This is a genomic window from Priestia sp. TSO9, from assembly GCF_021029645.1.
GTDB lineage: Bacteria > Bacillota > Bacilli > Bacillales > Bacillaceae_H > Priestia > Priestia megaterium_E.
The window spans coordinates 228250-285920 of record NZ_JAJEKD010000016.1 but is presented as its reverse complement, the minus strand read 5'-3'; the positions used below and the strand labels follow the sequence as shown (position 1 = coordinate 285920).

The 57671-nt window shown below is 38.9% G+C and carries 58 protein-coding genes (2 of these 58 only partly in view); 44 read left to right on the top strand and 14 right to left on the bottom strand.

All coding sequences use genetic code 11. The features are described from left to right. Positions 1-759, bottom strand: partial view of an alanine dehydrogenase gene (ald, locus tag LJC66_RS26360; protein ID WP_013059863.1) — the 5' portion only. It extends 375 nt beyond the left edge of the window; the window shows 759 of its 1134 coding nt (coding positions 1-759); its start codon is at positions 757-759; the stop codon falls past the left edge of the window. A gap of 253 nt (positions 760-1012) precedes the next feature. Beyond that, on the bottom strand, positions 1013-2248 hold the full coding sequence (locus tag LJC66_RS26355) for a PucR family transcriptional regulator (RefSeq protein ID WP_195695662.1): 1236 nt from the start codon (positions 2246-2248) through the stop codon (positions 1013-1015). 396 nt (positions 2249-2644) lie between these two features. Here LJC66_RS26355 and gndA point away from each other — a divergent pair, with 396 nt between their 5' ends. Further along, positions 2645-4057 carry an NADP-dependent phosphogluconate dehydrogenase gene (gndA, locus tag LJC66_RS26350; protein ID WP_013059861.1) on the top strand — a complete coding sequence of 471 codons (1413 nt, stop codon included), beginning with the start codon at positions 2645-2647 and terminating at the stop codon, positions 4055-4057. A gap of 42 nt (positions 4058-4099) precedes the next feature. On the opposite strand, the gene zwf is transcribed toward gndA, so the two are convergent. Together zwf and LJC66_RS26340 are read right to left on the bottom strand one after the other, a co-directional pair. Then, complete coding sequence (gene zwf, locus LJC66_RS26345; protein WP_013085508.1) at positions 4100-5602, bottom strand: glucose-6-phosphate dehydrogenase; 1503 nt, start codon at positions 5600-5602, stop codon at positions 4100-4102. 305 nt (positions 5603-5907) lie between these two features. Continuing rightward, a complete protein-coding gene (locus tag LJC66_RS26340) occupies positions 5908-6354 on the bottom strand; it encodes a staygreen family protein (RefSeq protein ID WP_075421471.1) in 447 nt (148 codons plus the stop codon). A 177-nt stretch (positions 6355-6531) separates the two neighbouring features. Between LJC66_RS26340 and LJC66_RS26335 the strand changes: the two genes are divergently transcribed. The 3 genes from LJC66_RS26335 (at position 6532) to LJC66_RS26325 (ending at position 8014) form a co-directional block, all read left to right on the top strand. Next, the gene (locus tag LJC66_RS26335; protein ID WP_195695663.1) at positions 6532-7206 is read left to right on the top strand and encodes a uracil-DNA glycosylase; all 675 of its coding nucleotides are present in this window, start codon (positions 6532-6534) and stop codon (positions 7204-7206) included. Between the two features lie 103 nt (positions 7207-7309). Continuing rightward, positions 7310-7627: a YwdI family protein gene (locus LJC66_RS26330; protein WP_075421472.1), complete on the top strand. Its 318-nt coding sequence runs from the start codon at positions 7310-7312 to the stop codon at positions 7625-7627. Between the two features lie 15 nt (positions 7628-7642). Next, entirely contained in the window at positions 7643-8014 is a 372-nt protein-coding gene (locus LJC66_RS26325; protein WP_013059856.1) for a DUF423 domain-containing protein, read from the top strand. A gap of 24 nt (positions 8015-8038) precedes the next feature. Here LJC66_RS26325 and gerQ read toward each other — a convergent pair whose 3' ends face one another. The 3 genes from gerQ to hemQ all read right to left on the bottom strand — a co-directional run bounded on the left by gerQ (position 8039) and on the right by hemQ (position 9888). Continuing rightward, positions 8039-8518: a spore coat protein GerQ gene (gene gerQ, locus LJC66_RS26320; protein WP_195695664.1), complete on the bottom strand. Its 480-nt coding sequence runs from the start codon at positions 8516-8518 to the stop codon at positions 8039-8041. Positions 8519-8544: 26 nt separating this feature from the next. Next, positions 8545-8967 carry a cell wall hydrolase gene (locus LJC66_RS26315; RefSeq protein WP_016765947.1) on the bottom strand — a complete coding sequence of 141 codons (423 nt, stop codon included), beginning with the start codon at positions 8965-8967 and terminating at the stop codon, positions 8545-8547. Positions 8968-9144: 177 nt separating this feature from the next. Continuing rightward, the gene (gene hemQ, locus LJC66_RS26310; protein WP_195695665.1) at positions 9145-9888 is read right to left on the bottom strand and encodes a hydrogen peroxide-dependent heme synthase; all 744 of its coding nucleotides are present in this window, start codon (positions 9886-9888) and stop codon (positions 9145-9147) included. A 276-nt stretch (positions 9889-10164) separates the two neighbouring features. Here hemQ and pta point away from each other — a divergent pair, with 276 nt between their 5' ends. Beyond that, a complete protein-coding gene (gene pta / locus LJC66_RS26305; RefSeq protein ID WP_013059853.1) occupies positions 10165-11136 on the top strand; it encodes a phosphate acetyltransferase in 972 nt (323 codons plus the stop codon). Positions 11137-11169: 33 nt separating this feature from the next. Here pta and lipL read toward each other — a convergent pair whose 3' ends face one another. Both lipL and LJC66_RS26295 read right to left on the bottom strand, forming a co-directional pair. Next, positions 11170-12021 carry an octanoyl-[GcvH]:protein N-octanoyltransferase gene (gene lipL / locus LJC66_RS26300; RefSeq protein ID WP_230933819.1) on the bottom strand — a complete coding sequence of 284 codons (852 nt, stop codon included), beginning with the start codon at positions 12019-12021 and terminating at the stop codon, positions 11170-11172. 128 nt (positions 12022-12149) lie between these two features. Then, the gene (locus LJC66_RS26295; protein ID WP_121946169.1) at positions 12150-12824 is read right to left on the bottom strand and encodes an RsfA family transcriptional regulator; all 675 of its coding nucleotides are present in this window, start codon (positions 12822-12824) and stop codon (positions 12150-12152) included. 201 nt (positions 12825-13025) lie between these two features. Between LJC66_RS26295 and LJC66_RS26290 the strand changes: the two genes are divergently transcribed. The 3 genes from LJC66_RS26290 to LJC66_RS26280 all read left to right on the top strand — a co-directional run bounded on the left by LJC66_RS26290 (position 13026) and on the right by LJC66_RS26280 (position 15284). Beyond that, positions 13026-13250: a YuzB family protein gene (locus tag LJC66_RS26290; protein WP_013059850.1), complete on the top strand. Its 225-nt coding sequence runs from the start codon at positions 13026-13028 to the stop codon at positions 13248-13250. 193 nt (positions 13251-13443) lie between these two features. After that, on the top strand, positions 13444-14751 hold the full coding sequence (locus tag LJC66_RS26285; RefSeq protein ID WP_013059849.1) for an HD domain-containing protein: 1308 nt from the start codon (positions 13444-13446) through the stop codon (positions 14749-14751). Between the two features lie 23 nt (positions 14752-14774). Beyond that, positions 14775-15284: a YwgA family protein gene (locus LJC66_RS26280; protein WP_230933818.1), complete on the top strand. Its 510-nt coding sequence runs from the start codon at positions 14775-14777 to the stop codon at positions 15282-15284. A 46-nt stretch (positions 15285-15330) separates the two neighbouring features. On the opposite strand, the gene LJC66_RS26275 is transcribed toward LJC66_RS26280, so the two are convergent. After that, a complete protein-coding gene (locus LJC66_RS26275) occupies positions 15331-15516 on the bottom strand; it encodes a 2-hydroxymuconate tautomerase (RefSeq protein WP_013059847.1) in 186 nt (61 codons plus the stop codon). Positions 15517-15790: 274 nt separating this feature from the next. Between LJC66_RS26275 and LJC66_RS26270 the strand changes: the two genes are divergently transcribed. Beyond that, positions 15791-16435 (top strand): site-2 protease family protein, encoded by a 645-nt coding sequence (locus tag LJC66_RS26270; RefSeq protein ID WP_016765944.1) that lies wholly within the window; start codon positions 15791-15793, stop codon positions 16433-16435. A gap of 19 nt (positions 16436-16454) precedes the next feature. After that, positions 16455-16967, top strand: coding sequence for a YwhD family protein (locus tag LJC66_RS26265; protein ID WP_025752469.1), 513 nt, complete (start codon positions 16455-16457; stop codon positions 16965-16967). A gap of 54 nt (positions 16968-17021) precedes the next feature. Here the strand turns inward: LJC66_RS26265 and LJC66_RS26260 are convergent, their stop codons facing one another. Then, positions 17022-19088 carry a transglycosylase domain-containing protein gene (locus tag LJC66_RS26260; protein ID WP_050690837.1) on the bottom strand — a complete coding sequence of 689 codons (2067 nt, stop codon included), beginning with the start codon at positions 19086-19088 and terminating at the stop codon, positions 17022-17024. A 266-nt stretch (positions 19089-19354) separates the two neighbouring features. Between LJC66_RS26260 and speE the strand changes: the two genes are divergently transcribed. The 4 genes from speE to argS all read left to right on the top strand — a co-directional run bounded on the left by speE (position 19355) and on the right by argS (position 23431). After that, on the top strand, positions 19355-20182 hold the full coding sequence (gene speE, locus LJC66_RS26255) for a spermidine synthase (protein WP_013059843.1): 828 nt from the start codon (positions 19355-19357) through the stop codon (positions 20180-20182). A gap of 75 nt (positions 20183-20257) precedes the next feature. Beyond that, entirely contained in the window at positions 20258-21136 is an 879-nt protein-coding gene (speB, locus tag LJC66_RS26250; protein ID WP_013059842.1) for an agmatinase, read from the top strand. 187 nt (positions 21137-21323) lie between these two features. Beyond that, positions 21324-21764: a YwiB family protein gene (locus tag LJC66_RS26245; protein WP_230933817.1), complete on the top strand. Its 441-nt coding sequence runs from the start codon at positions 21324-21326 to the stop codon at positions 21762-21764. After that, on the top strand, positions 21761-23431 hold the full coding sequence (argS, locus tag LJC66_RS26240) for an arginine--tRNA ligase (protein WP_014457737.1): 1671 nt from the start codon (positions 21761-21763) through the stop codon (positions 23429-23431). The genes LJC66_RS26245 and argS overlap by 4 nt, the downstream gene beginning before the upstream one ends. A 32-nt stretch (positions 23432-23463) precedes the next feature. On the opposite strand, the gene uvsE is transcribed toward argS, so the two are convergent. After that, positions 23464-24417 (bottom strand): UV DNA damage repair endonuclease UvsE, encoded by a 954-nt coding sequence (gene uvsE, locus LJC66_RS26235; protein ID WP_230933816.1) that lies wholly within the window; start codon positions 24415-24417, stop codon positions 23464-23466. 24 nt (positions 24418-24441) lie between these two features. Continuing rightward, complete coding sequence (cls, locus tag LJC66_RS26230; RefSeq protein ID WP_195696991.1) at positions 24442-25635, bottom strand: cardiolipin synthase; 1194 nt, start codon at positions 25633-25635, stop codon at positions 24442-24444. Positions 25636-25833: 198 nt separating this feature from the next. Here cls and LJC66_RS26225 point away from each other — a divergent pair, with 198 nt between their 5' ends. The 9 genes from LJC66_RS26225 to LJC66_RS26185 all read left to right on the top strand — a co-directional run bounded on the left by LJC66_RS26225 (position 25834) and on the right by LJC66_RS26185 (position 39089). Continuing rightward, positions 25834-27945, top strand: a complete 2112-nt coding sequence (locus tag LJC66_RS26225) for a (Fe-S)-binding protein (protein ID WP_230933815.1) — start codon at positions 25834-25836, stop codon at positions 27943-27945. Positions 27946-28047: 102 nt separating this feature from the next. Beyond that, on the top strand, positions 28048-29211 hold the full coding sequence (locus LJC66_RS26220; protein WP_230933814.1) for an acetyl-CoA C-acetyltransferase: 1164 nt from the start codon (positions 28048-28050) through the stop codon (positions 29209-29211). Between the two features lie 15 nt (positions 29212-29226). Then, positions 29227-30081, top strand: a complete 855-nt coding sequence (locus LJC66_RS26215) for a 3-hydroxybutyryl-CoA dehydrogenase (protein WP_230933813.1) — start codon at positions 29227-29229, stop codon at positions 30079-30081. Between the two features lie 12 nt (positions 30082-30093). After that, positions 30094-31221 (top strand): acyl-CoA dehydrogenase, encoded by a 1128-nt coding sequence (locus LJC66_RS26210; RefSeq protein ID WP_230933812.1) that lies wholly within the window; start codon positions 30094-30096, stop codon positions 31219-31221. Between the two features lie 11 nt (positions 31222-31232). Then, entirely contained in the window at positions 31233-32366 is a 1134-nt protein-coding gene (locus LJC66_RS26205) for an acyl-CoA dehydrogenase (protein ID WP_230933811.1), read from the top strand. A gap of 27 nt (positions 32367-32393) precedes the next feature. Further along, positions 32394-33038: a TetR/AcrR family transcriptional regulator gene (locus LJC66_RS26200; protein WP_014457745.1), complete on the top strand. Its 645-nt coding sequence runs from the start codon at positions 32394-32396 to the stop codon at positions 33036-33038. Continuing rightward, complete coding sequence (gene icmF / locus LJC66_RS26195; RefSeq protein ID WP_230933810.1) at positions 33035-36277, top strand: fused isobutyryl-CoA mutase/GTPase IcmF; 3243 nt, start codon at positions 33035-33037, stop codon at positions 36275-36277. Before LJC66_RS26200 ends, icmF begins: the two co-directional genes overlap by 4 nt. A gap of 350 nt (positions 36278-36627) precedes the next feature. After that, positions 36628-37161, top strand: a complete 534-nt coding sequence (rpoE, locus tag LJC66_RS26190) for a DNA-directed RNA polymerase subunit delta (RefSeq protein ID WP_195695675.1) — start codon at positions 36628-36630, stop codon at positions 37159-37161. Positions 37162-37481: 320 nt separating this feature from the next. After that, the gene (locus tag LJC66_RS26185) at positions 37482-39089 is read left to right on the top strand and encodes a CTP synthase (RefSeq protein WP_195695676.1); all 1608 of its coding nucleotides are present in this window, start codon (positions 37482-37484) and stop codon (positions 39087-39089) included. Between the two features lie 39 nt (positions 39090-39128). Here LJC66_RS26185 and LJC66_RS26180 read toward each other — a convergent pair whose 3' ends face one another. Continuing rightward, positions 39129-39659, bottom strand: a complete 531-nt coding sequence (locus LJC66_RS26180) for a DUF2529 family protein (RefSeq protein WP_230933809.1) — start codon at positions 39657-39659, stop codon at positions 39129-39131. Positions 39660-39896: 237 nt separating this feature from the next. Here LJC66_RS26180 and LJC66_RS26175 point away from each other — a divergent pair, with 237 nt between their 5' ends. The 21 genes from LJC66_RS26175 to LJC66_RS26075 form a co-directional block, all read left to right on the top strand. Next, a complete protein-coding gene (locus LJC66_RS26175) occupies positions 39897-40271 on the top strand; it encodes a response regulator (protein ID WP_087944205.1) in 375 nt (124 codons plus the stop codon). Positions 40272-40495: 224 nt separating this feature from the next. Continuing rightward, entirely contained in the window at positions 40496-41353 is an 858-nt protein-coding gene (locus LJC66_RS26170) for a class II fructose-bisphosphate aldolase (RefSeq protein WP_013059826.1), read from the top strand. Positions 41354-41490: 137 nt separating this feature from the next. Next, positions 41491-42135 carry a fructose-6-phosphate aldolase gene (gene fsa / locus LJC66_RS26165; protein WP_230933808.1) on the top strand — a complete coding sequence of 215 codons (645 nt, stop codon included), beginning with the start codon at positions 41491-41493 and terminating at the stop codon, positions 42133-42135. 207 nt (positions 42136-42342) lie between these two features. Then, positions 42343-43629 (top strand): UDP-N-acetylglucosamine 1-carboxyvinyltransferase, encoded by a 1287-nt coding sequence (locus LJC66_RS26160; protein ID WP_013059824.1) that lies wholly within the window; start codon positions 42343-42345, stop codon positions 43627-43629. Between the two features lie 525 nt (positions 43630-44154). Next, positions 44155-45429, top strand: coding sequence for a transcription termination factor Rho (rho, locus tag LJC66_RS26155; protein ID WP_013059823.1), 1275 nt, complete (start codon positions 44155-44157; stop codon positions 45427-45429). A gap of 154 nt (positions 45430-45583) precedes the next feature. Then, positions 45584-45784 (top strand): 50S ribosomal protein L31, encoded by a 201-nt coding sequence (rpmE, locus tag LJC66_RS26150; protein WP_013085477.1) that lies wholly within the window; start codon positions 45584-45586, stop codon positions 45782-45784. Between the two features lie 204 nt (positions 45785-45988). After that, complete coding sequence (locus tag LJC66_RS26145; RefSeq protein ID WP_226897604.1) at positions 45989-46603, top strand: thymidine kinase; 615 nt, start codon at positions 45989-45991, stop codon at positions 46601-46603. 138 nt (positions 46604-46741) lie between these two features. Then, complete coding sequence (gene prfA / locus LJC66_RS26140; protein WP_013059820.1) at positions 46742-47809, top strand: peptide chain release factor 1; 1068 nt, start codon at positions 46742-46744, stop codon at positions 47807-47809. Continuing rightward, a complete protein-coding gene (prmC, locus tag LJC66_RS26135) occupies positions 47809-48660 on the top strand; it encodes a peptide chain release factor N(5)-glutamine methyltransferase (protein WP_230933807.1) in 852 nt (283 codons plus the stop codon). Before prfA ends, prmC begins: the two co-directional genes overlap by 1 nt. A gap of 121 nt (positions 48661-48781) precedes the next feature. Next, positions 48782-49675, top strand: coding sequence for a stage II sporulation protein R (gene spoIIR / locus LJC66_RS26130; protein WP_050690851.1), 894 nt, complete (start codon positions 48782-48784; stop codon positions 49673-49675). 85 nt (positions 49676-49760) lie between these two features. Then, positions 49761-50207 (top strand): GNAT family N-acetyltransferase, encoded by a 447-nt coding sequence (locus LJC66_RS26125; protein ID WP_153252781.1) that lies wholly within the window; start codon positions 49761-49763, stop codon positions 50205-50207. Between the two features lie 192 nt (positions 50208-50399). Continuing rightward, the gene (locus LJC66_RS26120) at positions 50400-51440 is read left to right on the top strand and encodes an L-threonylcarbamoyladenylate synthase (RefSeq protein WP_230933806.1); all 1041 of its coding nucleotides are present in this window, start codon (positions 50400-50402) and stop codon (positions 51438-51440) included. 67 nt (positions 51441-51507) lie between these two features. Then, the gene (locus tag LJC66_RS26115; protein WP_013059815.1) at positions 51508-52068 is read left to right on the top strand and encodes a manganese efflux pump MntP; all 561 of its coding nucleotides are present in this window, start codon (positions 51508-51510) and stop codon (positions 52066-52068) included. Positions 52069-52090: 22 nt separating this feature from the next. Continuing rightward, positions 52091-52246, top strand: coding sequence for a hypothetical protein (locus LJC66_RS26110; RefSeq protein WP_230933805.1), 156 nt, complete (start codon positions 52091-52093; stop codon positions 52244-52246). A 50-nt stretch (positions 52247-52296) separates the two neighbouring features. Continuing rightward, positions 52297-52725, top strand: coding sequence for a low molecular weight protein arginine phosphatase (locus LJC66_RS26105; RefSeq protein ID WP_195695680.1), 429 nt, complete (start codon positions 52297-52299; stop codon positions 52723-52725). Positions 52726-52805: 80 nt separating this feature from the next. After that, positions 52806-53267 (top strand): ribose 5-phosphate isomerase B, encoded by a 462-nt coding sequence (rpiB, locus tag LJC66_RS26100; RefSeq protein ID WP_050690854.1) that lies wholly within the window; start codon positions 52806-52808, stop codon positions 53265-53267. A gap of 35 nt (positions 53268-53302) precedes the next feature. Continuing rightward, positions 53303-53854, top strand: coding sequence for a TIGR01440 family protein (locus tag LJC66_RS26095; protein ID WP_029319400.1), 552 nt, complete (start codon positions 53303-53305; stop codon positions 53852-53854). A gap of 117 nt (positions 53855-53971) precedes the next feature. Continuing rightward, positions 53972-55216 (top strand): serine hydroxymethyltransferase, encoded by a 1245-nt coding sequence (locus LJC66_RS26090; RefSeq protein ID WP_013059811.1) that lies wholly within the window; start codon positions 53972-53974, stop codon positions 55214-55216. A 213-nt stretch (positions 55217-55429) separates the two neighbouring features. Then, a complete protein-coding gene (gene upp, locus LJC66_RS26085) occupies positions 55430-56059 on the top strand; it encodes a uracil phosphoribosyltransferase (protein ID WP_013059810.1) in 630 nt (209 codons plus the stop codon). A 22-nt stretch (positions 56060-56081) separates the two neighbouring features. Further along, entirely contained in the window at positions 56082-57233 is a 1152-nt protein-coding gene (gene wecB, locus LJC66_RS26080; RefSeq protein ID WP_016765923.1) for a non-hydrolyzing UDP-N-acetylglucosamine 2-epimerase, read from the top strand. Positions 57234-57299: 66 nt separating this feature from the next. Beyond that, positions 57300-57671, top strand: partial view of a S8 family serine peptidase gene (locus LJC66_RS26075; RefSeq protein WP_230933804.1) — the 5' end (the start) only. Its footprint extends 1821 nt past the window's final position; only the first 372 of its 2193 coding nucleotides appear in the window; it begins with the start codon at positions 57300-57302; the stop codon falls past the right edge of the window.

Genomic DNA, 57671 nt, shown 5'->3' with positions numbered 1-57671 from the left:
CATTTCTTCCGTTACTAGTTTTGGAGCTTTTGCACCTGGGATTAATACTGCGCCAATCACTAAATCTGACTCTGCTACTGCATCCGCAATATTGTAAGGGTTTGACACTAGCGTATTGATTTGGTTGCCAAAGATATCGTCTAATTGACGTAATCGTTCAGGACTTAAATCAATAATTGTTACATCAGCACCGAGACCGATTGCGATTTTTGCAGCATTTGTACCAACACCGCCGCCTCCGATAATCGTTACTTTTCCGCGGCTAACTCCAGGAACACCCGCTAATAAAATTCCTTTTCCACCGTTTGATTTTTGAAGGAATTGTGCACCGATTTGAGCAGCCATACGTCCTGCTACTTCACTCATAGGTGTTAATAGAGGCAATGTACGATTTACTGCTACTGTTTCATAAGCAATGGCTGTTACGCCGCTATCTTTTAATGCTTTTGCTAGTGCTGGTTCAGCTGCTAAGTGAAGGTATGTGAATAAGATAAGACCTGGTCTAAAATAGCCGTATTCACTGGCTAGTGGTTCTTTTACTTTCATAACCATTTCAGCTTGTGCCCAAACGTCAGCTGCTGTCTCAACAATTTCAGCTCCAGCTTTTACATAATCTTCGTTTGTGAAGTTACTTCCAATACCCGCTTCATTTTCAATTAATACACGATGACCTGTACCAACAAATGATGCTACGCCTGCTGGTGTAATCGCTACTCGGTTTTCGTTGTTTTTGATTTCTTTTGGTACGCCAATAATCATGATTAATTTCCCCCTTGGTCGTTTGTGTACCTTTAGTATAAAGAAAGTTTTGTGAAATTTCTTTGTCTAGAAAGAAGAATCGAAGAAGTGGTTTTTGTTTAAACACACAAATGTAAACGCTTACTTATCAGAATTTTTAATTTTTATGTAAGGTAATCTAACATCATAAAGAAATAAAAAGTGAAAAAAAAGAGCTATTCGTTTATTAGAAAATAAATGAATAGCTCAATGTTAAAAAAAGTCACATTATCTGTTATTTTTTATATTTCATTAACTTAATATCAATATAAAGAGTCATTTTTTGATTAACGTCCTTTAAGTTAATATCACCAATCTCTGAAATTCGCTTTAATCGATAGCTAAGGGTATTCATATGCACATTTAATTCTTTTGCTGCTTCGTTAATGTTATTATCATTATTTAAAAATACTTCGAGAGTCTCCACCAAGTTGCTATTATGACGAAGATCGTAATCAGTTAGCTTCTTTAAAGAATGGTTTTCAAATTGATCTTGCACGCGCTTTTCTAAAATAACATCAAGAAATTGATAAATACCTAATTCCTGATAGTTAATAATCTCTTTCGTTTCTTCTGGAAACTTACTTTTCATATCTAATACGTTCAAGGCTTCTTTATAACTTTTTTCGATATGATCGTGCGATGAATAAATACTGCTGCAGCTGGCTTTAATTTGAGTAACATCAAAGCGTTCATACATGTTGCCTCTAAAATAGTCTACAAAATCTCGCTGTTCATCAAGAGGGTTTTCAACCGCATCCAAAGAAAGCAGTAAGATTAAGTCATTGCAATCAATCGTATAAAGAACGATTTTTAAGCGATGCATCGTTTTTAGCATATACGAGATTTGACGTTCAGCTTCAGGCGTAATATCTTCTTGGAAGCGGAAGATAGCAATGGAAAACGTTGATGGAGCTGTAATTTGAGCGTCATAAAACGCTTCTGAAATTTCTTGGCGAGACTTAATGTGACCAGTTAATAGTTTCCAGAAAAATTCCTGTGAACGTTCCTCTCGTTTATACTTTCGAATTTGAAGCTGTAGCAATTTATTTTTTAATACATTCGCAGCTTTTTTTAATAGCTCTACTTCTTCGTCGCCTAAGGCTTTCTCAATTTCAACAGCCCAGATGAATCCTAGAACTTCTTCATTTTTCCAGATGGAAATAGCTATACGATCTCCAAGCCCAATTTCATTTATATTTTTCACACGCACAGGTTCACTTGTCTCAAGCAGTTTAGGAATAATGCCTTCTTTCCATAAGTTGTTGATGACCTTTTCCGGAACTCTTCTTCCAATAATCGTGGCAATACGCGCCTGGTCCGTTCTTTCGTCATGGGTGCTATAAGCTAATAAGCGATGATTAGCATCTTCAATGGTAATAGGACAGTTCAATACTTCGCTAATGCGATCAGCGAATTCTTCAAGCGTATCAAAATTTTCCTTGAACGGATCTTTGATTGGTTTCGTCATATATAAAATCCCTCTTTATAAAACAAAATAAGTACTAGTACAGCTTTTTTAACTGCAATAAATATAGTAAAACGGTAACAACCGTGTTGATCATCAATTCATTGAAATGATTAACTGCTTAATATTTTAACAAAAGTACTTGTTTAAGAAAATGTTAAAATGCGTCTAAAGGTAGTTAAGAATGTACGGATGATTAGTAACTGCGTTCATTTCGCTTATTTTATCGAAATTTTCTTCAAAATAATCAATGTTCGGTGAGCATGATTCTTTTCAAATGTGTATAATAAAACGTATGATTATGGTTATATCAAACTTGAATCTGTAACTTTCTTTATGATATGTTCAGTTACGATTAGGTTGACCAATTCATATTACACATGAAGGGAAGAATTTAACATGGCAAAACAACAAATCGGTGTTATCGGTTTAGCGGTTATGGGGAAAAACTTGGCGCTAAACATTGAGAGCAGAGGCTATTCTGTTTCAGTTTATAACCGCTCTCCTGAAAAGACAGAAGAGTTCCTAAAAACAGAAGCAGAAGGTAAAAATTTTGCAGGTACATACAGTGTGGAAGAGTTTATTAATTCTCTTGAAAAACCGCGTAAAATTTTATTAATGGTTAAAGCTGGTGCTGCTACAGATGCAACAATTGATTCGTTAAAACCATACTTAGAAAAAGGCGACATTTTAATCGATGGCGGAAATACATTCTTCCAGGATACAATTCGTCGTAACAAAGAGCTAGAAGAATTAGGTATCCATTTCATCGGTACAGGCGTATCCGGCGGAGAAGAAGGCGCATTAAAAGGACCTTCAATCATGCCTGGCGGACAAAAAGAAGCATATGAACTTGTAAAACCAATCTTAACAGCTATTTCAGCGAAAGTTGAAGGCGATGATTGCTGCACATACATTGGACCAAATGGTGCAGGTCACTACGTAAAAATGGTTCATAACGGCATTGAGTACGGCGATATGCAGTTAATTTGTGAAGCATACTTCATTATGAAAAACGTATTAGGTTTAGAAACAGATGAACTACATGAAGTATTTGCTGAATGGAATAAAGGCGAGCTAGATAGCTACTTAATTGAAATCACAGCAGATATCTTTACGAAAAAAGATGAAGAAACAGGTAAAGCACTTGTAGACGTTATTTTAGACACTGCAGGTCAAAAGGGTACAGGTAAATGGACAAGCCAAAGTGCGCTTGACTTAGGTGTACCACTACCAATCATTACGGAATCTGTATTTGCGCGCTTTATTTCAGCTATGAAAGAAGAACGTGTAAAAGCAAGCAAAGTATTGAGCGGTCCAAATGCAGCTGCATTTGAAGGCGATAAAACCGAATTAGTAGAAGCAATCCGTAAAGCATTGTACATGAGTAAAATTTGTTCATATGCGCAAGGGTTTGCTCAAATGAAAGCAGCTTCTGAAGAATATGACTGGAATTTACAGTACGGTGATATTGCAATGATCTTCCGTGGTGGTTGTATCATCCGTGCACAATTCTTACAAAAAATTAAAGAAGCTTACGATCGCGATGCAGATCTAACAAACTTATTATTAGACCCATACTTCAAGGATATCGTAGAAGGCTATCAGTCGGCTCTTCGTGAAGTTATTTCAATTGCGGTTAAACAAGGTATTCCTGTACCAAGTTTCTCAAGTGCATTAGCTTACTATGACAGCTACCGTACAGAAACGTTACCAGCGAACCTTTTACAAGCGCAACGTGACTACTTCGGAGCTCACACATATCAACGTGTTGATAAAGAGGGCGTATTCCATACTGAGTGGTTAAAATAAAAAACAAGAAAAGCAGCTGTATACTACAGCTGCTTTTTTTATTTACTCTTTAGGGGAGAAGTTGTCTTCTCCGACTGGCCACCAGTGAAAACCGTCTTCAGCAAGCAATGCGTCTGATTCTTTTGGTCCCATGGAACCTGATTCGTAGTTCGGGAAGTTTTGTGCTTTTGTGCTTTCCCATGCTTCTGAAATGGTATCAACAAACTTCCAAGAAAGGGCTACTTCATCCCAGTGAGTAAAGTTCGTTGCATCTCCAAGCATGCAATCGTAAATAAGGCGCTCATAAGCTTCCGGTGTATTCATTTTATCTCCACAGTTATTGCAATAGTTCAAGTTAATTGGTGTGGATGATGTGGCACCTGGCGTTTTACGCGCGTTTAAGTGAAGCGTAATGCCTTCTTCCGGTTGGATATGAATGACAAGCAAGTTTGGATGAATTTCTTTATCTTTATTGAAGTACAGGTTCATTGGTAAGTCTTTGAACTGTACAACAATTGTCGTTGCTTTTTCTTTCATGCGTTTACCTGTACGGATATAAATTGGTACGCCAGCCCATCTGAAGTTATCAATCATAAGCTTACCAGATACAAATGTAGCGGTATTAGACTCAGGATCAACCGAGTTCCCTTCGCGGTAGCCGATCACTTCTTCTCCTTCAAGTACACCTTTGCCATATTGGCCTCGTACAAAATAATCATCTACTTCATCTACTGATAAAGAGCGAAGAGCACGCAATACTTTTACTTTTTCACTGCGAATTTCTTCCGGTGTTAATTTAATTGGCGGTTCCATTGCGAGTAATGCCACCATTTGAAGCATATGGTTTTGTACCATGTCTCGAAGGGCACCTGAAGACTCATAGTAACGGCCACGGTCTTCTACACCAAGCGTCTCGCTAGACGTAATTTGGATGTTTGAAATGTATTGATTGTTCCACATTGGTTCAAATAGAGCATTTGCAAAACGGATAACTTCGATATTTTGCACCATTTCTTTACCGAGGTAGTGGTCGATACGATAAATTTGATCTTCCTTAAATGCATGGCGAATTTGTTCATTTAGTTCTTTAGCAGAAGGATAATCATGGCCAAATGGCTTTTCAATGACTAGGCGACTCCAACCTTCTGTTTGTGTTAAACCTTCATTTTTTAAATTCGAAGCAATTGTTCCGAAAAATTCAGGTGCCATTGCTAGATAAAAAATACGATTTCCAGGCACGTTGTATTGCTCATCAAGGCTTTCTGTTAGGCTTTTTAATTCTTGATAAGAAGCGACATCTGTTACGTCAAACGGTTGGTAATAAAAATGTGAAGCAAACTTTTCAATGTCAGCGTCACTGTTTTTGAAACTGCTCACTGATTTTTTTACATTTTCGCGTAATTCGTCATTAGTCCAAGGTCTTCTTGCGACACCAACAACAGCGAAATCTTCCGATAGTTTGTTCGCTTTATATAAGCGGAAAATAGAGGGGAATAACTTACGTTTTGCTAAATCACCTGTAGCGCCAAAAATTACGATAATGGATTTTGGTTGTACATTTGTCATTACTTCTAGGACCTCACTTTGTCGTAGTTACGTTCAATTTTTTTCCGCTTTAACAGACAACACTAAAATGAAATCTGGGGATTCATTGCCCGTTAAACTCGGCCTTTATAAACAAACGAATGATTGCTTGTTTACCTTTTCCTTTATGTATAGAACTACTAATAAATTGTAACGATTTTAAAGGGTTAACGCAAATAGATTAAAACAATTTGTAGTTATTATTCCATGTTTTTAACAAGTTTAAAAGTATTTTGTTTCGAATACGGAGAAAAAGCTACCGTTATTTTAACAGTAGCTTTTCTCATTTATTTATATTGATACAGGGAACCGATAGATTTTTTTGTTAAAAATGGCAAGTCAGGGCTATCGGCGATGATAAAAATAGGACAGTGCATTAAAAGTGGATGTTTTTCGAAAAAAGAAGCATCAGCGTGATAGATGGACGATAGAATAACAGGGAGCTGTTCTAAAAAGTGAAGGTAGCGTGTAATGGTTTCATCTGTTGATGTATGCGCACCGATGTAATAATACACAGTAAGGGAATAAAAGCCTTTATCAAAGACGAAGGATGCTAAATATTCGTTCCGCTCTTTTTGCATATGATCGTAGGCAAATTCAATGCCGATTTGAATGGAAGGAACAGAAGTGTGTTGACCTGGGAAAACGGTGTATTTTCTTGGTATCATCGGTTCAACGGGTGTAACACCCAGGCTGTAGGTTACATCTATTTGGTGGGGATTGCTAATGATCATATGGAATCCCTCCTTTAATATAAAAATACACTCTTTATAAGTGTATACAAAGTTTCATTGAACATGACAATATTAAAATATGCCCAGGCTCTTAGCATATTTAAAGCAGGCAACGTTTGAGCAGGGGGCAGAGTTTACGATAAAATAACAAAAAAGATTATTATGAGGTGATAAGCGATGAGTATTTTAAAAAATGACTGGGCTCCTTTATTAGAAGAAGAATTTCAAAAAGACTATTACATACAGCTTCGAGAATTTTTAGTGGATGAATATAATCACCACACCATTTACCCTGATAAATATGATATTTTTAATGCTTTACACTATACGGATTATAAAAATGTAAAAGTGGTCATATTGGGACAAGATCCTTATCATGGACCAAATCAAGCGCATGGACTGAGCTTCTCTGTTCAACCAGGAGTAAAAACACCGCCTTCTTTAGTGAATATTTACAAAGAGCTGAAAAATGAAATGGATTATCATATTCCGAATAACGGTTATTTAGTCAAATGGGCAGAACAAGGTGTTCTTTTGCTTAACACTGTTTTAACAGTTAGAAGAGGAGAAGCGAACTCTCACAAAGGAAAAGGGTGGGAACAGCTGACGGACCGCATTATTGAATTAGTGGCACAAAAAGAGGAGCCAGTCGTGTTTTTGCTGTGGGGCAAGCATGCACAAGCTAAAAAAGAGCTTATTCATCATTCGCACCATTTAATTTTGGAAAGCCCGCACCCTAGCCCATTTTCGGCTAATCGAGGCTTTTTTGGCAATAATCACTTTCAACGAGCAAATGAGTTTTTGCTCCAACAAGGACGTCAATCTGTTGATTGGCAAATTGACGATGTGTAAAAGTGAGCATTTCATGAAGATTAGCTTCAGACATAGCCTCCTATTTCATCTTTTGATAAAATAGCTGTATAAAGTCATATTGAATGTAAGATGAGGTGTCTACATGGATATAAAAATGACGCAGCTCCTTGATAAAATTAGTGCAGAAGTACAAAAAGCAAAGCACCATTCGAATAGTGCGAACGTTCGAGATCAATTGGTTGCCATAAAAGCACTGTGTGAGCTTGCATTAGATCAAAATGGAGAGGTTTCAGTATCGAAACCTGTCTCGGTTTCAAAACCTGTTGTAATGTCTTCACCGGAAATTATGCAATCGCCTGAGATTATGCAGCAACAGATTATTCAGTCATCCAAACCTAATTTTGAAGGAACGAAATTGAAATCAGATGATGCAAACGGCGATAGTCTGTTTGATTTCTAAAGTGAGGAGAAAAACATGAAACTATTTTTAATAATCGGTGCAATCAATGCAATGTTAGCGGTTGCTCTTGGTGCTTTTGGAGCGCATGGGTTAGAAGGGAAAATCTCAGAGAAGTATTTAGAGGTATGGAAAACGGGAGTGCAGTACCAAATGTTCCATGCAATGGGGCTGTTTGTCATTGCGTTTCTATTAAGCAAATTTCCTCAATCTTCTTTGTTAACAGCTTCGGGCTGGATTATGTTCGCGGGGATTGTGCTGTTTTCGGGCAGTCTCTATGTATTAAGTACGTCCGGTATTAAAGTTCTCGGCGCGATTACTCCGCTAGGTGGAGTTGCATTTATTGTGGCTTGGATTTTAATTGTTGTTGCAGCTGTAAAATGGCTATAAAAAAACCCCTGAAAAGGGGTTTTTTTAACGCGGAGAATAATTGCTCAACTGCTGGCCTCCACCGCTAAACGGATAGTTATATTTGATTGGACCCTCAAAAGTGATGTAATCGAGATAAACCATAAGTAGTAAATACCGAGTGCCAGTTTGTGGATCACTTAAAATGATATGATCGCGTCCGGCTGCTTCAATTTCCCCTCTAAAGACTTTAGCGTTCCACTGCGTGTTATTTTCAAACGTCATATATACAGTCGCTATTTTCCCTCGATTTAAACGTAAAATATTTTCAATATATGATTCTTCAATGGGCAGTTGATTCGGGTCTTGCGGGGCACCGCTTCCTCCAGAAGAGGTAGGGGGCGGACCTCCTTGTGTTTGCCCTTGAACCTGCTGGCTGCCTGGCTGGGGCTGCTGCGGCTGAGGCATATAATAAGGATAGTTTGGACTCATATACGGATTTTGCATATATTGCTGTTGCGGTTGATTAGACTTTGGTTTTTTCATAGGAACCTCCTTCAAACAAAAAGAAATTAGTAAACTCCTGGACAATCAGCTTGAGTTGGTGCAAAGAAACAGTGAGATTTAAATCGTCCTGTGTTATTTTGGTTATACCATTGAGCAGGACAGTCGCCGCTGGGCTTGAAAAACCACAGTGAGTTTTCTGCGGGGTTAAAACGTTCCCCTCTTAATACACGTCGTGCAAGTGTAATTTCAGACTGGCGGGCACGCTGATAAAAGTAGCCTTTTTGAGTTGCTTCAAATCCGCCTGGGTTTTGAAACACCATCTGACGAATGGTTCTTATATTTCTAAAATCTAAACAGGGAGCTTTAGCGCGGTTCACGCCTACATTTCCTACCAGTAACATCCCTTGTTTTCCTTCACTTTCAGCTTCAGCTCGAATGAGTCTGGCTAGGAGCTTAACATCTTCTTCGTTGTGTGCAACGACTGCCATTATCCCACCTCGCTTACTTGTGACACTGTTGTATATATATGGTCCTGTAAGTGCGAATATGCCATGGCTAGAAAATAAAAAACCTGTTTTCACTTGGAAACAGGTTTTTTAGATAAAGCTCATTGATATTTATTGCTCTAGGCGTTACAAAAGCGATGAGCGCTTTTGCGGCTTAGTTTAAACGTGTAAAAAGCGTGCAATAGCTTCTTCTTTTAATAAATTTCCGACAAAGAAGCTGCCAAATTCCCCGTAGCGAGCACTTACTTCGTCAAAACGCATTTCGTATACTAATTTTTTAAATTGAAGTACGTCATCTGCAAAAAGAGTGACGCCCCACTCGTAATCATCAAAACCAACAGAACCCGTAATGATTTGCTTTACTTTTCCAGCGTATTGACGTCCAATCATTCCATGACTGCGCATTAAGCTGCGTCGCTCTTCCATAGGAAGCATGTACCAATTGTCATTTCCTTGACGACGTTTATCCATTGGATAAAAGCAAACATGACTAGCTTTTGGTAAAGTTGGATATAGTCTAGCTTGGATTTGAGGATTTTCATAAGGATCCTCCCCAGCAGGTAAGTAGTTGCTTAATTCAACTACTGATACGTATGAATAAGTAGGAATGGTAAACTCAGCAAGCTTTGTTTTATTAAATTCTGTTTCAATTTCATTTAGTTCTTCCATAGTAGGACGAACAAGCATTAGCATAAAGTCTGCTTTTTGGCCGATAATGGTATATAAAGCATGACTGCCTTTCTTCTCAGCTTCAGTTCCTTTCCATTTCTCAATCAACCCTAAAAATTCATGGATAGCCGCTTGGCGATCGTCGCTTGATAACTGCTTCCAAGCGCCCCAATCGATTGAACGGAAATCATGAAGTGCATACCAACCGTCTAATGTTTGTGCTGCTTCTGCCATTTCGTTTCACTCCTATTGTCCGATTATGATAAATTCCAATTCTACTATATCATAGTTTGTCCGAAGAACTGGAATGAAAAACCTGTGATTTTGTGACTAAACTTTAAACAATTGTCGCAAAGTAAAAACAGGTTTCATTTTAGGTGTTAGCGGAAAATTAAGAATTAAAAGACTTTTTCGCAATCATGGATTCTTGAAGGACATGCCTTTGATTTTTAAAAAAAGTGGAGTATCCTATTATGAGAAAAGTTTTTTACATATCGAGGAGGATTTACTTTGAGTGATTTATTTACAGGTTTAAAACAAAAAGTATCAGCTAGCGATGTATCAATTGTATTCCCAGAGGGATTAGATGAGCGCGTATTAGGCGCTGTTTCTCGTTTAGCTGCCGACAATATCTTAAAGCCTATCGTTGTTGGAAACAAAGACGCTGTAGCATCAAAAGCAGCAGAACTAAACGTAAAATTAGACGGTGTTGAGGTTTTAGATCCTCAAAGCTACTCTGAATTTGATGAAATGGTAGCAGCGTTTGTTGAGCGTCGTAAAGGTAAGGCAACAGAAGAAGATGCTCGCAAAATTTTATTAGATGAAAACTATTTTGGCACAATGCTTGTTCATATGAACAAAGCTGACGGTCTTGTAAGCGGAGCTGCTCATTCTACAGCAGACACAGTACGTCCGGCTCTACAAATTATCAAAACAAGACAAGGTGTTAAGAAAACATCTGGCGTATTTATTATGGTTCGCGGCGATCAAAAATACGTATTTGCTGACTGTGCAATCAACATCTCACCTGACAGCCAAGATTTAGCTGAAATTGCTATCGAAAGTGCTCGTACAGCTGAAATGTTCGATATCGATCCTCGTGTTGCTATGCTAAGCTTCTCAACAAAAGGATCAGCAAAATCTCCGGAAACAGAAAAGGTAGCAAACGCAGTAGAAATTGCAAAAGAATTAGCACCAAGCGTAACATTAGACGGCGAATTCCAATTCGACGCAGCATTTGTTCCTTCTGTAGCTGAAAAGAAAGCACCAGGTTCAGTGATTAAAGGAGATGCAAATGTATTTGTATTCCCAAGCCTTGAAGCAGGTAACATTGGTTACAAAATTGCACAGCGCCTAGGAAACTTCGAAGCAGTAGGTCCAATCTTACAAGGTTTAAACAAACCGGTAAACGATCTATCTCGCGGTTGTAACGAAGAAGATGTGTACAAGCTTGCTTTAATCACAGCAGCTCAAGCATTGTAATAAAAAAAACTCCGTCCTAGGGCGGAGTTTTTTTTATTCGGCTAATGAACCTAATGCTTTTTCGTTGCGGTCATACATGCGCTGCAGCTGCGTCTCAAACAGCTCTTGTTCGGTAGCATTTAAGGGCATATTCACAAGAGAAGAGCTCATACTATTCAGTGTTTGCAATAAAAGCAGCATGACATCAGATACGGTTAACTCAATCTGTAATAGTTCAGATAGAGAAGCCATTGTGTGAGGCTCGATATTTGGGTATGAAAATTTAGTTTCCGTGTTTTGGAGACCTTTTTTGTAAAACTCTTGAATGAGAGAAGCACGTTTAGAACCGCTTCCTTTAACGCATAAGTAAATTTGTACAGCCACTCCGCCGCGAACGCGTCGCTGTGAAATGCCTGCAAACTTTTGATTGCGAATGCTTAGATCAAAGCTGCCGGGACAATAAGATCCCACGATTTCCTTCGCTTCAATTGCTGTCCCGTAAGATGCAAACATGACCGTAATCAAATCAAACATGGCTTCATATCCACGATCAATATCAATTCCTTTTTCTGCATCAGGAAAAATTAAAGAAATGTTTAGAACATCCTGATCAAGTACGACAGCGAGGCCGCCTGAATTGCGGACGATTGTTTTATATCCATGTTCGTGTAAATAAGCTGCACCTTCAGCTAAATGAGGGAGCTTTGTATCTTGGATCCCTAATACAATCGTATCGTGATGCACCCAAGAGCGCATGACAGCTGGAGATTCACCTCTTCCAACGGTTGTACAAAGCGTGTCATCGATGGCAAAAGAATGACGGGCATCAAAATGAGGACCTAGACTGGATTGATCAATAATACGCCAAGCGGGCTGTGCTAAAAGCTTTAAACTATTCTGCTGCATATCTCAAACCCCTTTATAAACAGTAAACGAACATATTATAGCATAAAGGCGTCGTGTCATTGGCTGTAAAATAGAAAAAGAAGAAAGAAGAGCCAAGTTTGACATCCCTCTTTCTTCGTTCATGTAGCTTATTCAGCCATTTTCTCAAGATTTCCGTTACGATCCATCTTAAACGTAGTAGAAGAACGTTCTTCTTCATCGAATAGAGCTAACTTTCGCGCACGGTTCATGATTTGCATTAATGTTTCATAGTCTTCTTGAATAGTAGTAGCATTTGCCTCGAGATGTTTGATTTGTTTCTCCAACTCTGTGTTTTTCTTAGCTAATTCTGTATTTTCTTGCATCAAGCGTTTGTTTTCGCTTTGCAATGCCTGTAAATTGCTCGCTTGATTTGGCATTGTTTGCAAAAAGCGAATAACGTCAGCCATTGAAAGCTCTTCACTGCTGCTTGTTTCTACTTGTGTTTCAGATAAGCTATATGTTGCTGTAGGTGCAGACATCATTTGTTCCACATGCTCTACAGATGCTGGTGGCGTATATAATAATTTCTTTTTGCCTTGCTCTTGTCCAAGTGCACGCATGCGCTGTTTTCGCTGTTTTTTTGCTAGCTGAAGTGCTTTTTCATACTGATGGCGTACGACAGCATTCCATCTGAATCCACATGCTGCTGAAGTGCGATTTAATTCATCTCCAACTTCTTCAAACGCATTCAGCTGCGTACTTCCTTCGCGGACATGGCGCAATACTGTTTCAGCTAATAATAAGTCGTTTTCTTCTGTCCAAGCATCTTGTCTATCTTTCACTTTGTTCACTCCTCTATTTTCCATGACTCATAGTAATCATGTTTTGTAGTATCATCATGTACAAAAAATCCATACTTTATACCATTTCTTCTAGGAGTATGATAGATTTTGCTTCCTTCTTTAACTTGCATCGGACTTCAAATAGGGGTAAAATACCCCTTAGACAAAATGATGAACCAATTTTGAAAGGATTGTGTCAACATGGCAAATGAATTTAGAATTTGTGATGATTGTCAGGCAACAAACGTCAAAACGTTGTTACCTCGACTTAAAAAAATAGATGAACAAGCTGAAGTACAAATCGGCTGCCAGTCTTACTGTGGACCCGGACGTAAAAAGTCATTTGCATTTGTAAACAACCGTCCTGTAGCAGCGCCAACAGAGGATGAATTAATCGAGAAGATTGAGAAAAAAGTAAAAAAATAGATAGTGAAACAATAAATAGCTGCTTTTCTGCTACTTATTTGTCGAACGAGCTTCTTACAAACAGAATCGCCTTGTTTGTTAGGTAAATCACCTTGGTTGCTTGACAAGGTGATTTTTTATTCTGAATAGGAAAATAGGAAGTGAGTGTCGAAAAATTATAGCAACAACAAAGTGAAGATAGAGAGGTATGTAAATGACATATCCTAATGAAAAACTCAGTGAAGAAAAAGTATTTAAAGATCCTGTTCACCGCTATATCCATGTAAGAGATCGTGTTATTTGGGAGCTAATTGGGACAGCCGAATTTCAAAGGCTGCGTCGTATTAGACAGCTAGGAACGACATACTTAACGTTTCATGGGGCTGAGCACAGCCGTTTTAGTCATTCCTTGGGTGTTTATGAAATTGTGCGCCGTATTATTGATGACGGTTTTCAAGGACGCCCTGAATGGAATGAAGATGAGCGTCTTCTTTGTCTTTGTGCTGCTTTACTGCACGATTTAGGTCACGGTCCGTTTTCACATTCGTTTGAGAAGGTTTTCCACTTAGACCATGAAGAGTTTACACAAGCCATTATCGTAGGTGACACAGAGGTAAATCAAGTGTTAACCAAAGTAGGAAAGGATTTTCCTAAAAAAGTAGCTGAAGTAATCGCGAAAACATATGAAAATAAGCTTGTCGTTAGTTTGATTTCCAGTCAAATTGATGCAGATCGCATGGATTATTTACAGCGTGATGCGTATTACACAGGAGTAAGCTACGGTCACTTTGATATGGAACGAATTCTGCGCGTTATGCGTCCTAGGGAAGACCAAGCCGTGATTAAACACAGCGGTATGCATGCGGTGGAAGATTATATTATGAGCCGCTATCAAATGTACTGGCAAGTGTATTTTCATCCTGTTACGAGAAGTGCTGAAGTGATTTTGACAAAAATTTTACATCGTGCAAAAGAGCTCCATCATCATTACTATGAGTTCAAGCAGGAGCCAACTCATTTTTATTCGATTTTTGAAGAAGAGATATCGCTAAAAGAGTATTTGAAATTAGATGAATCTGTGATTTTATTTTATTTTCAAGCGTGGGAAGAAGAAGAGGATGAAATTTTATCTGATCTATGCCGAAGATTTATGAATCGTCAGCTTTTTAAATACATTGAGTTTAATCCGAATTCACAAATGAAGATGTGGATGGAGCTTACAACATTATTTAAAAAAGCGGGTATTAACCCAGATTATTATTTAGTCGTCGATTCTTCAAGCGACTTACCATACGATTTTTATCGACCGGGTGAAGAGGAAGAACGCTTGCCGATTCATCTGTTGATGCCAAATAATGAAGTGCGTGAATTATCACGTCAGTCGGAGATTGTTGAAGCAATTTCAGGGAAAAAGAGAACCGATCATAAATTATATTTTCCACAAGATCTCATTGATCAATTGTCGTCTAAGCGAAAAGTTAAAGATCAGATTATAAACTTACTAAAAGGAGATCAGAGTTAAATAGTATAGGAGTTGAAGGGGCTGTGTTAAACGATCACGCAAAGATTGTGAAAGTATTTTCCGCGGCGGGAGAAGTTGTTGGCAGAAAAAAGTTACAAAAGATGATATTTATCGGAAAAAAGCTGAAGTTTCCTTTTTATGAAAAGTATAATTTTCACTTTTTTGGACCTTATTCTGAGGAATTAACGCTTCGAATTGAAGAGCTGTGTAACTTAGGCTTTTTAAGTGAAATTAAAGAGAAAAAAGGCGGGTATATGCAGTATCGCTACGTATTAACAGAAGCGGGGGAAGGATTTCTAAGCCACTATGATTTAGAACTTCCTCACTTGCAGGAATGTATGAAGGATATGAACGAACAAAGCTCGAAATTTTTGGAGCTTGTCTCTACGATTTTATATTTCGATAATTTACCGAAAGAAGAAGTAAAAGAAAAAGTGTTTACGCTAAAGCGTAAGCAAAATTATACAGAAGAAGACATTTCAGAAGCATACAAATATATTGAAAAACTTCAGGCAACGCTGTCTATCCATTAAAAAAATGCCATAGGTTCACTCCTATGGCATCTTTTTTATGTAGGCGTTATTGATCGCTCATGCGCTTGCCCGCTACAGCGTAATGGTTTTTAGACATTTCTTCAATGATAATAGATACTTTTTCAGGTGCTGCACCTGTTGTTTCCACAACAGCATCCGTTACTTTTTCAACAAGAGCTCTTTTTTGATCATCTGTACGGCCCTCAAGCATTTTAACAGTTACAACTGGCATAATGTGTACACTCCTTTTTGATCATTATATGATTAGTGTACCCGTTTTCTGAATAAAATGACAGTATGAGATAGTGATGGAGGACATAATCTGTAGTATACTTTTATAATAACATCGATATAAAAAACTAGGTGTGCCCAAAGGAACCTTATCGCTGGTTTTTGAGAACTTTTAGGGCATATTTGAAGAAACCTTGTATCCTTCTTACCGCAAAAAAAGATTCATTTAGTAGATGTGATAGATAGAAATTACTTTAAAATAAAGGAGATAAAGAGTGGAACATTTTTTAGCTTTTTCATTGCAAGACCTTCCTTACGTGGTAATGACGCTTATTGTTGCATTCACGCTGCATGAGTTTGCACATGCGTATGTAGCTTATTTATTTGGAGACCACACAGCTAAAAAGCAAGGAAGGCTAACGCTTTCTCCGCTGGCTCATTTAGATCCATTTGGAACGCTTTTGTTAATTATCGCAGGTTTTGGGTGGGCGAAGCCGGTTCCTGTTAATCGCTATTTCTTTAAAAAGCCTCGTTTAGCTGGTATTCTAGTATCGATAGCGGGACCGTTTAGCAACTTGGTGTTGGCATTTATCGGCTTGCTTATTTACTATTTGATGAATAACGCCGCAGTGGACAACGATGCGCTTTATCGTTTTGTTACATTATTTATTCAAATAAACCTAACACTAGGTGTATTTAACTTGTTGCCTTTTCCGCCTTTAGACGGCTACCGCGTGATTGAAGATCTCGTTCCGCCGTCCACGCGAGCTAAAATGACGCAGTATGAGTCTTGGGGCATTTTTGTATTTTTAATTCTTGTGATTACACCTCTGGATCGCATTGTGATCTGGCCGCTTTTAAACGGAGCAGCAACGTTTGTTATGAATATCTTTCAGCAGATATTAGCACCACTGATTTAATGAATAGAGGAGGCTTACTATGACTCAGCCAAAAAAGAAAAGTATAGGATTTAATATCATAAAAGACGATTCAACCGACGGCCACGGCGGTTACGGGGTTGGAGCGTTAAGTTTAGAAAACATTTCACCCGTTTTTGTTTGTCCGAGCGACGAAGAAGTATTTGTGGATATCGGTGCGATGCATGCAAGAAGTGTAGTGGAAAAAGGAATTAAGTTCTTACCGAATAAAGACGAGGTGCCAAACGGCAAGTTATATTGGCTTGTGTGGGTAACGATTGATCGCAAGCAAGAAGGACCTTACTACGCAGGTATGACAGCATGTGAAATGACCGTTGATCGTGAAATTCGCCGCGGCTATAAGTCACTTCCTGAACACGTAAATAAAATGGATAAATCCTTAAAACGACGCATTATGGTAGAAGAAATGGATAACAAGTCTAAGGATTTGCTTCGTGAGTTTTTGAAGTCTCATAATGAAGAAGTTTGGACGTTATCTAATGATGACTTAAAAGAAGCGCTTCAAACATCGTAATGCTAAAAAAAGCTTAAGGCCTTGGGGACTGACCCCTTGGCCTTAAGCTTTTTTTTAATCAAACCATTTGGGTAACCAGTGAAACTTTTTATCTTCTGTTTCACGCTCTTTTTTCTTTGTTTTTGCTGCATGATCGATGTGATCAGTACAATATGTTTTTGGCTGTGTTCCAGTTAAATAATAAGCTTTATATTGAACAGGGCATGATTTGGATGCTAACTTTCCATTTTGAGGATTAATGTTTACGCTCATTAATCCGTTTGGTGCTTTAAACTTTTCTTTTTTCTTCCCTTTTAAAGCATCTTCCATAAATAATGCCCACATTTTTTTGGCGTATCCTTTTTCAGCTACATCATCCATTGTCCTTCCTTGATCATATCCAACCCAAACGCCTGAAACGAGCTGAGGAGAGTAGCCAATCATCCAGCTGTCTGTGGAGGTTGTGCCGGATTTTCCTGCATAAGGACGAGATACATATTTAGAAATAGGCTTTCCTGTGACGGTTGTATAGCCATTTAGCTTTTGATTAAACATGCCTGTCATTAAATGAGTAGTAAGAAAAGCATAGCGCTTATCAATGACTTGTTTCCGTTCCGAAGGAGCTTGATAAACAACTTCTCCGTCATGGGTTTCAATTCGTTTAATAAATGTTGGACGAATTTCTTTTCCGCCATTAGCAAAGATGCCGTACGCATTAACCATATCAATGACTTTGACAGGTGAAGTTCCAAGAGCTAAAGATGGAACTTTCTTTAAAGGTGATGATATTCCAAGTGTTTTAGCGGTTTCAATCAAGCGGTTTTCCCCAATAAACAAATGCGTTTTTACGGCATAAATATTGTCTGAAAGTGCGATGGCTTGAGCCATTGTAATAGGAGCATCTGCATAATAATTGTGATAGTTACTAGGCGTGTATGTCGAAACGCCATCTTCCAATTTGAACGTCGTTTCTTCACTTTTCATTGGAGTAGATTCAGTAAAACCGTCTTTTAACGCCGCATAGTATAAAAATGGCTTCATCGTTGAGCCAGGCTGTCTTATTGCTTGAGTCGCGCGATTAAACGGGCTCTTTTCATAATCTCTTCCACCAATAAGAGCTTTCACTTGTCCATTTTTAGGATTCATCGCAACAAATGCACTTTGTACGTCTGAAGAGCTGCTGATAACATCCTTCATTTTTTCTTCTGCCGTTCGCTGCATCTTTTCATCCAGCGTTGTATAAACGCGAAGTCCATTTGTATAAATCATGGTTTCATCAATGCCTAAATCTTGCTTTAATTCTGCTAGCGCTGCATCCATAAAGTAAGAAGCATCTTCTTTATTAGGATCTTTTTCAGCAGGCTTTGCGAATGCTAGAGGTGTTACAAGCGCTTTTGTTGCTTGCTTAGCTGTAATAATTCCATCCTCTTTCATGAGAGATAAAATGATATTTTGTCGTTTTTTTGCATTTTCTTGATGAATAAGAGGAGAGTAGTAGCTAGGGCCTTTTGGAATACCTGCTAACATACTCGCTTCACTTAACGTCAAATTTTTGGCATGCTTATCAAAATAAAGCCTAGCTGCCGCTTCAATTCCATAAGCTCCATGGCCGTAGTAAATCGTATTCATGTAGCCTTCTAGAATTTCATCTTTGCTATAATTCATTTCTAACCGAATTGTGTACAGAGCTTCTTGAAGCTTTCGAGTCCACGTTTTGTCGTGCTCTAGAAACAAGTTTCGTGCATACTGCTGAGTAATGGTACTCGCACCCTGTACTTTTCCCATAGCTTTTATATCAGCTACAATTGCTCCGGCGATTCGATGCATATCAAAGCCGTGATGCTCATAGAAGCGCTTATCTTCAACCGCTAAAGTCGCATCTTTTACGTAAGGTGAAATTTGATTAAGTGAAACCCAGTAGCGCTTTTGTCCATTGTGAACTTCATCAAGAACTTTACCGTTTGCTGAGTAGAAAACAGCTGTTTGAGAAACGTTTAGCGGAGGGGGGCCAGAGATTTTGGCGTAGAGAAAGATGCTTATGTAGGCAAACAACAATAAAGCCCCCGCTAATATACCAAGGACGAGAAGAATTCGGAAGATGCGTCTTGCCTTTTTTAAATGTTCGGTTAATACCGTTTCCATTTCTATTCACCACCAATATGTGTCACTATGCACCATACATGTTGTTTTCAATACAACAAAATTCTATTAAAAGAGCGGTGCAAGTAGATTCTAAAGCTTGTATCTATCATCAGTATGAAATAGAAAAGGAGGTTTTAAACCTCCATTGCTAAAAATTTTACTTGCTTTTTTGCTGAATTCATCTATACTTTTTTCATGTTTGTATAAATTATGTTAGGGTAATCTATGCATAGGTTAATTCTCAAAATAGAAGGGAAGAGTTTGAAATGGAATTATGGTTCACAGAAAAGCAAACAAAGAACTTTGGTATTACAGCTAAAATTAATCGCACTTTACATACAGAGCAAACGGAGTTTCAAAAATTAGACATGGTTGAAACAGAAGAGTTTGGTAACATGCTCCTACTTGACGGTATGGTTATGACAACGGAAAAAGATGAGTTCGTTTATCATGAAATGGTTGCGCATGTACCGTTATTTACGCATCCAAATCCAGAAAACGTACTAGTTGTAGGTGGAGGAGATGGAGGCGTAATCCGTGAAATCTTAAAACACCCAAGCGTAAAAAAAGCGACGTTAGTTGATATCGATGGAAAAGTTATTGAGTACTCAAAAAAATTCTTACCTTCAATTGCGGGCAAACTAGAAGATCCTCGTGTTGATGTACAAGTAGATGACGGATTTATGCACATCGCTAAAAGCGAGAACGAATACGATGTCATTTTAGTGGATTCAACAGAGCCAGTAGGTCCAGCTGTGAATTTATTTACAAAAGGATTCTATGCAGGTATCTCAAAAGCACTTAAAGAAGATGGTATCTTTGTTGCTCAATCGGACAACCCTTGGTTTACGCCAGAACTTATCTCAAATGTTCAGCGTGACGTAAGAGAAATCTTCCCGATTACACGTCTATACGTAGCAAATATTCCAACGTATCCAAGCGGTTTATGGACATTTACAATGGGTTCAAAGAAACATGATCCATTAGAAGTAAGTGAAGATCGTTTCTTCGATATTGATACAAAGTATTACACAAAAGAATTGCATAAAGCCGCATTTGCTTTACCAAAATTTGTGCAAGATCTTATTAAATAAGTTATCACATACAAGTGAGGTGCCAGAGGTTTAAGGCTGGCATCTTTTCTATGAACAATGAAGGAGGAACAAAATATGCGTTTTGATGAAGCTTATTCAGGTAATGTATTTATCGGCAGTCACCCTGTTTTTGAAGAAAGTGAAGCGGTTCTTTATGGAATGCCAATGGACTGGACAGTTAGCTATCGTCCAGGTTCACGATTTGGCCCAACTCGTATTCGTGAAGTATCAATTGGATTAGAAGAATACAGCCCGTATTTAGATCGAGAGCTAGAGGAAGTAAAATATTTTGATGCAGGAGATATTCCACTTCCATTTGGGAATCCTCAGCGCAGCTTAAATATGATTGAAGAGTATATCGACCAGCTTTTAGCAGCAGACAAGTTCCCATTAGGTATGGGCGGAGAGCATTTGGTTTCTTGGCCTGTTATGAAAGCTATGTATAAAAAATACCCGGATTTGGCCATTATCCATATGGATGCTCATACAGACCTTCGTGAAGAGTATGAAGGAGAACCACTTTCTCATTCCACTCCAATTCGTAAAGTTGCAGAACTAATCGGACCAGAGAATGTTTATTCATTTGGTATTCGTTCAGGAATGAAAGAAGAATTTCAATGGGCAAAAGAAAACGGCATGCACATTTCAAAATTTGAAGTTCTAGAGCCGTTAAAAGAGATTCTACCAACACTTGCAGGTCGTCCTGTTTATGTAACAATTGATATCGATGTATTAGATCCAGCGCACGCTCCTGGTACAGGAACAGTAGATGCAGGCGGTATCACATCAAAAGAGCTTTTAGCTTCTATTCACGCAATTGCTAAATCAGATCTTCGCATTGTCGGAGGAGATTTAGTAGAAGTAGCTCCAATTTATGATCCCTCTGAACAAACCGCTAATACAGCAAGCAAGCTTATTCGCGAAATGATCTTAGGCTGGGTACAAAAGAAATAAATAAAGTAAAAGGCGGCCGCTGTGGCTGCCTTTTTTATTTGGAATATGTGAATGCGTCACGTACTGTCAAAAGGTGAATTCTCGGCGTATCTATCATATTTCCTTTGAAGTATTATTGAATTCTTTCTTTAGAATGTTTATACTATTTAAGTTATAACGTATTCATTTTAATAAGGAAGTGTCTTTTGTGAGTAACGCTTCAGAAGTCAAGAAACCCATTGAAGTTAAAATTGTGACGGATATCCGCGATGGTCACCGAAAAGAGACAACATCGGTAAATGCAAAAGGTATGTATTATGAAAAAGGATCGAAAATTTATCTTACATACACAGAGCGCCAAGAGGAAATCGGAGATATTAGAACAGTGGTGAAAATTAGCGAAGATGAAGTATCAATTAATCGAACCGGTGCTGTTCAAATGAAGCAATCGTTTCGTAAAAAGGTACAGATCGAAGGAACTTATATAAGCCCTTATGGACGTATGGATTTACTAACATTCGCTCATAACATTGAATATAAACAAATGACTCAAAAGGGTCGATTATTTTTAACGTATGATCTAGAAGTACAGGGTCAGCCTACCGGGAAATATGCGTTAACCATTACATTCAAGGAGGAGAAAAAATGAACATCGTCGAACAAGTGCAGCAAAAATTAAAAGCTGAAATTCAAGATGCTGTGGTCAAAGCAGGACTTGCTGAAAAAGCAGAACTTCCAGAAGTTCTATTAGAAACCCCAAAAGATAAAACACATGGTGATTATTCTACCAATATGGCTATGCAGCTAGCTCGTATTGCCAAAAAAGCCCCGCGTGTTATCGCTGAAGAGCTTGTAGCAAACTTCGATAAATCAAAAGCATCTATCGAGAAAATTGACATTGCAGGCCCTGGATTCATCAACTTTTATATGAATAACTCTTATTTAACAGAGCTTATTCCAACGATTGTAAAAGCTGGTGAAGCGTATGGTCAAACAAACGTAGGGAACGGACAAAAAGTACAGGTTGAGTTTGTTTCAGCTAATCCGACAGGGGATTTACATTTAGGACATGCCCGCGGTGCTGCAGTTGGAGATTCATTATGTAATGTTCTTGAAAAAGCAGGTTACGATGTGTCACGTGAATACTATATCAATGATGCTGGTAACCAAATTAATAACCTGGCTTACTCAGTAGAAGCACGCTACATGCAGGCTCTTGGTTTAGAGAAAGAAATGCCTGCAGACGGCTATCATGGTGCTGACATTATAAACATCGGAAAAGAGCTAGCAAAAGAGCACGGAGACAAGTATGTAAATGCCTCTGAAGAAGAGCGTTTTGAATTCTTCCGTCAATACGGGTTAGATTACGAGTTAGCTAAATTAAAGCGTGATCTTGAACAGTTCCGTGTGAAATTTGACGTATGGTATTCTGAAACGTCTCTTTATAAAAATGATAAAATCTCAGTCGCACTTGAAACGCTGAAAAAACAAGGCCATGTATATGAAGAAGAAGGTGCTACGTGGTTCCGTTCTACGACATTTGGTGATGATAAAGACCGTGTGTTAATTAAAAATGATGGTTCATTTACGTACTTAACACCAGATATTGCGTATCACCAAGACAAAATTCAACGCGGATTTGATAAGCTAATTAACATTTGGGGAGCCGACCACCATGGCTATATTCCTCGTATGAAAGCGGCGATTCAAGCGCTTGGTTATGAAAAAGATACGCTTGAAGTAGAAATCATTCAAATGGTTCAACTGTATCAAAATGGTGAAAAAATGAAGATGAGCAAACGTACAGGTAAAGCAGTAACAATGCGTGATCTAGTAGAAGAGGTAGGCCTTGATGCAACTCGCTACTTCTTTGCGATGAGAAGTGCGGATACACATTTAGACTTTGATTTAGATTTAGCTGTTTCTCAATCTAATGAAAATCCTGTATACTACGCGCAATATGCTCATGCCCGTATTTGCAGTATTCTTCGTCAAGGTGAAGAGATGGGGATTCAATCAACATCTGGCGCTGACCTTTCATTAATTAGTGCAGAAAAAGAAATGGAACTGCTGAAGAAAATCGGAGAGTTCCCTCAGGCCGTAGCGGAAGCAGCAACAAAACGTATTCCGCACCGCATTACAAACTATGTATTTGATCTTGCTTCTACGTTCCATAGCTTCTATAATGCAGAAAAAGTATTAGACAGCGATAATGTAGAAACAAGTAAAGCGCGTATTGAACTAGTGAAAGCTGTTCAAGTAACGCTTCAAAACTCCTTAAAACTAATTGGTGTTTCAGCACCTGAAAAAATGTAACAAAAAAAAAGAGCCTCTTGGCTCTTTTTTATTTAAAAAACAAGCGTGGCACCTCCTGTACGCTTTACTCCTCTCATTGATGCTAAATCTTCCACTAATTTTAGCAGCGCTTTATCTTTTAACTTTGCTTCTATCATTACGTCAAAATCTCGTCCAATATCTTTAGCCATTTGCAAAAAAGGTGCGATAAAATCAGTTGAGACATAATCAGAGTGACTTCTAAATTCTTTTTCAGATTTAGGAGAAGAGATATGTACTTTTGGTTTTAACCCGATATGTTTCCATGTGTCAAAGATACGAGGGAGCAATAATGCAAGAGGTTCTTCTCCTTCATTTGCTTTGTGGTGGTGATAATCAAAGAGAAGAGGGACTTTCTCTTTTTCGCATACAGCTAATGTTTCTTCAGTTGTGTATGTTTTATCATCATTTTCAAGAGTCATGCGCTTTTTAATGACAGGTGGCAGCGTTTGAATATTTTCATGAAATCGACCGATCGCTTTTTCTTTATTGCCATAGGCTCCACCTACGTGAATATTAATAAGAGCTTGATCGGCCACTCCCATCGCTTCAAGCATTCTATAGTGATAATTCATATCTTTTACCGCATTTTCTGTAATATGTTTTTTGTCGCTTGTAAATAATGTGAACTGATTGGGATGAAAACTCACGCGCAGCTGATGATTCCGAATCAATTCTCCTATCTCTGACCAATCGTCTTGGAACGCATCAATGTAATTCCAATCTACTTCAGGATGAGTAGCTAAAGGGACAAGAGAAGATGATAATCGATACAGCATAATTTCATGGGCAATATTAAAATGTAAAGCGCGCTTAGTATGATTTAAATTTTGTTTTGTGACGTAATGAAGCTTATCCAGCCTCTCATTTTTTTTCATTTTTTCCCATCTGGTAAACGTGAGGGTTTTCGCAGGTGAGCAGTCCCAAAGCGACAGGGCATGTGATACATAGCCAAATCTAATTTTCATTGTAAATTTTCCTCTTTTCGTTCATTAAAGCAACGGAGAAATAAAGGTTGCAAATCCTTGCTTTAGTTTTTCACTCCATTTTCGGTTTTTGACATCTTCTAAAGACAAAATGGGGCATTCCCCCATACAAGCTTTAAAGCTGTTCTTTACCTCTTCAATGTATGTGGCATCGTAGATTAAACAGTTGATTTCAGCGTTTAAGAACAAGCTTCTTTTATCAAAATTAGCCGTTCCTACATCGCAGATAACATTGTCTGCAATTAATACTTTTGCGTGGTAAAAACCGTAATAATATTGATAAATCATACAGCCTGCTTGAAGTAATGTAGGAAGATAGGCAAATGCAGCATGATGAACAAGCGGTTGATCTGCACGCATTGGAATTAAAATATGAACTTTTACTCCCCTTGCGCGAGCTTGCAGTAAAGCATTCATCAAAGGTTCACTTGGAATAAAATAAGGAGTACCTATGTACAGTTCCCTATTGGCTTGGTTGATAATCGATAAAAAGCTTTCTTCAAGTGAAAAACCTTCAGTCGACTTTAGCTGAATAACATAGTCTCCTTCAGAGGCTGGTGGAAAGTACCTTTCCACTTTACGCAGGTCTAAGCCGGTAGCAGCATACCAGTCGCTCAACAGCTGTATTTGAAGATCTTGGATACCTTCACCTTCCATACGCAGGTGGTAATCTTTCCACACCCCAAGCTTGGCGTCGAGTCCTAAATATTCTCTTCCGATATTAAAACCGCCAATGTAGCCAACTTTCCCATCAATAACGGCCATTTTACGGTGATTGCGTGCGTTGAGTGTATAAAACAAATAAGGCCACCGTAGCGTTCGACTGTAAGCAAAATGAACGCCTTGTTTCTTTAAGAATGCAATTTTGTTTTTCTTGATTTTATAGCTTCCCACACGGTCTACCAATAACCGGACTTCAATATTTTGCTGTGCTTTTTGGACTAGTAAATCTAAAAAATCTTGGCTAATTTCATCATTTTGTACGATGTAAAACGATAAATGGATAAATGAAGAGGCATTTTCTATTTCATGAAATAAATCTTTATACAAGACATTCCCGTCTGCGAACAAAAAAAGAGAAGCACGGCGCTTTGGAAATGTATTTTCAGCCTGAGAAAATACTTTCTTTCCAACGCCAAGGTCAATTGCAAGCCAAGCAATAAAAATAATAAAAAGTAAAATTACAACCATGCCGCTCATCATGTCACCTCTTTTCTCGATGTCAATACATTTTATGTTGTTCTTAGTGTCACCTTGTTTAAATAGAATATGAACAAAAGAACGAAAAGATATTGACTGAATGCTCATTCATTATATACAATGAAAGCAGATATATTATCAGAAAATTTAGTCGTCAGGAGGAAAGAAAGGTAACAAATTATTCAAGGAGGGGACGAGATGACAGTATTGCTGTGGGTGAATTTTCTCTTTTTTATTATTGTAACCGCTTACGCTGTTTCTTTGTTTGTATATTTGATTCGCACACGCATTGAGTATATTCAATTAGGGAAAAAAGTAGAATTTGATCAGCGGTTAAAAGAAAGACTGCAAAAAATTTGGGTGAACGTGTTTGGACAAAAGAAGCTGTTAAAAGATAAAAAAAGTGGAATTATGCACGTCATGTTTTTTTATGGGTTTATTTTAGTTCAGTTCGGCGCGTTAGACTTCATTATAAAAGGTTTGCTTCCAGGTAAACATTTGCCGCTTGGACCTTTATATCCCGGCTTTACATTTTTTCAAGAAATTGTGACGCTTTTGATTTTAGTAGCAGTGGTCTGGGCTTTTCACCGCCGCTACGTCGAAAAGCTTGTGCGTTTAAAAAGAGGGTTTAAATCTGGTTTAGTACTGATTTTTATTGGAGCACTTATGCTGTCAGTGCTTGTTGGAAACGGTATGTCAATCATCTGGCATAATCATGAACCGTCATGGACAGAACCGATTGCGTCATCGATTGCCATCTTGTTTAAGGGAATCAATGACGTTGCCGCTATCTCCATTTTTTATGTTTCATGGTGGATTCACTTAGCCGTGTTATTGACGTTTTTAGTATATGTTCCTCAATCAAAACATGCTCATTTACTGGCTGGACCGGCCAATGTATTTTTTAACCGTGTTTCTAAGCCAGGTAAGCTTGAAAAGATTGATTTTGAAGACGAGACGCAGGAGACGTTTGGGGTTGGAAAGATTGAAGAATTCACGCAGCACCAGCTTATTGATTTATATGCCTGTGTGGAATGCGGTCGATGTACGAATATGTGTCCAGCAACGGGTACAGGGAAAATTTTATCTCCAATGGATTTAATTTTAAAGATGCGCGATCACTTAACAGAAAAAGGAGCGGTTGTGACATCTAAGGCTCCTTGGGTTCCTACGTATGCATTCTCCAAAACAAAAGGAAATCAGCTGGCGATGATGGCGGCCAGCCAAGGCGGAGAAGAAGCCGCAGCAACAGCGGAATATAATCCCGCTTTAATTGGAGATGTCATTACGGAAGAAGAAATTTGGGCATGTACAACGTGCCGAAACTGTGAAGATCAATGTCCCGTAATGAACGAGCACGTAGATAAAATCATAGATTTACGACGTTTTTTAGTATTAACTGAAGGAAAGATGGACGCGGATGCTCAGCGTGCCATGACGAATATTGAGCGTCAAGGAAACCCTTGGGGATTAAACCGAAAAGAGCGTGAAGAATGGCGACATATAAGAGAAGATGTTTACATTCCGACTGTTAAAGAAGTAAGTAAAGCCGGCGAAACGTTTGAGTATTTGTTCTGGGTAGGTTCGATGGGATCTTATGATAACCGCAGCCAAAAAATCGCTCTATCGTTTGCAAAGCTTCTCAATGAAGCGGGTGTTTCATTTGCGATTTTAGGAAATAAAGAAAAAAATTCTGGTGACACGCCGCGCAGGTTGGGCAATGAATTTTTATTCCAAGAGTTAGCTTCTAAAAATATCGCTGAATTTGAAAAAAATGAAATCAAAAAAATTGTTACGATTGATCCACATGCTTACAATATTTTTAAAAATGAATATCGAGATTTCGGTTTTGAAGGAGAAGTGTATCATCACACAGAATTACTAGCTATGTTGGTGGAAGAAGGTAAGCTGTCACCAAAACACGCGGTTAATGAAAAAATCACCTTCCATGATTCCTGTTATTTAGGAAGATATAACGAAGTATACAGTCCACCAAGAGAAATTTTGAAAGCAATTCCAGGTGTTCGTTTGATTGAAATGGATCGCAACCGTGAAAATGGTATGTGCTGTGGAGCAGGAGGAGGGTTAATGTGGACGGAAGAAACAACCGGCCAGCGCATTAATGTAGCGCGCACCGAACAGGCCTTAGCCGTTAACCCAAGCATTATCAGTTCAGGTTGCCCGTACTGCTTAACGATGCTAAGTGACGGAACAAAAGCAAAAGAAGTAGAAGAACAGGTTCATACGTATGACGTAGCAGAACTGCTTGAAAAGTCAATTTATGGCGACGTGCAAGAACAGGTTTCATAAAGGAGAAGTAGAGATGGTCTTCATCTCTACTTTTTACAGAAAGGAAATTGAGCAAGCGTTCAATCGGCGAGGACAAAGAGGAAGAAAAAGGAGGAAACAACAGTGGGGAAAACAGTTATTGTGAGTGCAGTTCGAACACCTTTTGGAAAATTAGGTGGCAGCGTAAGTGGACTAAAAGCAGCAGAACTAGGCGGGAAAGCGATTCAAGCAGCATCAAAGGGATGTACAGAAATTGATTCCGTTATTATGGGATGCGTGCTGCAAGGGGGCCAAGGACAGCTGCCTTCTAGGCAAGCCATGCATTATGCAGGTTTACCGTGGCAAGTAGAGACGGAAACCATTAATAAAGTCTGTGCATCGGGTATGCGCAGCATTACAACTGCTGATCAGCTGATTCGATTAGGAGAAGCAAAAACAATCATTGCAGGTGGAATGGAATCGATGAGTAACGCACCGTATCTTCTTCCAAAAGCAAGGTGGGGGTTCCGTATGGGAGATAGCGTTGTGACGGATTTGATGGTTCATGACGGTTTGACATGCAGCTTTACAGGGGTCCAAATGGGTACGTATGGAAATGAAATAGCTTCTGAAATGGATATTTCCCGAGAAAAGCAGGATGAATGGGCCCTTCGCAGTCATCAATTAGCGGTAGAGTCAGAAGAGAAAGGGAGATGGACCGCAGAAAGAATTTCAGTTTATATTCCGTCTAAAAAAGGAACGATAACGGTTCAAAAAGATGAAGGACCAAGAAAAGACACGTCGTTAGAAAAACTTTCTTCTCTTCGGCCTGTATTTGGTCACAGCGGAACCATTACAGCAGGAAATGCACCTAGCGTGAATGACGGAGCAGCTGCGATCATGCTAATGGATGAAGATGTGGCAAAAGCAAATGGCTATGAGCCGTTGGCTACGATTGTAAACCATACTTCTCTTGCGATGCAGCCAAGGGAATTTCCGAAAACGCCTGGGTTTGCTATTAACAAGCTATTGCAAAAAACAAATAAGACAGCAGACGATATTGCGCTGTTTGAAATCAATGAAGCTTTTTCAGCAGTAGCGTTGATGAGTATGGAAATTGCAGGGCTTCCGGCTGAAAAAGTAAATGTGAACGGCGGGGCTGTAGCACTTGGACATCCGATTGGAGCAAGCGGCGCCCGTATTGTTGTAACGCTCATTCATGAATTAAGACGACGAGGCGGCGGACTAGGCATTGCTTCTATTTGCAGCGGCGGCGGCCAAGGTGATGCCATTATGGTAGAAGTGTAAAAGGGGGATACCAACTTGAATATTGAAACAGTTATGGTTATTGGAGCAGGTCAGATGGGAGCAGGAATTGCGCAAGTATTTGCTGCGAGCGGATACCAAGTTTCTTTGTATGACGTTGATCAAAAAAATATACAAAAAGGAATAGAAGGTATTGATAAACGTCTGAAAAAGCAGGTGGGAAAAGGTTCTCTCTCAGCTAAGGAACATGAAGGGATTATGGAGCGCATTCAGCTGGCAAATGAAATAACGGCAGCACAAAAAGCAGATTTAATCGTCGAAGCGGTTGTGGAAAAAATGGAAGTCAAACAAGCCATTTTTGCGGATTTGGATTCGTTAGCCCCGAGTCATACTATTTTAGCAACCAACACGTCTTCGCTTCCTATTACTGAAATTGCAGCTGTGACCACTCGACCTGAAAAAGTAATTGGCATGCACTTTATGAATCCTGTTCCGGTGATGAAGCTCGTTGAAATTATTAGAGGGCTGGCTACTACCGATGAAGTGTATCAAGCAGTCTATGAAACAACGAAAAAGTTAAATAAAACCCCGGTGGAAGTTCATGATTTTCCCGGTTTTGTTTCAAATCGAATTTTAATGCCAATGATTAACGAAGCTGTGTTTACGCTCTATGAAGGTGTAGCAAACGAAGAGGATATTGATCAAGTCATGAAACTAGGAATGAACCATCCAATGGGACCTTTGACATTAGCAGATTTCATCGGCCTCGATACATGTTTGTTTATTATGGAAACGCTTCATAAAGGGTTTGGTGATGACAAATATCGTCCTTGTCCATTGCTTAGGAAATATGTAAAGGCAGGGTGGCTTGGTCGAAAAACAGGAAAAGGGTTTTTTACGTACGAAACATAAAGGAGTGGCGAAATGATCTTTTTTACGTCTGAACAACACATGATTAAAAAGATGGTAGCTGATTTTAGTGAAAAAGAAGTCGCTGCGGCTGTGCCAAACATGGAAAAGGGTGAATTTCCTCGAGGTTTATTAAAGCAGATGGCTGATCTTGGCCTGATGGGCATTCCCGTTCCTCAAATTTACGGAGGGGGCGGATTGGACTTTGTGTCGTACATGATTGCCATCCACGAAATATCAAAAGTAAGTCCAGCCCTCGGCGTCATTCTCTCTGTTCATACTTCTGTAGGTACGAATCCTATTGTCGTATTTGGGACGGAAGATCAAAAACAAAAGTATGTAAAAAAACTGGCGACAGGTGAATATTTAGGTGCTTTTTGTTTAACAGAACCTAGTGCAGGGTCTGATGCTGCAAGCTTAAAAACAAAGGCAGAACGAAAAGGAGACCACTATCTTTTAAATGGCTCAAAGCTTTTCATTACAAACGGTGGCGAAGCAGATACGTATATTGTATTTGCTAAAACGAATCCCGAACGCGGGTCGAGAGGGATGAGCGCTTTTATCGTTGAAAAGACGATGGAGGGATTTTCAGTAGGAAAAGATGAACATAAGATGGGCCTTCACGGTTCTCGAACGGTTCAACTTCACTTTGAAAATATCCAGGTGCCTGTAGAAAATCGTCTCGGAGAAGAAGGTGAAGGCTTTCGAATTGCGATGGCTAATTTAAATGCCGGAAGAATTGGTATTGCTGCTCAGGCGGTAGGAATTGCTGAGGGTGCGTTAACGGCAGCTAAAAACTATGCCAATGAACGATATCAATTCGGAAAACCGATTTTATCTCAGCAGGGTATTGCTTTTAAGCTGGCTGATATGGAAACGGCTGTTGAATCAGCGAAGCTTTTAATGTATAAAGCCGCTTTTTTATATGATCAAAAACTTCCTTGTAAAAAAGAAGCCTCAATGGCGAAATTATTTGCTTCCCAAACGGCCATGAATGTAGCAATCGATGCGATTCAAGTTTTGGGAGGCTATGGTTATATGAAAGATTATCTAGTAGAGAGGTATTTTCGCGATGCCAAAGTATGCGAAATCTACGAAGGTACAAGCGAAATTCAGCGCATCGTCATTAGCAGTCAATTATAGGGGGAATAATCATGTTTTTTAAACTTTCAGAAGAACACGAAATGATTCGAAAAATGGTGCGGGACTTTGCCAAAAACGAAGTGGCTCCGACAGCTGCACAACGAGATGAAGAAGAGCGTTTTGACAGAGGAATCTTTACGCAAATGGCTGATCTAGGATTAACAGGTATTCCATGGCCGGAGCAATACGGAGGAATTGGCAGTGACTATCTAGCTTATTGCATTGCCGTTGAAGAACTGTCTAGAGTATGTGCATCAACAGGCGTTACTTTGTCGGCTCATACTTCTCTTGCCGGCTGGCCAATCTATACATTCGGAACAGAAGAACAAAAACAAAAATACCTGAAACCTATGTCAACGGGTGAGAAAATAGGTGCTTATGGGTTAACCGAACCGAGCGCTGGATCAGACGCAGGAGGAATGAGAACGCTCGCTGTAAAAGACGGAGAAGATTATATTTTAAATGGTTCTAAAATCTTCATTACAAACGGCGGCGAAGCGGATATTTACGTCGTATTTGCTCGCATCGACCCCAATGAAAAACGCACGAGCGCTTTTATTATTGAAAAAGATATGCCTGGATTTTCAGTTGGTAAAAAAGAAAAGAAACTGGGCATTCGCTCTTCACCTACCACAGAAATTATTTTCGAGGACTGCCGTGTTCCAAAAGAAAATTTGCTGGGAAATGAAGGAGAAGGATTTAAAGTTGCGATGATGACACTAGATGGCGGCCGAAATGGCATTGCAGCGCAGGCTGTAGGAATTGCTCAAGGGGCGTTAGATGCGGCTGTAGCTTATGCCAAGGAACGTCAGCAATTTGGTAAGCCAATTATTTCTCAGCAAGGAATTGCGTTTAAGTTAGCTGACATGGCCACGAGTATAGAAGCTGCAAGACTGTTAACCTATCAAGCTGCTTGGCTGGAGTCCCAAGGGCTGCCATATGGCAAAGAATCAGCCATGTCAAAATTATATGCCGGGGATACGGCCATGAAAGTAACGACAGAAGCTGTTCAAGTATTTGGAGGGTACGGTTATACAAAGGATTATCCAGTAGAACGTTTTATGAGAGATGCAAAAATCACGCAAATTTATGAAGGTACACAAGAAATTCAGCGTCTCGTTATTTCTAGGTATCTTGCTAAATAAAACACTTGTTGTAGGAGAGGTGAAAAAATGAAAAAGAGAGAAGTTCTCACATCCATTAAAGATGAAAAGCTGATTGTAGAGCGTCGTAATCAAATGATTAAAGGGGCCGTCACGCTATTTAAGGAAAAAGGTTTTCACCGAACAACAACAAGGGAAATTGCCAAAGCCGCTGGGTTCAGTATCGGTACACTTTACGAATATATTCAATCTAAAGAAGATGTTTTATATCTTGTATGTGACAATATTTACGATGAAGTGAGAGAGCGATTAGAAGAGATGGTAGTGGATCGTTATACAATCGCTGAGCTTCAACAAGCGATTCAGCACTATTTTAAAGTTGTGGATGAGCTTCAAGATGAAGTATTAGTCATGTACCAAGAAGCGAAATCGCTGTCTAAAGATGCGCTTCCATATGTATTGAAAAAAGAGCTGGATATGGTTGAAATGTTTAAGGTTATTATCGAAGGCTGCGTAGAAAACAATCAGTTTGCACTTACGGATAAAGAAATTTCGCTGTTTGCTCATCATTTATTTGTTCAAGGTCAGATGTGGGCATTTCGCAGATGGTGGCTGCAAAAGCATTATTCACTAGAAGAATATACAAATATGCAGTTAGATTTTTTACTTAAAAATTTTTCATTTCAACAACTGTGTGAGGGGGAGACAGTTTGAATACAAGCAAAAGACCGCTTCGTTTTTTAACCGCTTCTAGTCTGTTTGACGGCCACGACGCGTCCATTAATATCATGAGACGAATTCTTCAAGCCAAGGGGGTAGAAGTCATTCACCTGGGACATAACCGATCTGTCGAAGAAATTGTTAACGCTTCCATACAAGAGGATGTTCAGGGGATTGCCATTTCTTCTTATCAAGGCGGCCATGTAGAATATTTTAAGTATATGTACGATTTACTCCACGAACAACAGGCTTCTCATATTAAAATTTATGGCGGAGGAGGAGGGGTAATTATTCCAAGTGAGATTCAAGAGCTTCATGATTACGGCATTTCTAAAATCTTTTCTCCGGAAGATGGACGAAAAATGGGGTTAGAAGGCATGATTCAATTCATGATTGATGATTGTTATTACACAAATCCACCTGCACTGCCGAAGGATCGAACCTTAACGCCAGCTAATGACCGTTTAATTGCCCAGCTTATTACATGCGCTGAAAATGAAGCCTATGAATACACAAAAGAGCACGCAGCTGCTCTTGAAGAAATCCGAGAAAGTGTAATCGAAAGCGAGACGGATCAAAAAATACCGGTTATTGGAATCACAGGAACAGGAGGAGCGGGGAAAAGTTCGCTTACGGATGAATTAGTAAGAAGGTTTATTGAACATATTCCAGATATTCATGTAGCTGTTTTATCCGTCGATCCAACTAAACAAAAAACCGGAGGAGCGCTTCTTGGGGATCGAATTCGCATGAACATCGCAGCGTCTCCTCGTGTGTATATGAGAAGTTTGGCCACACGTTCATCTGGACATGAGCTATCGGCGGCCATTCGAGATGGAATTGCCGTCGTGAAAAAAGCGGGTTTCGACATTATCATCGTCGAAACAAGCGGCATCGGGCAAGCTGATGCTCAAGTCAAAGATATTGCAAACGTCTCTCTTTATGTAATGACAAGCGAATTTGGCGCGCCGTCGCAGTTAGAAAAGATTGAAATGATTGATTACGCAGACTTTATTGTAATCAATAAATTTGAAAAAAAAGGTTCCGAAGACGCAAAAAAACAAGTGCAGCGTCAATATCAGCGTAATCATCAGCTGTTTGAAAATAATCTCTCTACCATGCCAATTTACGGAACAATTGCGAGTCAGTTCAACGACGGGGGAACAAATATTTTATTCGAAGATCTTGTAAATCATCTGCATCAAACATGCCGTACGTCTTGGCACGTAGAAAAATCATCAGAGCGCGTAAGTGAAAAGAAATATACCATCATTCCTAATGACCAACAGCAATATTTACAGGAGATTGTAAACAGCGTTCACTCTTATCACCGCAATTCGGATGTTCAAGTGCAAACAGCGCGTAAATTTTATCAGCTAGAGGGTGCTCTGGAGGAAGTGGAAACAGAAACAGCCAAGCAAGAGCTCACTCACCTAAAGGAGAAATATCAAAAACAGCTAACGGCTGAATCAATTGAAAAGCTGGAAAACTGGCCGAAATTAAAAAGTCAGTATGGGCAAGAAGAACTTATTACAAAGATAAGAAATAAAGAAATTAAAACCTCTCTGCAAGTTGATACCCTATCAGGACTGCGTATTCCGCGCGTGGCCCTTCCAAAAGTTAAAGAATACGGGGAAGTTCTTCGTTTTCTTTATAAAGAAAATGTGCCAGGAGCGTTTCCTTATACAGCAGGTGTTTTTCCGTTCAAACGAAAAGGTGAAGATCCTAAGCGTCAATTCGCAGGCGAAGGAACACCAGAACGAACAAATCGCCGCTTTCACTATTTGTCAAAAGATGATGAGGCTAAACGTTTAAGTACAGCGTTTGATTCTGTAACGCTTTATGGAGAAAATCCAGATCCAAGGCCGGATATCTTCGGGAAAATTGGCGAAAGCGGCGTAAATGTCTGTACGCTTGATGATATGAAACTCCTGTATAAAGGATTTGATCTTTGCCATCCGTCGACTTCCGTTTCGATGACGATCAATGGGCCAGCTCCAATATTACTAGCTATGTTTATGAATACCGCTATCAGTCAGCAGGTGGAAAAGAAGGAAGAGGAGCTGAAGCGTCCTTTAACAGAAGAGGAATACGAGGACGTAAAATCGGGTACGTTGCAACAAGTGAGAGGAACTGTTCAAGCGGATATTTTAAAAGAAGACCAAGGGCAAAATACGTGTATTTTTTCCACGGAATTTGCATTAAAAATGATGGGAGATATTCAGCAGTACTTTATTGACGAGAAAGTGCGCAACTATTATTCTGTTTCTATTTCAGGCTATCATATAGCTGAAGCAGGGGCTAACCCGATTTCTCAGCTAGCTTTTACATTGGCCAACGGCTTTACGTACGTGGAATATTACTTGAGTCGAGGCATGCACATTGATGATTTTGCTCCTAATTTATCATTTTTCTTTAGTAATGGACTTGACCCTGAATACACGGTTATTGGACGTGTAGCGAGAAGAATCTGGGCAATTGTGATGCGTGATAAATACGGCGCGAATGAACGCAGTCAAAAGCTTAAGTATCATATTCAAACATCCGGCCGATCGCTTCATGCACAGGAAATTAATTTTAATGATATACGTACCACGCTGCAAGCCTTAATGGCCCTTCATGACAACTGCAACTCCCTTCATACCAATGCGTATGATGAAGCAATTACAACACCGACAGAGGAATCTGTACGAAGAGCGATGGCCATTCAATTAATCATTACAAAAGAGCATGGATTAACTAAAAATGAAAATCCGCTACAGGGTTCTTTTATTATTGATGAACTAACAGACTTGGTAGAAGAGGCGGTACTGGCTGAGTTCCAACGCTTAAATGATCGAGGCGGCGTTTTAGGTGCGATGGAAATGCAGTATCAGCGAGGTAAGATTCAAGATGAATCGATGGAATATGAGATGCAAAAACATACGGGAGATTTACCTATTATAGGAGTAAATACGTATATTAATCCAAATGAAGAGGAAAATTCCTCAGGTGATGACATGCAGTTAGCCCGCGCATCAAAAGAAGAAAAAAATCATCAAATTAATCAGCTTCAGAAGTTTCAGCAGCAGCATGAAGAAAAAAGAGAAGATGCGCTGAAAAGGTTAAAGAAAGCTGCAACAGAAGGAGAGAACATTTTCAAAGAGTTAATGGAGACCGTTAAAGTAGCTAGCTTAGGAGAAATTACGCGAGCTTTATATGAATGCGGTGGGCAATATCGCCGAAATATGTAATAATGTATCGTTAGTATATAGTGATATATTAAAAGCCGAGATGACTGTTTGTGGGTCATCTCGGCTTTTATAGACTTAACCCTAGCTGAGTCAGAATAACTGATGGTGAATTCCTTTTGATTAAAGGATGCTGTTGGCTTATTAAGTAGAATGTATTATAGTGATAAAATGTCTATTTTTTCGTTGTTTTATGCGAAATTCTCGAGAATTTTAGAAACGAGGCTAGCATAAATGTATTGAATTTGTTTATAATGAATGGTATGTATTTATTCGTTTCCATCATTTACACATATGATGAATTGATTTAATAGATTTTCGATATACATAGCCATAGAAAGGATGTGCCAGATTTGAGTTTAGCACAGTACTCAAAAACGGATTTAAAAGAAATGTCGATGATTGAGATTGCTTATGCGCTTCTAGAAGAAAAAACAGATCGTCAAGCAATGTCATTCCAAGAAATTATTGCTGAAATTAAAGCAGCAGCTGAAATGTCAGATCAAGAATTAAAAACGAGATTAGCTCAGTTTTATACAGATATTAATATTGATGGTCGCTTTTTAACAGTAGGGGACAACCATTGGGGTCTTCGTGGATGGTATCCTTTTGACCAAGCTGAAGAAGAAGTTATTCCGGTTGCAAAACCTAAAAAGAAAAAAGCGAAAAAAGCTGTTGTTGAAGAAGTTGAAGATTTTGATGATTTAGAAGAAGATTTGGATTATGAAGACGTTGATGATCTAGAGGAAGAAGATTTTGAAGACATTGACGAGCTAGAAGAAGATGAAGATGATCTTGCAGAAGACGATTTTGACGATTTAGAAGATGATCTAGACGATGATGATGAAGAGGAAGAAGAAGATTATGAGGACGACAAAGAAAAATAATCCTTCTTGACTTTTTCAAGCGAAGTAGGTAGAATCTTTTTTGGGCTCTTTAAACAAGCATTTAAAAAGTTTTTATTTAAAATAGACTATTGCTCCCAATCCAGTTTTGGTATTGGGAGCAATTTTTTTATTTTATCTATCCATGTTTTACACCCCGATATGTTCTTATAAATCCTTGATAGAAACTTTCTTTTGGTTCTTGAACGTTTCACATTCATAAGGTTTCTTATAATTTCGCATGCACAATGAATGAATTGTGATTGTTTATGTGAAAACTTTTAATATTGTACAGTTCAAATTATTTAGAGGGGGAAGTATAGATGACAAAGTATATTTTCGTAACAGGCGGTGTTGTATCATCTCTAGGAAAAGGGATTACAGCAGCTTCTTTAGGCCGTTTATTAAAAAACCGTGGGTTGAACGTAACGATTCAAAAGTTTGATCCATACATTAACGTAGACCCAGGAACAATGAGTCCATACCAACACGGTGAGGTATTCGTAACGGATGATGGCGCGGAAACAGACTTAGACTTAGGTCACTATGAGCGTTTTATCGATATCAACTTAAATCGCTACAGCAACGTAACAACAGGTAAAGTATATTCAACAGTATTGAAAAAAGAGCGTCGCGGTGATTATTTAGGCGGAACAGTTCAGGTTATTCCGCACATCACAAATGAAATTAAAGAACGCGTTTTCCGTGCAGGTAAAGAAACAAATGCGGACGTTGTTATTACTGAAATCGGCGGAACGGTAGGAGATATTGAATCACTTCCTTTCCTAGAGGCTATTCGTCAAATCAAAAGTGATATTGGCCGTGACAATGTTATGTACATCCACTGTACACTTGTGCCATATTTAAAAGCTGCTGGTGAAATGAAAACAAAACCAACACAGCATAGTGTAAAAGAATTACGTAGCTTAGGCATTCAGCCAAATGTTATCGTTGTTCGTACAGAAATGCCAATTTCTGAAGATATGAAAGACAAGCTAGCTTTATTCTGCGACATTGATCCAAAAGCGGTTATTGAGTGTGCAGACGCTGAAACATTATATGAAATTCCACTATCTCTACAAGAGCAGCACCTAGATCAAATCACATGCGATCACTTGAAATTAGATTGCCAAGAAGCAGAAATGACTGAGTGGAAAGCACTGGTTGAGAAAGTAAAAGGACTTTCAAATACAACAAAAATTGCATTGGTTGGTAAGTATGTAGAGCTTCAAGATGCTTATATTTCTGTCGTAGAAGCAATGAAACATGCTGGATATGCATTCGATGCAGATGTAAACATCAAGTGGGTAAACTCGGAATTTGTAACAAAAGAAAATGTTCAAGATTTACTTGGTGATGTAGACGGTATCTTAGTTCCAGGTGGATTTGGTGATCGTGGAATTGAAGGTAAAATTGTAGCAACACAATATGCACGTGAGCAAAAAGTTCCATTCTTAGGTATTTGTTTAGGTATGCAGCTGGCATCAGTTGAGTTTGCGCGTAATGTATTAGGCTTAGAAGGCGCACATTCAGCAGAAATTGCACCTGAAACAAACTATCCAATTATCGACTTATTACCAGAACAAAAAGACGTAGAAGACCTAGGTGGTACACTGCGCTTAGGACTATACCCTTGTAAATTGTCTGAAGATACGCTTGCATATAAAGCATATCAAGATGAAGTGGTATATGAGCGTCATCGTCACCGTTATGAATTCAATAACGAATACCGTCAACAAATGGAAGAGAAAGGCTTTATCTTCTCTGGTACAAGCCCAGACGGCCGTTTAATTGAAATTGTAGAGCTAAAAGACCACCCATGGTTCTTGGCTTCACAATTCCACCCAGAGTTTACTTCTCGTCCAACTAGACCGCAACCATTGTTCAAAGAATTTATTCGCGCATCAATGGAATCAAGTCAAAACAAATAAGTGAAATAAAAAACACGCTGTCTTTAGACAGCGTGTTTTTTATTCATATTCTTCTACGATTTCTTTTAATGTGAAAGTTAAACCGTAGTACGCGTATAAAGCGACCATCATTGCTGGAAAACCAAATCTTGAGCCGTCTTCTCCAGGAATAAGCGGCTTTAACAATTTTGTATCAATATGCGCATCTGCGAGTGCTGTTAAAGAAGGCTCGGTTATCTTTTTAGGAACAGCAGCAATGCTAACAAATGGAATATCGTGTTTCTTTAAACTTTCAGCTATTTCCACTGCTTTATTATCTGTTGAAAATCGAGAGACAAGCAGTACGCGATCAACGCTAGTCAGCTGATCTAATTCATGTAAAGGCAAAGCTTTTGCCTGACTTAAAGGTTCTGCACTGCTTAGTGCTTCAAGCGTAATGGCGTGCATTTCTTCTACGCCATAAATATAAATAAATCCTTCTCCGACAGAGGCTTGTGCTAAAATACGCGCGGCATCTTCAAATTGGAATTCTTCTTGTTCTTCAATTCGTTTAAAAAAACCTGAAAGTTGAGTTGTGAAAATTTTAAGCATAGAATCTCCCTTCGATTTAAGCGGCTAAAGCCGTCTATCTACACATTATAACGAAAAAAGCTATCTGTATTCTATCTTGAAATGAGCTACAATGAAAGTAAAGTGCAATGAAGTTGGATAGATGACAAAAAAAGCTATGTTTTGTAACAATTTCTCTAATTAGCAGGGATTTTTGTTTTAAAGGCGAAATACATATGTTAGTTTTGTCTGTAGAAGAGGAATATAAAAGGTGGGATTATATTGGCAGAGAAAATTTTAATTGTTGATGATCAGTATGGTATACGTATTTTATTAACGGAAGTGCTGCAAAAAGAAGGCTATACAACATTTCAAGCGGCGAACGGCTTCCAGGCGATTGATATTACAAAAGAGCAAGCACCGGATCTTGTCTTATTAGATATGAAAATTCCAGGAATGGATGGAATTGAAATTTTAAAAAGGTTAAAGCAGCACGATGAAACGATTAAAGTCATCATTATGACCGCTTATGGTGAATTGGATATGATTCAAGAAGCAAAAGATTTAGGAGCATTAACACACTTTGCAAAACCGTTTGATATTGATGAAATCCGAAAAGTTGTTAGGGAATATATACCAGTAAAGTCGAATTAAGGTTTTGGTAGGGTTTTCATCCTAACAAATTTTGAATATCAGCCTAAAAATGTTGCTGTTTTCATTGTTAGTTGGTATCCTAATTACTGTATTCATAATTCGACAATCTATTATGTAAAGATGCGCGTTGTTTCTACATGAAACACTCAATTCAAGAGCATACTATTTGAGTGTGCCTTTTGGTTAGCATCTAATCTAAGGTTGATTTTAAGGAGGATTTCAATATGCCTTTAGTATCAATGAAAGAAATGCTTATTACAGCAAAAGAACAAGGCTATGCAGTAGGTCAATTTAACTTAAATAACTTAGAGTTTACTCAAGCTATTCTTCAAGCAGCAAAAGAAGAAAACTCTCCAGTTATTCTTGGTGTATCTGAAGGTGCAGCACGCTACATGGGCGGTTTCAAAACTGTTGTAGCAATGGTTGAAGCTCTAATCGAAGATTACGACGTTCAAGTACCAGTTGCAATTCACTTAGACCACGGTTCAAGCTTTGAATCATGTGCAAAAGCAATCCATGCTGGATTCACTTCTGTAATGATCGATGCTTCTCACCACCCATTTGAAGAAAACATTGCAATTACTTCTAAAGTAGTTGAACTAGCTCACTTCCACGGAGTATCTGTAGAAGCAGAACTAGGAACTGTTGGTGGACAAGAAGACGACGTTATTGCTGAGGGCGTTATCTATGCAGATGCTAACGAGTGTGAAGAACTTGTTAACCGTACAGGTATCGATTGCTTAGCTCCAGCATTAGGATCAGTTCACGGACCATACAAAGGTGAACCAAACCTAGGTTTTGCTGAAATGAAAGAAATCGGAGATCGTACAGGTTTACCATTAGTTTTACACGGTGGAACTGGTATTCCAACAAAAGATATCCAAAAATCAGTTTCTTTAGGTACTGCTAAAATCAACGTAAACACTGAAAACCAAATTGCTTCAGCTAAAGCTGTTCGTGAAGTATTAGCTGCGCAACCTGAACAATATGATCCACGTAAATACTTAGGACCTGCTCGCGAAGCAATCAAAGAAACGGTTCAAGGTAAAATGCGTGAATTCGGTTCTTCTAACAAAGCATAATTTGAAATCTTCGGATTGCCTGTTTGCAATTAGTTGAGTCTGAAAAATAAAACCGTCTTATTTTTATTGTAAGGCGGTTTTATTTTTACTATAATTTTCTTATCATTCTGAATACATAACACAGGGGGATGGCATTCATGAAGTTTTTTATTGATACGGCTAACTTAGACGAAATTAAGGAAGCGCATTCATTAGGTTTGTTAGCGGGGGTTACAACAAATCCTAGTTTAGTAGCTAAAGAGAACATCACGTTTGAAGATCGTCTTCTTGAAATTACAGAGTTTGTTGAAGGGTCTGTAAGTGCAGAAGTGATTGCGCTTGATGCAGAAGGCATGATTCGCGAAGGAAAAGAGCTTGCTGCGATTGCGCCGAATATTACAATCAAGGTACCGATGACTCCAGATGGCTTAAAAGCAGTAAAAGAATTTACTAGTTTAGGTATTAAGACAAACGTTACGCTTATTTTCTCAGCTAACCAAGCGTTAATGGCAGCAAGAGCAGGTGCTACTTACGTATCGCCTTTCTTAGGAAGATTAGACGATATTGGTTTTAATGGTCTCGATTTAATCTCAGATATCGCAGATATTTTTGCGATTCATGACATTCCATCAGAAATTATTGCAGCATCTATTCGTCATCCGATGCACGTAACAGAAGCTGCAAAAAATGGAGCACATATTGCGACAATTCCTTACAAAGTTTTAATGCAATTGTTCAAACATCCGTTAACAAACGCAGGAATTGACCAATTTTTGGCAGATTGGGAAAAACGAAATGTCTAAACATGTATAAATTTGTGTGGCGTTTACCATCCTGACAGGTGAATGCCATATTTTTCTTTTATCTTGTCGAAACTATACATGATTTTTTCATTTTCGTGTACACTAGTAGGTAATAGGAAAAATAACCATTCTTTTAGGTATTCTTTGTACCAAAATTTTCCTCAATTACTAGGTGAGAAACTTTCTTTCACTAGAAGGGAGCTATAAATGGAAAAGTTAAAAATACAAGGTGGCTTTACCTTAAGTGGATCCGTCCGCGTCAGTGGTGCTAAAAATAGTGCCGTTGCGCTTATTCCAGCAACAATTTTAGCCGAGTCACCTGTTACAATTGAAGGTCTGCCCGATATTTCAGACGTGCAGTTATTAGGGGATTTAGTTGAAGAAATTGGTGGGAAAGTAACCATTGATAACGACGAATTAACAGTAGATCCATCCGGAATGGTTGCAATGCCTTTACCGAACGGAAAAGTAAAAAAATTACGCGCTTCTTATTATTTAATGGGGGCGATGTTGGGCCGCTTTAAAAAAGCGGTAGTTGGGCTTCCAGGAGGCTGTTACCTTGGTCCTAGACCAATCGATCAGCACATTAAAGGCTTTGAAGCTCTTGGTGCGAAAGTAACGAATGAGCAAGGAGCTATTTACATTCGAGCTGAGGAATTGATTGGTGCTCGAATTTATTTAGACGTTGTTAGCGTAGGAGCAACAATCAATATTATGCTCGCTGCTGTAAGAGCAAAAGGGCGTACCGTTATTGAGAATGCTGCTAAAGAGCCTGAAATTATTGATGTAGCTACGTTACTGACAAGTATGGGTGCCCGTATTAAAGGTGCAGGTACGGATGTTATTCGAATTGATGGAGTAGATCAATTAAAAGGATGCCGTCATTCCATCATTCCAGACCGAATTGAAGCAGGCACGTATATGATCATGGGAGCGAGTATGGGAAAAGAAGTTGTTGTTGACAACGTTATCCCTCAGCATTTGGAGTCACTAACGGCTAAAATGCGTGAGATGGGTATTCATATCGAAACAAGCTCAGATCAGATTCTTGTAGCGACTCGTCAGCTATTGAAGCCCGTAGATATTAAGACGCTAGTATATCCAGGTTTTCCAACTGATTTACAGCAGCCATTTACGACGCTTCTAACAAGAGCGTCTGGTACAAGCGTTGTGACCGATACAATTTACGGTGCAAGGTTTAAGCATATTGATGAGCTGAGACGAATGAATGCATCTGTTAAGGTAGAAGGACGTTCTGCTATTATTAATGGCCCTATTCACTTACAAGGTGCGCGTGTGAAAGCGTCGGACTTACGAGCAGGAGCAGCTCTCGTAACCGCTGGCTTAATGGCCAAAGGGATTACAGAGGTAACGGGTTTAGAGCACATTGACCGAGGTTACAGTCATTTAGTAGACAAGCTATCGGATTTAGGGGCAATGATTTGGCGTGAAGAGATGACTCAAGAGGAAATTGAGCAATTTCAAAATTCATAAAGGCAAATCGGTGCCACAGTCATGAAAGTAAAGTTTAGAAATGAGCTTTTTAATAAGCTACACAGGCGTAGGAGCGTTCTTCTATGTCTGTGTAGCTTATATATTTATGAATAGGGTAAATAGATAAAAAGGGAAGCTAAAAGATAAATTTCCTTTCTTATTTTAACGTCCAGTTTATTTCCTTTAATGTGAAATTATGAAAAGGTTTTCCTCGCTTCTCGTAAGCTATTAAATTTCCTTTTTTTTATTCATCTTCTAAAGTAAAAAAAGATTGATTAAAAAGATAGAAAAAGGTTAGAATATAAATTGCTACGTTAAATTTATCAAGATAATATAAATGGTTTTATGTCGGAATTATTCTTCTAAAAGTGTATAGTTAATCAATTGATTCTACTTATTATACTTCAAAGGTTATATTCTCCATTTTCACAGATTTATTCCATCCATATCATCTCTCAATTTTATATTTGAATTTAATATGGGAGGAACGGTTAAAAATTATTCATTATAAAGCGTGGTGTCCTAATGAACTTAACATTATCCAGTTTAGAAAATATGAAATTAAAAGAGCTATATGAACATGCTCGTGAGTATAAAGTTTCGTACTATAGTAAATTAACGAAAAAAGAACTTGTCTTTGCTATTTTAAAGGCTCAAGCTGAACAAGATGGGCTTTTATTTATGGAAGGCGTTCTTGAAATTATTCAGTCAGAAGGATTCGGTTTCTTACGACCAATTAACTATTCACCGAGTTCAGAAGATATTTATATCTCAGCTTCACAAATTCGTCGCTTCGATCTGCGTAATGGAGACAAGGTATCGGGGAAAGTTCGTCCTCCAAAAGAAAATGAGCGCTACTACGGATTATTACATGTAGAAGCAGTAAACGGAGAAGATCCGGAAACGTCAAAAGATCGCGTGCATTTTCCAGCGCTAACGCCGATTTACCCAAATGAGCAAATGCTGCTAGAAACTCAGCCAAGAAGTTTCTCTACGCGTATTATTGACTTGATTTCACCAATTGGATTCGGGCAAAGGGGACTAATTGTCGCGCCGCCAAAAGCAGGTAAAACGATGCTGTTAAAAGAAATTGCCAATAGCATTACAACAAATCATCCTGATGCAGAATTGATTGTCCTTCTTATTGATGAGCGTCCTGAGGAAGTGACGGACATTGAGCGTTCGGTTGACGGTGATGTTGTCAGTTCTACATTTGACGAAGTGCCAGAAAACCACATTAAAGTAGCGGAACTTGTCCTTGAACGTGCGATGAGATTAGTCGAACATAAGAAAGATGTTGTCATTTTGATGGATAGTATCACAAGACTTGCTCGTGCTTATAACTTAGTTATTCCACCGAGCGGTCGTACACTATCAGGGGGTATTGACCCGGCTGCTTTTCACCGTCCAAAACGATTCTTTGGAGCTGCTCGTAACATTGAAGATGGAGGCAGCTTAACCATTCTAGCAACAGCCTTAATTGATACAGGCTCTCGTATGGATGATGTTATTTATGAAGAATTTAAAGGTACAGGTAACATGGAACTGCATCTAGATCGTTCACTAGCTGAAAAACGTATCTTCCCTGCGATTGACATTCGTCGCTCAGGCACACGTAAAGAAGAGCTGTTAATTCCAAAAGAGCATTTAGACCACTTATGGGCAATTCGTAAATCAATGGCAGATGCTCCTGATTTTGCAGAAAAATTCTTAAAACGTTTACGTCAAACAAAGACAAATGAAGAGTTCTTTTCGATGTTAACGGAAGAGAAAAAAACGCTTCTAGCAAATAAACGATAAGTTATAAAACATGTGGTTGCAAAAGCATACAACCCTTGTTATAATTTCATCATGTGTGTTGATAAAGTACACAGTGAAATAGTTACTATTTCATCACTATCTTTATCAATAAACTCTGTTTCAGAATGATTCAGGGCGGAAGGAGATGAAACGAATGAAAACAGGAATTCATCCAAACTATAAAACAGTTATGGTTAAATGTACTTGCGGAAACGAATTTGAAAGTGGTTCTGTAAAAGAAGAGATCCGCGTTGAGACTTGTTCTGAATGTCACCCATTCTACACTGGTCGTCAAAAATTCGCTGAAGCTGGTGGCCGTGTTGATCGCTTCAACAAAAAATACGGTCTTAAATAATCACATTGTCGAAACAAACAGGCAAGTAGCTTAACTTCTTGCCTGTTTTTTTGCTTATAAAAGTAGAAAAACAGTGTCTGCTTGATAAAAAAGTGGGTACTTTATCATAGGAATAAGATCTACATAGAAGACGTAGATTAAGTTAGTAGCGGTTCGCTCAGAAACGGAACGAGAAGAAGGGAGAGTCCCGCAGTGGTGTACGTAATGAAACAAAGCGGTTGGATAGAAGTAATTTGTGGCAGTATGTTTTCAGGGAAATCAGAAGAGTTAATTCGACGTGTGCGCCGTACGCAGTTTGCTAAACAAAAAGCACAAGTGTTCAAGCCTGCAATTGATAATCGATATAGCGAAGAAGCGGTCGTTTCACATAATGGTACATCTGTTATGGCTTATTCAATCTCGGCATCGCGCGATATTTTAAAGCGAGTAGATGAAGAGACAGACGTAGTAGCGATAGATGAAGTACAGTTTTTTGACACAGATATTTTAGAAATTGTTCAATCTTTAGCAGATCAAGGCTTTCGTGTGATTGTAGCGGGGTTAGATCAAGACTTCAAAGGTGAACCTTTTGGACAAATGCCGCAGTTAATGGCTATTGCAGAATCTGTAACAAAGCTACAGGCCGTGTGCGCTTCATGTGGCTCTCCTGCGAGCCGTACGCAGCGTTTGATTAACGGTGAGCCTGCTTCTTATGACGACCCTATTATTTTAGTCGGTGCGTCTGAATCGTACGAACCAAGATGTCGTCATTGCCACGTTGTGCAAAAGTCTAAAGGACAAGCTGTGTCTGTGGACTCAAGCGAAATGGTCGAAAAATAAAGCAAGAATTTTATGATGATAAAAACAGAACGCGCAGTTCTGTTTTTTTGTTCATATACGTGTATTAACAAGGTTTTGACTCTATTTTAAAGCTATACTATAATTACAATGTTATGGATAAAGAATGAGGTGAATGACGTGTTTGATCGTTTAGAAGCGGTAGAGGCGCGCTATGAGAAGTTAAACGAACTTCTGAGTGACCCTGAGATCGTAAACAACCCCTCTAAGTTGAGAGAATATTCGAAGGAACAATCAGATATACAACAAACGGTAGCTGCTTATCAGGAATACAAAGATGTAAAAGAGCAGTTATCAGAAGCGAAAACGATGCTTGAAGATAAGCTTGATGCAGATATGCGTGACATGGTAAAAGAAGAAATTGCCGAGTTAGAAACGCAGCAAGAAGAGCTAGTTGAAAAGCTACGTATTTTATTAATTCCAAAAGATCCAAACGATGATAAAAACGTAATCATGGAGGTTCGTGGAGCTGCTGGCGGAGATGAAGCAGCATTATTTGCAGCTAATTTGTACCGGATGTATTCGCGCTTTGCTGAATCACAAGGCTGGAAAACAGAAGTAATGGAAGCAACGACTACTGGAGTAGGCGGTTATAAAGAAATTATCTTTATGATTAACGGTAAAGGTGCTTACTCAAAGATGAAATTTGAAAACGGCGCACACCGTGTTCAACGAGTTCCTGAAACAGAATCAGGCGGTCGTATTCATACATCTACAGCAACGGTAGCATGTCTTCCTGAAGCAGAAGAAGTCGAAGTGGACATTCATGAAAAAGACATCCGTGTAGATACATTTGCTTCAAGTGGACCTGGTGGCCAAAGTGTTAATACGACGATGTCAGCCGTTCGTTTAACGCATTTACCAACAAATACAGTGGTATCATGTCAAGATGAAAAGTCTCAGATTAAAAATAAAGAAAAAGCCATGAAAGTATTGCGTGCTCGCGTGTACGATAAGTTTCAGCGAGAAGCACAAGCAGAGTACGATGCAACGCGCAAACAAGCAGTTGGATCAGGAGATCGCTCCGAGCGTATCCGTACGTATAACTTCCCGCAAAATCGCGTAACGGACCACCGTATTGGTCTGACGATTCAAAAGCTAGATCAAATCTTAGAAGGCAAGCTTGATGAAATTATCGATGCATTAGTCATGGAAGACCAAGCGCGCCGAATGGAAGATTCGAACTAATGAAAGTATTTGAAGCCCTTAAGTGGGCTTCTTCTTTTTTGAAAGAGGCAAAGCGAGATGAAAACGCGGGAGAACTCTTGCTTCGCCATCACTTGCAGATGACGAGAACTCATTTGCTAGGTGCTCTGCAGGAAGAACTAGAAGAAGAAAGTCTAAAAAGATTTGAACAAGATGTCCATGCTCATAAAGCAGGTATGCCTGTACAATATCTAATCGGGACAGAAGAATTTTACGGGCGTTCATTTATTGTAAACGAACATGTATTAATTCCAAGACCCGAAACGGAAGAGCTGGTATACGGAATGATTTCTCGAATAAAAAAAGAATTTCAACACCAGCCTATTGAGCTTGTAGATATTGGAACGGGAAGTGGAGCAATTGCTATCACTTTAGCTTTGGAGCTTGACAGAGTGGAAGTTACAGCAACCGATATAGCTATAGAATCTTTAAGCGTAGCCAAAGAAAATGCTCAAAACCTGGACGCTGCTGTCACGTTTATACAGGGAGATCTATTACAACCATTTCTATTATCAAATCAGAAATTTGATGTGATTGTGTCTAATCCGCCTTATATTCCAGCAGATGATGAGTTGTCCACAGTGGTAAAAGATCACGAGCCAAACCGAGCTCTTTTTGGTGGAAAAGATGGCCTGGATTTTTATCGACGTTTCATGGAAGAGCTGCCATATGTGACGAAGTCAAATAGTATTATTGGATTTGAAGTCGGGGCCGGACAGACAAAAGATGTAGCTGAGATGCTGGAAAAAACGTTTCCGACAGCTTTTGTAGAATGTGTATATGATATTAATGGAAAAGATCGAATGGTTTTTGCACAACTTCGTGAGAACTAAAAAAATCAGAGGGAAGGATTTTCCCTTTGGTTTTTGAAAATCATGCATTTTTTTACTAAATTACTAGTTTAAGATATCTTGCTTTCGGCCATACTGTTCCTATGAAAGGGCGGTGGCCGAAATGAAGAAATATGCTATCATTTATTTTATTTTATTAATTATTGGAGCAAATGCTCAACTTATATATACACATAACCAAGTGCAGGCAGATCAGCCTGCGGTCATTCCAGACGAGGCGATTCGACTGCGCATTTTAGCAAACAGCGATGGTGAAAAAGACCAGTACGTAAAACGTCTGATTCGTGACCGGGTGAACGAACAAATTACAGAATGGGTAAAAGATTTAACATCTGTAACTGTAGCTCGAAAAACGATTAAAGAAAATTTGCCGGCGCTTGAAACAATTGCGAAAGAAGTGTTAAAAGAAGAAGGCGTAAATGAATCTGTTCATGTTAAATTCGGAAAAGTAGAGTTTCCTACTAAGTTGTACGGTCAGTTCTTATATCCAGCAGGGGAGTATGAAGCCGTGCTTATTACTCTTGGCAAAGGAGAGGGAGCAAACTGGTGGTGTGTACTATTTCCTCCTTTATGCTTCTTAGATTTCTCAAACGGTGAAGCGGTAAAAGCGCCGGAGCCATCTGAAGAAGAGCCAACGGAAGAAAAAGAGAAACCAGCAGTTTCTGAATCAAAATCTGCAGACAAAACAGATGACAAATCGGCTGAAAGTAAAGAGCCTGCAGTGAAAACAGAAATTCAATCTGCAACTATTACATCGGATTCTATTGAGCAGAAAGCTGAGGAATCTTCTCAACCAACAGTATCTTCTAAAGAAGCAACTGCAAAAGATACAAGCAGCACAGTAAAGGAAGAGACAAGTGCTAAGGCTGAAAAAAAGGAAAGTAAAGAAGCTGAAAAGTCTGTTTCATCTAAGAAAAAAGCTGATTCTAAATCAAAAGAAGATTCTGTAGAAGTTAAGTTTTTTGTAGTAGAATGGGTATCGTCAGTATTTAATTAATAGAATCATTAAAAATAAAATTCAGTTCTACTTTTTTTAATCACCTCATAGATTTGTTACTAGAAAACAAGTTGAGGTGATTAAAATGAGAGAACAATTAAAAATTGCTAGTGAAAATGATTATATTCGAATTCAGCAGTTCTTGCAAAAAGCGGGCATCAGCACAGCAGGTGTGAAAGAGCATATTCATCAATTTGTCATAATGGAAAATGAAGAAGGCGAGCTGCTAGCAACAGTTGGGTTTGAAAAAGAAGGTGTGGATGGAATTCTCCGCTCCCTTGTCGTGTCTCCTTCTTTAATGCAATCTGATATTTTGCTGCTATTTAAAAGCATCGTCCAGCTGGCTCAAAAGCATGGCGTGAAGCAACTATATTTACTAACAAATAAGGCATCTTCTCTACATTTTTTTCAAATGATGAATTTTCAGCAAACATCTTACAGTGCACTGCCTGAGTTGTTAAAAGAACATTCTTATTTAAAAAAGTTACCAAACCCTCAGGATGTCTATGTGATGTTTTATGCAGCTAGTTAAAAGGAAATGTGGATAAATCATTTTAATGGGGTATCCACAATGTTATTCACAAAAACATAAGCTTTATCCACATTTTGTGGATAAAGCTTGTTTGTTGATATAATGAAAGCATGTATTTTACTACTTTTAATACATATTGTACTTTTAAAGTAAAAAAAACCTAGATATAGAAAGAAAAAGGAGTTGAAGAAGATGGAAACTAAGTTATGGGTTGTGGATAATTTTACGAACGAAAAAGATATTTATCCACAGATAGAAGAAGCAGCAGATTTGCTGCGCAATCACGAAGTAGTTGCTTTTCCTACAGAGACGGTGTATGGATTAGGAGGAGACGCAACATCGGATAAAGCTGTGGATAAAATTTTTGCAGCGAAAGGACGTCCTAGTGATAACCCTCTTATTGTTCATATTGGAGATAAAGAGCAGCTTCATACATTTGTAGAGTCGATTCCTTCAAAAGCAGAGAAAGTGATCGATGCTTTTTGGCCGGGTCCTCTTACAGTCATATTACCCAAAAAAGATCGAGTTTCAGATAAAGTTACGGCTGGTTTAAACAGCATTGCAGTGAGAATGCCCTCACATCCGGTAGCCCTCGCATTATTAAAAAAAGTTGCTTTGCCTATCGCAGCTCCTAGTGCAAACCTTTCCGGCAAGCCAAGTCCCACTCTAGCTCATCATGTGATGAATGATTTAGAAGGGCGTATTAGTGGAGTTGTAGATGGAGGAGCAACAGGGGTAGGAGTAGAATCGACGGTCCTTGATTGTACAGAAGAGATTCCTATCATTTTACGGCCGGGCGGCATTACTCAGAAAGAGTTGGAAAATGTCATTGGTCCCGTAAAAGTAGATCGAGCGTTACTAAGTGATAAAGAAGCGCCAAAATCTCCAGGTATGAAATACACGCATTACGCACCTGATGCACCGCTTGTCATCGTTGACGGCAGTTCAGATTTTTTCCAGTCTATTATTGATCGCTATAAAGATCAGGGTAAGCGAGTGGGGGTATTAACGACATCTGAACATGAAGATGCGTATAAAGCGGATGCGGTTATCACATGTGGATCTCGTTCAAATTTAGAGACGGTTGCTAGCCACTTATACGAGTCGCTTCGTTCATTTAATGAGTGCGACGTAGATGTTATCGTTAGTGAAAGTTTTTCTGAAGAAGGAGTCGGTCATGCCGTTATGAACCGATTAATGAAAGCTGCAGGACATCACGTGGTTAAGCAATAAAATTCATCTTCTAAACCTTTTCGAATGTGCATATTTTGAAATAGGAGCACGTCCGAGGAGGGTAAAGATGAATGTATCTCAGTTAATTAGTGAAATGATCACGTTAGTCATTATGGCGTTTGCCTTAGGAATGGATGCTTTCTCAGTTGGTTTGGGAATGGGATTAATTCGTTTACGCTTTCGCCAAATTTTCTACATTGGTGTTGTTATCGGTGTATTTCATATTTGGATGCCGCTGTTAGGCATGTTTATTGGACGACTTTTGTCTGATAAACTTGGAATGTTTGCTACCTATGGCGGTGGAATTTTATTGCTGATTCTTGGGGCGCAGATGATTTATTCCTCCTTTAAGCATGACGATACGCCGTTTATCAAACCAGTTGGCTTTGGACTGTTATTTTTTGCGCTCAGCGTGAGTCTAGATAGTTTTTCTGTTGGACTTAGCTTAGGTATTTTTGGAGCAAGAACGTTTTTGACCATTATTGTTTTTGGCGTAGTAAGTATGCTATTAACTTGGTTAGGACTGCTGCTAGGCAGAAGAGTACAAGGCTGGCTTGGTTCATATAGTGAGGCACTGGGCGGAAGCATTTTATTAGCTTTTGGAATCAAATTGTTACTACCTTTTTAACTATATAAATAGGTAAAGGATCATGACCATTCAGGTTATGGTCTTTTTTTGCTTCTTTTGGATTGCAGCGATAAAAGGAGGAAAGCGAAGTCGTTTTTTCGAGATGGATGAAGCGGTAATGGATAAAAAATACCCGGAAAAGCTAACTGGATTTATGCAAGCAATAGAGATACAATAGGGTGGAATATCAACATAGTCGAACATAGTGAAAGCAAGGGAGGATGTATCTTGAAAAACATCTTATTTGTATGTACAGGAAACACGTGCCGCAGCCCTATGGCAGAAGCGTTACTCAAAGCTAAAAAGATACATGGAATAAACGTGAAGTCTGCAGGTGTATTCGCTTCAAATGGAAGTGAAGCTTCTGTTCATGCACAAGTTGCCCTTCACCAGAAAGGCATAGCTTGTTCTCATGCTTCGGCAGCATTAACGGAAGAACAATTGATGTGGGCTACTTATATTTTTACGATGACGGAGCAGCATAAAATGCTGATTTTGAACCAAGCCCCATACGTAAGTGATAAATTATTTACGCTAAAAGAATTTGCCGACGAGCAAGGTGAAGTATCTGATCCGTTTGGCGGATCATTACAGACGTACGAACAGACTTTAGAAGAGTTAGAGCGTATGATTAACAAAATAGTCGACAAATTATAAAAGGTCCCATAAATGTTTGCTGACTTAAAATGAACAGAAATTTAATATAAGAAGAAGGTATGTATGAGGAGGAAACAAAGATGAAAGTAGCTATTGCATCTGACCACGGCGGTATAAATTTGCGACAGGAAATTATCTCTTTAATGGAAGAATTAAATATTGAATATGTGGATTTAGGGTGTGAATGCACAGCGTCTGTAGACTATCCGGATTATGCACTTCCCGTTGCTCAAAAAGTGGCGAGCCAAGAAGTAAGTCGAGGCATTCTTATTTGTGGAACAGGCATCGGTATGAGTATAGCAGCTAATAAAGTAAAAGGAATTCGCTGCGCTCTAGTGCATGATACGTTCAGTGCAAAAGCAACAAGAGAACATAATGACAGCAACATTTTGGCAATGGGTGAACGTGTCATTGGGCCGGGACTTGCACGTGAAATTGCGAAAATTTGGTTAATGACAGAATTTGAAGGCGGCCGACATGAAAATCGCGTGAATAAAATCAAACAGTATGAGCAGCAAAGCGATGAAACAGTAACTGTATAATGTGAACGTATTCAATGAAAGAAAGGAAGAAAAATGTGTCTGAACTTACGAAATGGAAAGAGCAGTTGGAAACAGTTTTATCTGATTTTTTAGCACAAGTGCAGTTGTCTTCAGAACATACACTTGTCATTGGATGCAGTACAAGCGAGGTAATTGGTGAAAAAATAGGAACCGCAGGCGCAATGGAAGTCGCAGAAATGATTTTTGATACACTAGCAGATTTTCGAAAAAAAACGGGTGTCCACTTAGCATTTCAATGCTGTGAACATCTCAATCGAGCACTGGTAGTAGAAAGAGAATTAGCTCGCAAAGAGCGTTTAGAAATCGTTAGTGTTGTTCCTATCCATAAAGCAGGCGGAGCGATGGCTACACAGGCCTATGGCCAGCTTAAAGATCCTGTTTTGGTAGAGTTTATTAAAGCTGATGCCGGTATTGATATTGGAGATACATTCATTGGTATGCATTTAAAGCATGTCGCAGTACCCGTTCGTTGTACGTTAAACGCAGTTGGACACGCTCATGTTACTGTAGCAAAGACGCGTCCAAAACTAATTGGTGGAATGAGAGCGTTTTACGAACTTTCGTAATTAAATATATTAAAATAATACACATTTTTTCTTTTTTATTCTAAATAAATCATGTTACAATGTAGTTGAATCAACAAATAACGAACATTGCGAATACGAAATGAGGAGAGGATTTTGATGGAGAAACAACTAATGCAACAAGATCCAGCAGTTTATAATGCGATCAAGGATGAATTACAAAGACAACGTACTAAGATTGAGCTAATTGCTTCAGAAAACTTTGTAACAACAGCGGTAATGGAAGCACAAGGTTCAGTTTTAACAAATAAATATGCTGAAGGCTATCCAGCTAAACGTTACTACGGCGGCTGTGAACACGTAGACGTAGTAGAAGATTTAGCTCGTGATCGTGCAAAAGAAATTTTCGGAGCAGAGCATGTGAATGTTCAACCTCACTCAGGTGCACAAGCAAACATGGCTGTATACTTCACTGTTTTAGAGGCTGGAGACACAGTACTTGGTATGAATTTATCGCACGGCGGTCACTTAACGCACGGAAGTCCTGTTAACTTTAGTGGTGTTCAGTACAATTTCATCGAATATGGCGTAGATCGTGAAACACATCGTATTAACTACGATGATGTATTAGAAAAAGCTCGTACACATAAACCAAAATTAATTGTGGCTGGTGCAAGCGCATATCCACGCGCAATCGACTTCAAGCGTTTCCGTGAAATCGCTGATGAAGTAGGCGCTTATTTAATGGTAGACATGGCTCATATTGCTGGTCTAGTAGCTGCAGGCCTTCATCAAAATCCTGTGCCACATGCTCATTTCGTTACAACTACAACACATAAAACACTGCGCGGACCACGCGGCGGTATGATTTTATGTAAAGAAGAATTTGCGAAAAAGATTGATAAGTCAATCTTCCCTGGTATTCAAGGTGGCCCATTGATGCACGTTATCGCTGCAAAAGCAGTAGCATTTGGTGAAGCGTTACAAGATGAATTTAAGCACTATGCTCAAAATATCATCGACAATGCTAATCGTTTAGCAGAAGGATTAAAGAAAGAAGGATTTGCTCTTGTATCTGAAGGAACAGACAATCACCTTGTGTTAATCGACGTAAGCTCAATGAATTTGACAGGTAAAGTAGCTGAAAAAGCACTTGATGATGTAGGTATTACAACAAACAAAAATACAATTCCTTACGATGAGCAAAGCCCATTTGTAACAAGCGGTATCCGTATTGGTACAGCTGCGGTTACAACTCGCGGATTTGGCTTAGAAGAGATGGATGAAATTGCTTCTATCATCGGATTAACGCTTAAAAATATTGAAGATGAAGAAAAGTTAGCTGAAGCTAAAACACGCGTTGAAGCTTTAACAAGCAAGTTTGAAATGTATAAATCACTTTAAGAGAGACAGGCCTTTGTGCCTGTTTTTTTATGGAGAAAGTGGTAGCAATTCAATCATTTTTTGAATAATGCTTGAACTCAAAAACTTTTTTCTGTAAAATGAATGCAATGTATAAATTTAATTAGCAAGAGATATGTTTTTACTAGTACGTACCATTCAATTCGTTGAATGGTATTTTAATGTGTACATCTTTATATATAAGGAGAGATATCAATGGGCAAAGTATACGTATTTGATCACCCGCTTATTCAACACAAATTAACTTACATACGCGATGTAAAAACGGGAACGAAAGAGTTTCGTGAATTAGTTGATGAAGTGGCAAGCTTAATGGCTTTTGAAGCGACACGTGATTTACCGCTAGAAGACGTTGAAATTGAAACACCGGTTTGCAAAACAAAGTCAAAAGTTATTGCAGGGAAAAAGCTTGGTATCGTTCCAATTCTTCGTGCTGGTATCGGCATGGTAGATGGATTTTTAAAACTAATGCCAGCTGCTAAAGTTGGACACGTTGGCTTATATCGTGATCCAGAAACATTACAGCCTGTTGAATATTATGTAAAGCTGCCTAATGATGTAGAAGAGCGTGACTTTATTGTAGTAGATCCTATGCTTGCAACAGGAGGGTCAGCTGTAGAAGCAATCAACTCTCTTAAAAAAAGAGGCGCTAAAAACATTAAATTTATGTGTTTAATTGCTGCTCCTGAAGGCGTGGAAATCGTAAAAGAAGCACACCCTGACGTAGATATTTACATTGCGGCATTAGATGAAAAATTAAATGACCATGGATATATTGTTCCAGGTTTAGGAGATGCAGGGGATCGTTTATTCGGTACAAAATAATTTGTAGATTCGGGTGATGAACATGAAGCAGCCAATTAAAGTAATGACGATATTCGGGACAAGACCAGAAGCAATTAAAATGGCCCCTCTAGTGCTAGAGCTTAAAAAGCGACCGGAGGAGTTCGAAGCGATTGTTACGGTAACGGCTCAGCACCGTGAAATGTTAGACCAAGTATTGAGCATTTTTGACATTCAGCCTGACTATGACCTTAACATTATGAAAGATCGCCAAACTCTTATGGACGTAACGACCAGAGGATTAGAAGGTTTGGATGACGTAATGAAAAAAGTAAAGCCGGACATCGTACTTGTACACGGCGATACAACTACGACGTTTATTGCCGGACTAGCAGCTTTTTATAATCAAATTCAGGTGGGACATGTTGAAGCAGGTTTGCGCACATGGAATAAATATTCTCCATATCCGGAAGAAATGAACCGTCAGCTTACAGGCGTTCTCGCTGATTTGCACTTTGCTCCAACCGATAAGTCTGCAGCTAATTTGCAAGCAGAGAATAAAAAAGAAGAGCGGATCTTTGTGACTGGAAACACAGCTATCGATGCGTTAAAAACGACAGTAAAAGAGACATATGAGCATGAAGTGTTAACGAAATTGGGAGATGATCGTCTCATTTTATTAACGGCGCATCGCCGCGAAAATTTAGGCGAACCAATGAAAAACATGTTCCGTGCTGTTAAACGTATTGTGGATGAACATGAAGATGTGCAAGTTGTGTATCCTGTTCATTTGAATCCGGTAGTTAGAGAAACAGCAAACGATATCTTAGGAAATGACCCACGCATTCATTTAATTGAACCGTTAGATGTAATTGACTTCCATAACTTCGCTGAGCGCGCTCATATTATTTTGACAGATTCGGGCGGTGTTCAAGAAGAAGCTCCTTCATTAGGCGTACCTGTATTGGTACTTCGTGATACAACAGAGCGACCGGAAGGAATTGAAGCAGGAACGCTCAAACTAGCAGGAACGGAAGAAGAAACGATTTATACGCTAGCAAAAGAGCTGTTAATAGATGAAGACGTATATAAGCAAATGTCACAAGCATCGAATCCTTACGGAGACGGCTTAGCTTCTAAACGTATTTGTGATGCTATTAGCTACTATTTCAACCGCCGTGAAAACAGACCGGAAGCTTTTAATCCGCTTTCGTAAGATTTCTAAACACCTTTCACATGAAAAGTGTCTCTTTGAGACACGATAGTGTGAGAGGTGTTTTTTATGTGGATTAAATGGTTAATGATTAGCTTTATATTAGGAAGCGGGGGAGGACAAATGTCACTCAATCCGACATTTCCTTCTATAAAACAAGAAATGAATCATCAGGAAAAATCAATAATTGTCATGATTGAAAAAGAAAAATTCGCGAAATTTAAAAGTCAGCTACAAAAAAATTATCCTAATATAAAGATTAAGAACGAATTTCACACAGTGTTTACAGGACTTTCATTAAACGGCTCCATCTCGGATTTGGAAAAACTATCTCATAATCCTTTTATTATTGGTTCACATTCTGTTAAAAACTACCAGGTTGCAGAAGAAAATAGTGTAACCTTCATTGGCTCAGAACAAGTAAGAGGCTTATTTGATACT

Excerpts from the sequence above, each read along its gene's own strand:
- LJC66_RS26355 (WP_195695662.1), bottom strand. The coding sequence starts at position 2,248 with ATGACGAAACCAATCAAAGATCCGTTCAAGGAAAATTTTGATACGCTT.
- gndA (WP_013059861.1), top strand. The coding sequence starts at position 2,645 with ATGGCAAAACAACAAATCGGTGTTATCGGTTTAGCGGTTATGGGGAAA.
- zwf (WP_013085508.1), bottom strand. The coding sequence starts at position 5,602 with ATGACAAATGTACAACCAAAATCCATTATCGTAATTTTTGGCGCTACA.
- LJC66_RS26340 (WP_075421471.1), bottom strand. The coding sequence starts at position 6,354 with ATGATCATTAGCAATCCCCACCAAATAGATGTAACCTACAGCCTGGGT.
- LJC66_RS26335 (WP_195695663.1), top strand. The coding sequence starts at position 6,532 with ATGAGTATTTTAAAAAATGACTGGGCTCCTTTATTAGAAGAAGAATTT.
- LJC66_RS26330 (WP_075421472.1), top strand. The coding sequence starts at position 7,310 with ATGGATATAAAAATGACGCAGCTCCTTGATAAAATTAGTGCAGAAGTA.
- LJC66_RS26325 (WP_013059856.1), top strand. The coding sequence starts at position 7,643 with ATGAAACTATTTTTAATAATCGGTGCAATCAATGCAATGTTAGCGGTT.
- gerQ (WP_195695664.1), bottom strand. The coding sequence starts at position 8,518 with ATGAAAAAACCAAAGTCTAATCAACCGCAACAGCAATATATGCAAAAT.
- LJC66_RS26315 (WP_016765947.1), bottom strand. The coding sequence starts at position 8,967 with ATGGCAGTCGTTGCACACAACGAAGAAGATGTTAAGCTCCTAGCCAGA.
- hemQ (WP_195695665.1), bottom strand. The coding sequence starts at position 9,888 with ATGGCAGAAGCAGCACAAACATTAGACGGTTGGTATGCACTTCATGAT.
- lipL (WP_230933819.1), bottom strand. The coding sequence starts at position 12,021 with ATGCAGCAGAATAGTTTAAAGCTTTTAGCACAGCCCGCTTGGCGTATT.
- LJC66_RS26290 (WP_013059850.1), top strand. The coding sequence starts at position 13,026 with ATGGCAAATGAATTTAGAATTTGTGATGATTGTCAGGCAACAAACGTC.
- LJC66_RS26285 (WP_013059849.1), top strand. The coding sequence starts at position 13,444 with ATGACATATCCTAATGAAAAACTCAGTGAAGAAAAAGTATTTAAAGAT.
- LJC66_RS26275 (WP_013059847.1), bottom strand. The coding sequence starts at position 15,516 with ATGCCAGTTGTAACTGTTAAAATGCTTGAGGGCCGTACAGATGATCAA.
- LJC66_RS26265 (WP_025752469.1), top strand. The coding sequence starts at position 16,455 with ATGACTCAGCCAAAAAAGAAAAGTATAGGATTTAATATCATAAAAGAC.
- LJC66_RS26260 (WP_050690837.1), bottom strand. The coding sequence starts at position 19,088 with ATGGAAACGGTATTAACCGAACATTTAAAAAAGGCAAGACGCATCTTC.
- speE (WP_013059843.1), top strand. The coding sequence starts at position 19,355 with ATGGAATTATGGTTCACAGAAAAGCAAACAAAGAACTTTGGTATTACA.
- speB (WP_013059842.1), top strand. The coding sequence starts at position 20,258 with ATGCGTTTTGATGAAGCTTATTCAGGTAATGTATTTATCGGCAGTCAC.
- argS (WP_014457737.1), top strand. The coding sequence starts at position 21,761 with ATGAACATCGTCGAACAAGTGCAGCAAAAATTAAAAGCTGAAATTCAA.
- uvsE (WP_230933816.1), bottom strand. The coding sequence starts at position 24,417 with ATGAAAATTAGATTTGGCTATGTATCACATGCCCTGTCGCTTTGGGAC.
- cls (WP_195696991.1), bottom strand. The coding sequence starts at position 25,635 with ATGAGCGGCATGGTTGTAATTTTACTTTTTATTATTTTTATTGCTTGG.
- LJC66_RS26225 (WP_230933815.1), top strand. The coding sequence starts at position 25,834 with ATGACAGTATTGCTGTGGGTGAATTTTCTCTTTTTTATTATTGTAACC.
- LJC66_RS26210 (WP_230933812.1), top strand. The coding sequence starts at position 30,094 with ATGATCTTTTTTACGTCTGAACAACACATGATTAAAAAGATGGTAGCT.
- LJC66_RS26205 (WP_230933811.1), top strand. The coding sequence starts at position 31,233 with ATGTTTTTTAAACTTTCAGAAGAACACGAAATGATTCGAAAAATGGTG.
- LJC66_RS26200 (WP_014457745.1), top strand. The coding sequence starts at position 32,394 with ATGAAAAAGAGAGAAGTTCTCACATCCATTAAAGATGAAAAGCTGATT.
- LJC66_RS26185 (WP_195695676.1), top strand. The coding sequence starts at position 37,482 with ATGACAAAGTATATTTTCGTAACAGGCGGTGTTGTATCATCTCTAGGA.
- LJC66_RS26180 (WP_230933809.1), bottom strand. The coding sequence starts at position 39,659 with ATGCTTAAAATTTTCACAACTCAACTTTCAGGTTTTTTTAAACGAATT.
- LJC66_RS26170 (WP_013059826.1), top strand. The coding sequence starts at position 40,496 with ATGCCTTTAGTATCAATGAAAGAAATGCTTATTACAGCAAAAGAACAA.
- fsa (WP_230933808.1), top strand. The coding sequence starts at position 41,491 with ATGAAGTTTTTTATTGATACGGCTAACTTAGACGAAATTAAGGAAGCG.
- LJC66_RS26160 (WP_013059824.1), top strand. The coding sequence starts at position 42,343 with ATGGAAAAGTTAAAAATACAAGGTGGCTTTACCTTAAGTGGATCCGTC.
- rho (WP_013059823.1), top strand. The coding sequence starts at position 44,155 with ATGAACTTAACATTATCCAGTTTAGAAAATATGAAATTAAAAGAGCTA.
- rpmE (WP_013085477.1), top strand. The coding sequence starts at position 45,584 with ATGAAAACAGGAATTCATCCAAACTATAAAACAGTTATGGTTAAATGT.
- LJC66_RS26145 (WP_226897604.1), top strand. The coding sequence starts at position 45,989 with ATGAAACAAAGCGGTTGGATAGAAGTAATTTGTGGCAGTATGTTTTCA.
- prmC (WP_230933807.1), top strand. The coding sequence starts at position 47,809 with ATGAAAGTATTTGAAGCCCTTAAGTGGGCTTCTTCTTTTTTGAAAGAG.
- spoIIR (WP_050690851.1), top strand. The coding sequence starts at position 48,782 with ATGAAGAAATATGCTATCATTTATTTTATTTTATTAATTATTGGAGCA.
- LJC66_RS26125 (WP_153252781.1), top strand. The coding sequence starts at position 49,761 with ATGAGAGAACAATTAAAAATTGCTAGTGAAAATGATTATATTCGAATT.
- LJC66_RS26120 (WP_230933806.1), top strand. The coding sequence starts at position 50,400 with ATGGAAACTAAGTTATGGGTTGTGGATAATTTTACGAACGAAAAAGAT.
- LJC66_RS26115 (WP_013059815.1), top strand. The coding sequence starts at position 51,508 with ATGAATGTATCTCAGTTAATTAGTGAAATGATCACGTTAGTCATTATG.
- LJC66_RS26110 (WP_230933805.1), top strand. The coding sequence starts at position 52,091 with ATGACCATTCAGGTTATGGTCTTTTTTTGCTTCTTTTGGATTGCAGCG.
- rpiB (WP_050690854.1), top strand. The coding sequence starts at position 52,806 with ATGAAAGTAGCTATTGCATCTGACCACGGCGGTATAAATTTGCGACAG.
- LJC66_RS26090 (WP_013059811.1), top strand. The coding sequence starts at position 53,972 with ATGGAGAAACAACTAATGCAACAAGATCCAGCAGTTTATAATGCGATC.
- upp (WP_013059810.1), top strand. The coding sequence starts at position 55,430 with ATGGGCAAAGTATACGTATTTGATCACCCGCTTATTCAACACAAATTA.
- wecB (WP_016765923.1), top strand. The coding sequence starts at position 56,082 with ATGAAGCAGCCAATTAAAGTAATGACGATATTCGGGACAAGACCAGAA.